Source organism: Kluyvera sp. EC_51, from assembly GCF_019584505.1.
GTDB lineage: Bacteria > Pseudomonadota > Gammaproteobacteria > Enterobacterales > Enterobacteriaceae > Kluyvera > Kluyvera sichuanensis.
The window spans coordinates 57672-112603 of sequence record NZ_VDAG01000075.1 but is presented as its reverse complement, the minus strand read 5'-3'; the positions used below and the strand labels follow the sequence as shown (position 1 = coordinate 112603).

Sequence of the window (54932 nt, the reverse complement as noted above, 5' to 3'; positions counted from 1 at the left end):
CATGATGGCCGCCAGTTCGCTGACGCTAAAGCCGTATTTCGGATCGGTCACGCCAAGCCCGAAGCGGGTTTGCAGCGCTTCGTACAGCGCGGGCACGTCCGGGAAATCAATCTTCTCAACCACATGGTTATTATCCCAATGGGTAAAGTGGAAGTTGGTCAGCGTCATTTTGCCACCGTCGGGTAGATGGCGACACATCAGCAGATGGTGACGGAAATGCGACTGCGGCCAGTGCGCCGACCAGAAGTTGCCCATCACGTAATCCGATGCGTACTGACGCCCCAGGTCGAAGTGATACATCGACTGCCAGTGGTCGTGATGGCTGAACTGTAAAATCCACTCCTGGTTTTCATACAGCAGACGGTAGTCGCCGTGCGGCGTGGTCTGGGGAATATCCGCCAGCAGCTTGATTGGCGCGGTCAGCGTCTGCCCGCCAAAGCCAACGTCGGCAATCCAGCGTTCACCGTCCACGTCCACCAGCAGCAGGCGATGGGTTCGCGGCGGCATCTGCGGCGGATGCGCCAACACCACGCGCCCCAGCAGGCTGCGCACGTGGAAACCGAGTTCACGCAGCACGCGCTCAAACAGACCGTTTTGTTCAAAGCAGTAGCCCCCGCGACGCGCGTGAACCAGCTTATCTTCCAGCGATTGATCGTCGAGGTGCATCTCACGCGGCAACAGCACATCAAGGTTCTCGAACGGAATGGCGCTGTTGTGGTGGATATGCAGACTGCGCAGCGTCTCAATCGATACATCAGGGGTGCCCGTCCAACCGAGACGAGCAAAATAGGCGCTTAAGAAAGGGGTCATCAAAGCCTCCAGCGTTGGTGTCCGTTCTTTATAACCTATTTTGCCCTGCCCACTGACCGATTTGTGCGATCGGTTAACCTACCGTGTACTTCGCTGCATTAGCCCCAGCGCGGTCAGCATTAACCCCAGCCCGACGAACAGCGTCAGGCTCGCCATTGCCATTCCCTGGCCGACCGAACCCTGCTCAAACTGCCGCCAGATAAACACCGCCACGGTCTGCGTTCCCGCAGGTGCCAGCAGCAGTGAGGTCACCAGCTCGCGGGAGGCGACGGCAAAAACCATCAGCATCGCCGCCAGCAGCGCCGGGAATACCAGCGGCAGCACAATCAACCGCAACGCCTGCCACGGCGACGCACCGTGCACACGCGCCGCTGGTTCCAGGTTATTCCCCAACTGACGCAGCGCGCTGCCGACATAGCGCACCGGCCACGGCAACAGCAGGCAGCAATAAGAGAGCAGCAGCATAAACCACGTATTGTAAGGTGAGACCGGCCAGAACGGCTGATTCCACAGCAGGATAAGCCCAACCCCCACCACCACCCCCGGCAGCGCTGCGGGCATCAGCGACAGCGCATCAATCAATGCGCTGCCTTTGATTTTCTGCACCAGTACCAACCAGGCCGCCACCAGCCCGAGCAGGCCGACAATCAGCGCCGAGGCCAGCGCCAACGATAAACTGGTGCCCAACGCCGAGAGCGCATCGCCCTGCTGCGCGAACAGTGCGCTAAAGTGCTTCAGCGTAAAGTTGCCCATGTTCAATCCACCGGAGAGCGTGCCCATCAGGCTGGTTGCCACCATTGACGCACCGGGAAGCAGCACCGCCAGCCCGCCAACGCCGCCCATCACCAGCAGCGCGGGAAGCGTCATAACACCGAGCGACGCCCCACTGTTTTCCCCCGGTTTTCCGGTAACGCTGGTCACTTCAGTCGTTCCCGTCAGCCGTTTTTGCAGCCACCAGGCCAACAACGCCACGGTAATCAGCAGCACCGAGAGCAGTGATGCGCCGGTGAGGTCGATAGGCCAGTCCGCCAGCTTTTTCTCAATACCCACGGTGAGCATCACCACGCCAGCCCTTGAGCCCAGTGCCGCAGGTACGCCGTACTCTTCAATCGCCAGGGTAAAGGCCAGCAGCATCCCTGCCGCCAGCGCCGGGGAAAGCATTGGCAGCGTGACGAGCCAGAATGCCCGCCAGGCGCTCGCCCCGTGAACCCGTGCAACGATAGCCAGCCGCTGCCCGCTCGCCAGCAGGCTGCGTGAGACGGCAAAATAGACCACCGGGAAGATATTCAGGGTCATCACCAGCACGATCCCGGTGCGGCTAAACAACAGATCGTTGAGATCCCAGCCGGTCAGCTGCTGCAGATAGCCGTTATGCTGAAGCACCAGCATCCACGACAGCGCGGCGATATACGGCGGCGTGAGAAACGGAATTAAAAACAACAGATCCCACAGCTTTGGCAGCGGCAGGTTAAACAGCCCGCGCAGCACGCCGAGCGGCAGGCCAATAATCACGCTCATCAGCGCCACGCCGCAGGCAATCCACAAGGTTCCGCCGAGCATCGGCATCAACTGAGGATCGTTGAGTAAAGTGGCTATTCCACTAAACGGCTTATGCAGCGAACCGGCGCTGAACTGCGGAAAAATAGCCTGTAATAGGATAAAAAAGAGCGGTAATGCCACCAGCACCACCAGGGCGATGAGGGTGACGAGAGAGAGGGATTTTTGTTTCACCCGAAATTCCAGATTGTAGCCCGGCCAAGCAAAGCGCCGCCGGGGTTGTGCACCATGCTAACTCCCGGCGTCGCTTCGCTCGGCCGGGCTACGGATATTTACTGCCCGAACAGCGTATTAAACCGAGCCAGAACGGCGCTGCGTTCGCTGCTACCGTCGCTGGTGGTTGGCAACACTTTCAGGTCGTTCAGCAGCGGGCGCTTGGCGGACACATCGCTGCGCGCAGGCATCAGCCATGCGTCGGCGACCATCGCCTGGCCTTCCGGTGACAGGACGTAGTCAACAAAGGCTTTCGCCTCATCCGCATGCTGGGTCGTTTTGAGGATCATCATCGGACGCGGCGCAATCACCGTGCCGCTGGCCGGGAAAATCACCTTCAGCGATTCGCCCTGGTCGATATTGCCGTAGGAAACATAATCTACCGCGCCGAATACCGCTGCTTTCGCCCCCTGCATCACCGGGGTGACCGCCTGCGCGTTCGGCCCACTCACCACCATGCCGTTCTTTTTCAGCTCATCAAACAGCGCCCAGGCTTTATCACCCATGCCATTCTGTAACCCGATCAGCAAATCGAGCGAGGCACCGGAGAGCGCCGGGTCCGGCGTAGTGACTTTGTCTTTAAACGCCGCTTCGGTCAGGTCGCGCCACTCTTTCGGCTCCGGGGTACCGCTTTTGGTGTTCCAGACAATCCCCAGCGCCGAAATACCCTGCGCCACAAAGTCGGCAGATTTCAGTGCCGCTGGCACCTTATCGGTATTCCCGCTCTGATACGGCAGCAGCCAGCCGCGGCCGTGTAAATCTTCAGCGGTGTCCCACGAGGCGGAAATCAGCACGTCCGCCTGCGGGTTAGCCTGCTCGGCCTCCAGGCGCGCCATCACCTTGCCGGTGGTGGCCTGGAAGATATTCACCTTCACGCCGGTTTTCTTTTCATAGCCGCTGGCCAGATTTTTAGCCAACGAACCTGGACCTGCGGTGTAGACGGTCAGCGCATGGGCGCTGGAAATCATCGAAGCGGATAACATCATCGCGAGCGCAACGCCTTTTTTAACGGATTTCATACAAGTTCCCCTGAGGTAGAAGCAACGGTGCGAACAGCAGCAATGCTGCCCGCAGAAAGGTGCACAATTCGGTCAGCCAACAGTTCGGCCTCACGGCGGTCGTGGGTGACGTACACGGCGGTGATACCGAGCTGGCGCAGCAGTCGGCTCATCTCCAGGCATAACGATTCACGCAGTTCGCTATCGAGGTTGGAAAGCGGTTCGTCAAACAGCAGGACCCGCGGCTCGGCGACGATCGCCCTTGCCAGCGCCACGCGCTGCTGCTGTCCACCGGAGAGCCCGGAAGGCTTACGTTCGCCAAAGCCAGAGAGACCGACCATCGACAACGCGTCATTAACCCGACGCGTCCGCTCATCGCGAGCCACACCGCGCATGCGTAGCGGAAAGGCGACGTTTTCAGCGGCGGTCATGTGCGGCCACAGCGCGTAGTCCTGGAAAACCATGCCGATATCCCGCTGCTCGGGCGGTAGCCCCCAGCCGGGTCTGGCAATCAGACGGTCACCGAAATGGATTTCACCTTCAGCGGGAACGGTGAGCCCTGCCAGCAGGCGCAGTAACGTGCTTTTGCCGCAGCCGGAAGGCCCAAGCAATGCCACGATGCTGCCCGCATCGATCTGCAGGTTGATGTGATTAAGAACGGTGGTGGCACCGAAAGCGAAGGAAACGCCATCGAGCCGAATGCCAGTCAGCGCGCGCATTTTCGCCCTCCCCAATTGGAAAGCGATGCTTCACCCGTGGTCGAACGCCGACGGGCCGCGCTCACCTGCATAAACATCAGGGGAGCCAACATATTGTTATCCTCTTTGGGACTTAGTGCTGGCGACTATAGGCAGGTGAGATGACGTATTGATTACGCTTTTATTGCGATTTAGTGTATAGCTAATCGTATCCTACTATTCAGGAAATCCTTATGAGCCGTTTTCGTCCCGTTGAACTTCATCACGCCAGCCGCCTGCTCAACCACGGCCCCACTGTCCTCATCACCAGCTTCGACGTCGACTCACAGCGCCGCAACGTGATGGCCGCTGCCTGGTCAATGCCGGTGGAGTTTGAGCCGCCGCGTATCGCCATCGTGGTCGATAAGAGCGCCTGGTCACGGGAAATTATTGAGCGTAACGGCACCTTCGGGATTGTGGTACCGAGCGTCGCTGCCGCCAGCTGGACCTACGCGGTAGGCAGCATCAGCGGACGCGAAGAGGATAAATTCAACGCCTACGGCATTCCGGTGGTGAAAGGCCCGGTGCTGGGATTGCCGGTGATTGAAGAAAAATGTCTGGCATGGATGGAGTGCCGACTGCTGCCCGCCACGGCCGCCGCCGGGCAGTACGATACGCTGTTTGGCGAAGTGGTTTCCGCCGCGGCGGATGAACAGGCGTTTGTGGCCGGGCGCTGGAATTTCGACGACGATAAGCGCAATACGCTGCATCATCTCGGCGCGGGAACGTTTGTGGCCAGCGGAAAACAGATCCGAGCAAACACGCCTGAGGAGTAGCCCAGCAATGGTAGCCCGGCCAAGCGAAGCGCCGCCGGGAATAGCGCCGCGCCTCCCCGGAGTCGGCTACGCCTCGTCCGGGCTACGAAGGTTTACATGCTGTAGCCTGGCTTTTTAATCAGCTCATCCATATGTGGGGCAATCTCGGTGTCCCACACCTGCTGCCAGTCGCTCTGCTGTACCTGATTCAGGGCAACGCTAACGGCACCCTCTTTGCTATTCAGATGGCGAATTAATACTTCGGTGATGTCCGCTGCCAGCGCGGTTTTTTGTTCTTCGTTCAGGTCGCGGGGAAAACATTTGATATCAACGTGTGGCATCTGCAGGGCTCCTTATGGTTAGAGCCATAAAGCTATCATAGCCTGGCGTAAACCACTGCCTTTTCGTGCGCTTAAGCACCAGATTGCTGCGCTTTTTCTGCCAGCAACTGCGCGATAAACGCTTCGGTTTCACGCTGATTACGCAACCGCACAAAGCGGATATGCTGCCACGCGGGATCGGCCATATCCCGCAGATAGCGCTCGCGGTTTGGCCGCCAGGTTTTCAGCGTCCAGAGGATGATGGAGTCACGGCTAAAGAAGGAACGCCGGAAGCTCTCCCGGTTACCGGTGCCCGGCCACAGCTCCTGCTGTCGCCACGCGCGGCTTGCGGCACGGCATACGGCCTGGCGGAAAGTGCGCCAGAAGCTGTAATCCACCCACACCACCAGATCCACCTCGCGCCACTTTACCGGGCGACTACGATTGTAGTTACCGTCCAGTACCCACCCGGGGGCGGCGGTTGCCTGCGCCAGCGCGGCAAAGAGTTCCTCATCGGTGACGCCCTGCCAGTCTGGCCGCCAGTACAGCGTATCCATCTCGATATAGGGCACGGAAAACAGCGCCGCCAGACGTTTTGCCAGCGTCGATTTCCCCACGCCGCTGGTGCCTACCACGTTGATTTTCATGAATGTCCTGATTAACGAATCGGCAGTACCAGCGTATGGGGCTGCAACGGGGATTCAACAAAGCCGAAGCGCTGATAAAAGGCTTTCGCATTATCGCTTAGCGCATGCACCACCAGCCCGCGTACGCCAATAACCTGTGAAATCAGTATGGTGCGCATCACTGCTTCTCGCAGTAATTTGCCACCCCAGCGCTGCTTTTGGTAGTCGACATCAACGGCAAAGCGCGCAATCAGCACAATGGGGATCGGTTCTGGCATATTGCGCCGAAACGCGCCGGGAACCGCTTCACGCTGGATCGCACCGGTCGACAGCGAATAATAACCCATCACGCGCTTATCAACGTCCGAGCAAAGTACAAACGTCCTGGTTGCGCCGGTCTCCTCATTTTGCCAGGCGCGACGTTTTAACCAGTCATCCAGTACCGGTTCACCGGAGCAAAAATCCGCTATCAGGTGCGCCAGAGAAAGCTTCTCCGTCAGATCCTTCACCATGAATATTTGTCGCTCATCAGCTCCTGAAAACCGGCATTTTCCGACAGTGGTGTATCAAGAATACGTTGAAATTCAGCGAACTGCTCTTCGCTTACCACCAGCAGGCGCTGGTCAAGTAACACCTCCTGCGCTTTTTCGCAGGCGGCATTGAGCATAAAATCGGTGCGGGATAGCGAGTTTAGCTGTGCTGCTCGATCGATCAGATCGCGCTGCCGAGGCGTTGCCCGTAAATTGATGGGGGCCTCTTTTGCTCTGTTAGGCATTTCGCCTCCGTGTATATACAATAGATATACATAATTTTAGCGCAAGAAATCGCCACTGTATATCTCTTGGCGATCGCGAATACGCGGATTACACTGCTGAATCATGAACCAGATTCATTAATGGCCACATCCCATGCTGAAAGACAATATCAACGATCTGATCTCTTTTATGGTCGTGGCGCGCGAGCGCAGTTTTACCCGCGCGGCGGCGCAGTTGGGCGTTTCACAGTCAGCGCTTAGCCATGCCATGCGCAATCTGGAAAGCCGTCTCGATGTGCGTCTGCTGACGCGCACCACCCGTAACGTAGCCCCCACCGAAGCGGGCGAAAAGCTCTATCAGCGCCTGAGCCCGCATTTGCAAGAGATTGCCCAGGAGATTGCCGCCCTGCGCGATTCACGCGAACGTCCGGCGGGTAACATTCGCCTGACGGCGGGCGAGCACGCCATGAACACCATTATCTGGCCGCGCATTAAGCCGTTTATGCAGCAGTACCCGGATATCCATATCGAGGTCACCGTCGATAACGGCCTGACGGATATTGTCGACGAACGCTTTGATGCGGGCATCCGCTTAGGGGAACAGGTCGCGCGCGATATGATTGCCGTGCGCATTGGCCCGGATATGCGCATGGCGGTGGTCGGTTCGCCGGACTATCTGACAAGTCACGGGGTACCGCAAACGCCGCATGAATTGCAGCAGCATCGCTGTATCAATATGCGTCTGCCAACCAAAGGCGGGCTGTATGCGTGGGAATTTGAGCGCGACGGCGAACCGCTGCGGGTACGGGTTGAGGGGCAACTGACGCTCAACTGCCTGCCCCAGCGTATCGAGGCTGCCGAGGCGGGATTAGGGCTGGCCTATGTACCGGAAGATACGATCGCGGAGGGCGTTGCCGCAGGGCGTTTGCAGCACGTGCTGGCCGACTGGTGCATCCCGTTTGCGGGTTATTATCTTTATTATCCCAGCCGTCGCCAGCACACCACCGCGTTTGCGCTGCTGGTGGAGACATTGCGCTATTAGGCCTCAGAGCCGTCCCGGCGTCGCGTTGCTCGGCCGGGCTACATGCGCGGTAGCCCGGCCGAACGAAGTGACGCCGGGGGGAATACGAGCTAAATAGCGGATTTAGGCTGCAGGTTTTCGTCAAACTCCAGACGCTTTCTACCCGGTTCTTCTTCGGTCAGTGGCTCAACGGCAACCAGCGTTTTCTGGCAGCGGTCGACCAGCACCTGATACTCGCGAGTCCCCTGCTTTTTCCACTCAAGCTCCTGCTCGGTTAAGCTACGAATCGCCTTCGCCGGGCTGCCGATAATCAGATGGTTGGCGGGCATTTCCGCCCGCGCTTTCACGAATGCGCACGCGCCAACGATGCTGTTCTCGCCGATGGTCGCGCCGTCGATAATCACCGCGCTCATGCCAACCAGCGCATTACGGCCAATCACGCAGCCGTGCAGAATCGCGCCGTGGCCGATATGCCCGTCTTCCTCCACCACCGTATCCTGGCCGGGAAAACCGTGCATCACGCAGTTATCCTGGATGTTAGCGCCATCTTTGACCACGATACGTCCAAAATCACCGCGCAGGCTCGCGTTTGGCCCAACATAAACCCCTTTGCCAAGGATCACATCGCCAATCAGTACGGCGGTCGGGTGAACGTAGCTTTCCGTCGGAACCACCGGGGTCATTCCGTCCATCTGATAAATCGGCATGGCTTCTCCTGTTACGCTTCGGGCAATCCCCCAAAACGCTGATAATAGAGCGGCCCCGGCGCGGGCAGTTCGCCCACCGAACTTTCGCCCTTTTCACTGACGAAAGCCTGCGCCCCTGGGGCCACGCGTTGATAGATGTTGATACAAAGCTGGCGCGCGGTCTGGCCCAGCCAGTGGGCAGGCAGCAGCTCTTCCGGCAGCAGCGGATCCTTCAGCACCACGCGGCGATAGAAGTGGATCAGCAGCAGGCGAATCTGGAAGCAGCGCTCCGGCGTTAGCTCATCGGCTTCGGCATCACGCAGCAGCGGCAGCAGCGGGCGGAACAGCGTGATAAACGCCTCGTACATGGCGTTCTGTTCGGTCAGATGCCAGCACTCCTCTACCCGCTCGCGCAGCGCGGCGCGGGAGAGCGCCAGCGGCGAATGGGCTTCGAAGAAGATAACGTTCTCCGCCACGCCCGCTTCATGCAGCAGCGACTGTACGTCCGCCAGCTTTTGCGACGGCGAGGCCAAAAGGCTCGGCGCAAGCACGCCAAACCCCTGCCAGATCAACTGTTTTTTGACTTCGGCGAGGGTGTTTTTTTCCAGCCCTTCAGAAAGCAGCAGCAGCCAGGTGCCGTCCCATTCTGGGGCGTTGGCGCGATAAATTTTGCTTTCGGCGCGGCGCGTCAGGCGTAGCCCTTTGTCGCTCAGACGATAGAAGCTGCGGCGGCCGATACGCACAACGTCCAGCCACTCTTCTTTGTTGAGGCGAAACAGCGCGGTACGCACGAAACGTTCACCAAAGCCCAACCCTTCCAGCAGCGCCGCCACGCTGCCAAGCCAGACCTCTCCACCGCGCTGGGATAAACAGTCACCGTACAGTGAGGCAATCAGCGAAGTGCCGCTGATCGGCATCGCGGTGACCGCCTGCTGGATAAAGCTATCGAGTTTTTCCATATGAATCATAGTGTTGTTATTTTTGTCCTTTTTGAATCATAGCACAGGAATAAAGCAGCGATACGCCAGGAATTTGTAGCCCGGCCGAACGAAGTGACGCCGGGGATGGCACAGTGCTAAAACCCGGCGTCGCGTTGCTCGGCCGGGCTACATTGCTTAGCCGTTGGCAGCGGCTTTACGCAGGTCAAATACGCGGCACGCCTTGCCTTCAGAGCGTGGAATGCTGCCGCAGTTGACGATGCTAACGTCCGTTGAAATGCCGACCATCGACTTAATGCGATGACGCAGGTGGTGGCAAATCTGGCAGCGCTGTTCGTGGCTCAGCACCAGGCTACTCTCTTTCAGCTCAACGCGAATCGACAGTGAATCAAGATGCCCACGGCGATCGACTTCCAACTGGTAGTGCGGCGCCAGATGTTCAATCTTGAGGATCTCTTCTTCTACCTGCGACGGGAAGACGTTCACGCCGCGGATAATCAGCATGTCGTCGCTGCGCCCACTGATGCGATCCATGCGGCGCATGGTGCGGGCGGTGCCCGGAAGCAGACGCGTCAGGTCGCGGGTGCGGTAACGAATTACCGGCAGCGCTTCTTTGGTGAGCGTGGTGAACAGCAGTTCGCCGTGCTCGCCGTCGGCCAGCGGCGTACCGTCTTCCGGGTTGACCACTTCCGGGAAGAAATGGTCTTCCCAGATGGTTGGGCCATCGGCGGTTTCAATACACTCCATCGCCACGCCCGGCCCCATCACTTCGGACAGGCCGTAGATATCCAGCGCGGTAATGCCGAGGCGGCGTTCAATTTCCGCCTTCATGCCGGTGGTCCAGGGTTCAGCGCCAAAGACGCCGGTACGCAGCGAACAACCGCGCGCGTCGCCGCCCATCTGGCGTTCCAGCTCTTCAATCAGGTTCAGGCAGTAAGATGGCGTCACCATGATCATGTCAGGTTTGAAATCACGGATCAGCTGCGCCTGTTTCTCGGTCTGGCCGCCGGACATCGGGATCACCGTCGCCCCTAAACGCTCGGCACCGTAGTGCGCGCCCAGGCCGCCGGTGAACAGGCCGTAGCCGTAGGCCACATGAATTTTATCCTTCGCCGAGCCGCCAGCGGCGCGCAGCGAACGGGCGACGATGTTTGCCCAGGTATCAATATCGTTCTGCGTATAGCCAACGACGGTCGGCTTGCCGGTGGTCCCGGATGACGCGTGAATACGCACCACCTGCTCCATCGGTACCGCGAAGGTATCGAACGGATAGTTGTCGCGCAGATCCTGCTTGGTGGTGCAGGGAAATTTAGCGAGATCGCTCAGCTCATGAAAATCGTCAGGGTGTACGCCCGCCGCGTCAAACTTACGGCGGTACATCGGGACATTTTCGTAGGCGTGTTTCAGCGTCCACTTCAGGCGTTCTGTTTGCAGGGCCTGTAACTCGTCACGCGATGCGGTTTCAATCGGATCTAATTTTGTTGTAGTTGTCATTTTGTAGGGTACTCGCAGGTCAATTAGCTCACACTCGCTCGAGGATCATGGCAATGCCCTGACCCACGCCAATACACATCGTACACAGCGCATAGCGTCCATTGCGTCGTTCCAGCTCCAGCGTCGCTGCCAGCGCCAGTCGCGCGCCGCTCATGCCCAACGGGTGACCTAAAGCGATGGCGCCACCGTTGGGATTCACGTGCGCCGCGTCGTCCGCCAGTCCAAGCTGTCTGAGCACGCCCAGCGCTTGGGCGGCAAAGGCTTCGTTCAGCTCAATCACGTCCATATCGTTAATATTCAGCCCGGCACGCTCCAGCACTTTACGCACCGCCGGAACCGGCCCAAGGCCCATGTACTTCGGTTCAACGCCTGCGGTCGCCATGGCGACAATACGGGCGCGCGGCGTTAAACCCTGCGCGGCGGCCTGCTGCTGGCTGGCGATAATCAGCGCTGCCGCCCCGTCGTTCACGCCGGAGGCGTTACCTGCTGTCACCACGCCGTCCTTGCGGAACGGCGTTTTCAGCGAGGCCAGTTGCTCCAGGGTGGTCTCCGCACGCGGATGCTCATCTTCACGCACCGCGCTGACCGCGCCCTTCTTACCGATGATTTGCACCGGCACAATTTCCTGCGCCAGAATGCCGTCGCGTTGCGCTTTGGCGGTACGCTGCTGGCTGCGGTAAGCAAAGGCGTCCTGATCGGCTCGGCTAATGTTTAACAATTCCGCTACATTCTCCGCCGTTTCCGGCATGCTGTCAGTACCAAATTGTTGCTGCATGAGCGGGTTCACAAAACGCCAACCGATAGTGGTATCAAACATCTCGGCCTGACGCTGATATGGCGTGGTCGCCTTGCCCATCACGAACGGTGCGCGGGACATCGACTCTACGCCACCGGCAATCATCAGGTCCGCATCGCCCGCTTTAATGGCCCGCGCGGCGAAGCCAATCGCATCAAGGCCGGAGCCACACAGGCGGTTAATGGTGGTGCCGGACACGCCGTACGGATAGCCCGCCAGCAGCGTTGCCATATGCGCGACGTTACGGTTATCTTCCCCGGCCTGGTTGGCACAGCCGAAAATCACGTCGTCGATACAGGTTGGATCTAACTTCGGGTTACGGCTCAGCAGCTCGCGCAGCGGAATTGCCGCCAGATCGTCAGCACGAACCCCGGCCAGACCACCCGCGTAGCGGCCAATCGGGGTACGAATACCGTCACAAATAAACGCATCACGCATTAGACTTCTCCTGTAATAGTGCCGCCGATGCGGTGCGATTTGCCGCGAAACAGCGCTACGGTTTTTTGCTGCGGGTTGACGATTTCAATGTCATACACGCCGGTCAGTTTGCCCTGCTGCTTGACCCGGGCGGTGGCGGTTAATTTCTCTCCCGCAAAGGCCGGGCGCAGAAAATCGATGCTGGCAGCCGACGCCACCGCTGCCAGCCCCTGGCTGTTGCAGGCGTAGGCAAAAGCGGTATCCGCCAGCGTGAATAACTGTCCGCCGTGGCAGGTCTGATGGCCGTTTAGCTGCGAGGGCGACACGGTCATCGTCATCTGCGCGTAGCCGTCGTCCATCTCAATAATTTCAATCCCCAGCGCCTGCGCGCAGGTGTCTTTCTCGTACATGGCGCGGGCGTTGCGCCAGGCTTCATTACTCATGACGCATCTCCATCAGCGCTTTCTGGCGCAGCAGCGCACTGGGGCGATAGCGTTCTTCGCCATAGTGCTGTTGTAGGTTTTCCAACAGACGCAGCACGCGCCCCCAGCCAAGCGATTCGCCCCAGGCCAGCGGCCCACGCGGGTAGTTCACCCCTAAGCGCATCGCGGTATCAATATCGTCTGCGTTGGCGACGCCTTTTTGCACCGCATCCAGCGCTTCGTTCGCCAGCATCGCTACCGTGCGCCACACCAGCAGCCCTGGGTAGTCGGCAATACGCAGTACTTTTTTGCCCTGCTGCTGGAAGTAATGCACCGCTTTATCGGTGGCGGAATCCGGGTTGGTCGGCGCGCTTGCCAGCACGACGGTATCGCCCGCCGCATGGTCATACACCACCACCGGGCGCTGATGCTGCACGCTTAAGGCCAGCGCGGTTTCACCGGTGGTTTCCAACAGCAGCACATCATCCAGCTCAGTGACAACGTCACTTTTGACAATCTTCGCCGCGCGGTCAGCAGAAACGGCAGCCAGCGCCAGTTCGGGCTGATTTTCTACCGGCCAGCGATAGACGCCGTGACCGCTCTTCTTGCCCAGACGCCCTGCCAGCGCCAGCTCCTGTTGCAGCAGCGATGGCAGAAAACGGCGGTCCTGCCAGAAAGCGTTAAACACCGAACAGGTCACCGCGAAGTTCACGTCCTGGCCGATAAGGTCAGTCAGCGCCAGCGGCCCCATCGGGAAGCCGCCACCGTCACGCAGCGCGGCATCAATCACTTCCGCTGATGCCACCTGCTCTTCCAGCGCGCGCCAGGCTTCGGCGTAGTACGGACGCGCCACGCGGTTAACGATAAAGCCTGGCGTGGAGCGGCAGCGCACCGGCTGTTTGCCCCAGGCGGTGACGCACTCGCAAAGCTGCTCGACCACTTCCGTTGAGGTGGCAAGGCCACTCACCACTTCCACCAGTTTCATGACCGGTGCCGGGTTAAAGAAGTGCAGCCCCGCCACGCGTTCCGGATGTTTAATGCCCGCCGCAATCGCGGTAATCGAGATAGACGAGGTGTTGCTGGTCAGCAGCGTTGACGGTGAGCAAATCTCCGCCAGCTCGCTAAACAATGCCTTTTTAATCTCCAGACGCTCGGACGCGGCTTCAATCACCAGCTGGGCGTCGGCAAGCTGCGTTAATTCGGTTGCTGGCGTAATACGCGCCAGCAGCGCCTGTGCCTGTTCGGCGCTGATTTTGCCGCGGCTAACGCGGGCGTTCAGGCGCTGGGCAATGCCGTCGATGGCGCGAGTAATCGCCTCGGCGGAAATGTCATACAGCAGCACCGCATGTCCAGCGCTGGCCGCCACTTCGACAATCCCGGCACCCATGGTGCCGCCGCCAATCACGGCGACGGTGTGAAGAGTCTGGCTCATGGCTTATTTCCCGCTGAACTGTGGTGGACGTTTGGCGAGGAAGGCGCTAACGCCTTCGCGATAGTCGTCGCTGCGACCGGCCATGCGCTGGTAGTCGCGCTCAAGCTCAAGCTGCTCATCCAGCGAGTTGGTTTCAGAAAGCTGTAAGGCTTTCTTGATCAGCCCCAGACCGTAGGTCGGCTGAGTGGCGAAATGGCGTGCCATGGTCAGCGCGGTGTCTTTCAGTTCGGCATCGTCAACCACCTGCCAGATCATCCCCCACTGCGCAGCCTGTTCAGCGCTGAGGTTATCGCCGAGCATCAGCAGGCCAACGGCGCGGGCGCGACCGGCAACGCGCGGCAGCACCCAGCTTCCGCCGCAGTCCGGCACCAGGCCGAGCTTGCTGAAAGCCATGACAAACTTCGCTGAACGCGCAGCAATCACGATGTCGCAGCCCATCGCCAGCGTGGCACCGGCACCGGCGGCAACGCCGTTAACAGCGCAGATAACCGGCTTTGGCAGCGCGGCTAAGCGGCGCACCAGCGGGTTGTAAAAGCGTTCTACCGACATGCCCAGATCCGGCGCAGGGCCGCTTGGATCAACGTTACGGTCGTTCAGATCCTGCCCGGCACAAAAACCGCGTCCGGCGCCGGTAATCAGCAAGCAGCGGATGGTGTCGTCGCGTTCGGCCTGTTTCAGGCAGTCGGCAAGCTGCTGGTGCATCACATCGTTAAAGCTATTGAGTCGGTCCGGGCGGTTCAGGGTGATGGTCATCACGCCTTGTTCCACTTCGCTGAGAATGAATGCATCCACGATTAGCGTCCTTTAAATTCCGGCGTGCGTTTTTCTAAAAAGGCATTGATGCCTTCACGACGATCTTCTGTGCCGCTCAGCAGCGTAAACAGCTGTCGTTCCTGCACCAGACCGGCCTGCAAGCTCACCTCGTGCGCCAGACGCAGCGATTGTTTTGCCGCCCGCAGCGCCAGCGGTGAGCGGCTGGCGATGGTCGCCGCCAGCTTCAACGCGTATTCATCGGAGAGGTTCGCCGGGTGAATATCACTCACCAGCCCGGCCTGCTGCGCGCGTTCGGCATCAATGCTTTCGCCGCTCAGCACCATGCGGCTGGCCAGCGCTTTGCCGACGCTGCGAATAAGACGCTGCGTACCGCCTGCCCCCGGCATGGTGCCAAGGGTAATTTCCGGCAGGCCAAAGCGGGCGTTATCGCCAGCAATCACCAGGTCGCACAGCAGCGCCAGCTCACAGCCCGCGCCCAGCGCGTAGCCGTTCACCACCGCCAGCAGCGGCTTGTTGAAGGCATCGATGCGCGCCCACAGACGCGGACGACTATCGTCGAAGGTGGCGGGCAAGTCTTTTTCCGCCATTTCGTTGAGGTCGGCACCGGCAGCGAAGTAGCGCGGGTTGCCGCTAATCACACATACGCTGATGCTGGCGTCTGCCGCTGCACTTTCCAGCGCCTCGGCAATCTGCGTCAACAGCGCGTTGTTTAACGCATTACGCGCCTGCGGGCGGTTCAGCGTCAGCTGCAGTACGCGGTCGTGACGGGTAATCAGCAGTTCGCTCATGCCATCCCCCGCGCGTCAAAGTCGACCACCACGTCGCCGCTGGTTGGCAGCGCCTGGCAGCTCAGCACATAGCCCGCCGCCACTTCATCGGCTTCGAGGCTGTAGTTGGCGGCCATCGCCACTTCACCGCTCACCACCTTGCATTTGCAGGTGGCGCAGACGCCGCCTTTACAGGCGAACGGCAGGTCAGCGCCCTGACGCAGCGCGGCGTCGAGAATGCTGTCATCTTCGGCGTTCAGCGAAATCAGGCGATCGCGACCGTCCTGACGAATGGTGACCGTGCGGCCTTCAGCCTGCACGCCGGTGGCGCGTTTCACGCTGGTACCCGGCGTATTGAAGCGTTCGAGGTGAATGGATTTTTCCGGCACGCCCAGTTCGCGCAGCGCCACTTCGGCTTCGTCCATCATCGCCGACGGGCCGCAGATAAAGGCATCGTCAAAGCGGCTGAAATCGAGCAGCGTTTTGCCCAGCGCATGCAGCTTTTCACCGTCGATGCGCCCTTGTAACAGGTCGCTGTCCATCGACTCCTGGCTGAACAGATGCACCACCTGCAAACGCTGCGGGTAGCGGTCTTTCAGGTCAGCCAGCGCCTGACGGAACATCATGCTGTGGCTGCTGCGGTTGCCGTAAATCAAGGTGAACTGACTGGCCGGCTCGGTGGTTAGCGTGGCTTCGATAATCGCCATCATCGGCGTAATGCCGGAACCGGCGGCAATCGCCAGATATTCGGCTTCACGCTCAGCCTGCGGCTGGTAGCCGAAGTGACCTTGCGGCACCATCACCTCAAGCTCCATGCCCTGCTGGATATCGCTCTGGGCATAGCGAGAGAAACGGCCACCATCGATGGCCTTAACCGCCACGCTGATTTCAGACGGCGAGCGGCTGCGGCAGATGGAGTAACAACGACGCAGTTCTTCCCCGCCCAGGCGGGTTTTCAGCGTCAGGTGCTGGCCCGGACGGAAGGCGTAAACGCTGCGCAGCGCGTCGGGAATGGCAAAGGTGATGGTGACCGAATCGCGGGTTTCCGGTTCGACCTTTGCCACGGTAAGCGAATGAAATGTTGTCATCGCAGCCTCAAATACATTTAAAGTAATCAAAGGGTTCGCGGCAGCTGTCGCAGCGATACAGCGCTTTACAGGCCGTGGAACCGAATTCACTGATCAGCGAGGTGTGGGTACTGCCGCAGCGCGGGCACACCACATCTTTCGGCATCTCGTCGGCATGGCAGGCGTGGGCCTGCGGCGGGCTGATACCGTACTGGCGCAGACGCTCGCGGGCATCCGGGCTCATCCAGTCGGTGGTCCACGGCGGGTCGAGCTGCAGCACGATATGCACCGGCGTATAGCCGTGCTCCGCCATCACCGTCCGAATTTCACCCAGCAGGTGTTCGGTGGCCGGGCAACCCGAGTAGGTTGGCGTAAAGCCAATCACCCAGCCGTCGCCGTGACGCTCAACGCGGCGCACCATGCCGAGGTCGGTAATGGTCAGCACCGGCACTTCCGGGTCTGGAATGGCGCTTAACAATCCCCAGACGGTACGAACCTCCGGGGGGGAGATTGCGGCGAGACGTTGCATAGCCACCTCCTGCTACCACTGCTGGCCGGGATACGACCGCTGTAAATACTGCATCTCTGCCAGCATCGGCCCGAGATGTTCGCTGTGCAGCCCCTGCTTACCGCCGCGACGGAACGCCGCTTCTTCGGGGATCTGCAGACCGGCGTCGAGCAGCGCGGTGTGCACCGTGGTCTGCCATTCGGCCTGTAATTCGCGTGGATCAACGGCGATGCCCTGCTCGCTCAGGCTGATATCCAGTTCATCGGCCATAAACAGTTCGCCGGTGAAGCGCCACAGGGTGTTGACCGCTTGCTGCATTAACTGCGTGGAGTACTCGGTGCCGTTACCCAGACGCTCCAGCCAGCCACGGCTAAAGCGCAGGTGATAACGCACCTCTTTCAGCCCTTTGGCGGCGATGGCAGCAATCTGCGCGTCGCGGCTGTTGACCAGTCGGCTGAACAGCGCCACGTGCCAGGCATCGATAAAGAACTGGCGGGCGATGGTGTCGGCGAAGTTGCCGTTCGGCTGTTCAACCAGCAGCACGTTGCTGAACTGACGCTCGTCGCGGCCAAAGGCCAGCGTGTCTTCGTCGCCGCTGCCGTTCAGTTCGGCGGCGTAGCTCAGGAAGTTGCGCGCCTGACCCAGCAGGTCGAGGCCGATATTGGCCAGCGCCAGGTCAATTTCCAGCTCCGGCGCGTGACCGCACCAGGCGCCTAAACGCTGGGCCAGCACCAGGCCGTTATCGCCAAGACGCAGCGCATAGGTTGCAACGGGATTTTGCGTGTTCATCGTTGCCTCACATATGTTCCATGCCGTCTGGCACGGTGTAGAAGGTCGGATGACGGTAGACCTTGCTCTCAGCTGGGTCGAAAAACTCACCGCGTTCTTCCGGCTGTGAAGCAACGATTTCGCTCGCCTTCACCACCCAGATAGAGCAGCCTTCGCTGCGGCGGGTGTAAGCATCACGGGCATTTTCCAGCGCCATCTGATCGTCGGCGGCATGCAGGCTGCCGACATGACGGTGCGACAGACCCTGTTTGCTACGGACAAACACTTCGTATAACGGCCAGTATGTTTTGCTCATTCTTTTTCTCCTCAGGCGGCATCGCGAGCGCGTTGTTTTTCGGCATGAGCCAGCGCGGCTTCGCGCACCCATGCACCCTCTTCCCAGGCTTTGCGCTTGGCGCCCAGACGTTCGTGGTTACAGATGCCACGCCCGTTGATGACTTCATTCAGTTCCTGCCAGTCGATTTCGCCGTAGCGATAGTGACCAGTGGCCTCATCCAGCTGCAGATCCGCGTCCGGCACCTTCATGCCGAGGATGCCGACCTGCGGAACGGTGTTGTCGACGAAGCGCTGACGCAGTTCATCGTTGGAATGCAGTTTGATTTTCCACGCCATGCTGCGGGCGCTGTTTGGCGAGTTGTCATCGCTCGGCCCGAACATCATTAATGCTGGCCACCAGAAGCGGTTGATGGCGTCCTGCAGCATCTGACGCTGTTCTTCACTGCCCGCCGCCAGCGCCATGCAGGCTTCAAAGCCCTGACGCTGGTGGAAGCTCTCTTCTTTGCAGATTTTGACCATTGCCCGGGCATACGGGCCGTAGGAGGTACGGCACAGCGCCACCTGGTTAACGATCGCTGCGCCATCGACCAACCAGCCGATCACGCCAATATCCGCCCAGGTGAGCGTCGGGTAGTTAAAGATGGAGGAGTACTTCATCTGCCCGTCGAGCATCTTCTGGTAGATATCTTCACGGGCGCAGCCGAGGGTTTCCGCCGCGCTATAGAGGTAGAGGCCATGCCCGGCTTCATCCTGCACCTTCGCCAGCAGAATCGCTTTACGGCGAAGCGTTGGGGCGCGGGTGATCCAGTTGCCTTCCGGCAGCATGCCGACGATTTCGGAGTGCGCATGCTGGCCAATCTGGCGGATCAGCGTCTTGCGGTACGCGTCCGGCATCCAGTCCTGCGGTTCGATGGCGGTATCCTGCGCGATGCGCTGGTCAAAGCGTTGTTCTTCTGTTGTCACGTCATCACCTTATGATTCCGATAAATTCAACAAATCAATTTTTGTGAATCATTTTGTTTTATAAAAGTTACATCTTAGTTAAATAAAACCACAAATTTTGTTTGTGAATTTTGTGATGCGCGCCGCAATCCCCGTTGATTTATCCCAGTGAAACCGAATTATAATCAATACACGTAAAGTGTCTGCGATCGCATTGTTAATAAATTATTAAAATCAGACTTGCTTTTCATGATTCAGAAAAGAACTATTAAAGGCAGGTTTACGTAACATATCTGGAGAAACACCATGCAGCAGTTAGCCAGCTATTTGTCCGGCACCTGGCAAACCGGCCGGGGCCGTGCCCGCACCATTCACCACGCCATCAGCGGCGAACCGCTGTGGGACGTGACAAGCGAAGGGTTAGACATGGCGCAGGCGCGTCGCTTCGCGATTGAGCACGGCGGCAAAGCGCTTCAGGCGATGACCTTTATTGAACGCAGCGCGATGCTGAAAGCGGTTGCTAAACATCTGATGGAGCTGAAGGCCGATTTCTACGCCATCTCCGCTGAGACCGGCGCCACGCGCGGCGATAGCTGGGTGGATATCGAAGGCGGTATCGGCACCCTCTTCACCTACGCCAGCCTGGGCGGCCGCGAGCTGCCGGACGACGTGCTGTGGCCGGAAGATGAGCTGATCCCACTGTCCAAACAGGGTGGCTTTGCCGCTCGTCACGTGCTGACGTCAAAGTCCGGCGTCGCGGTGCACATCAACGCCTTTAACTTCCCTTGCTGGGGCATGTTAGAGAAGCTGGCACCGACCTGGCTTGCCGGGATGCCTGCGATTATCAAACCAGCAACCGCCACCGCCCAACTGACTCAGGCGATGGTGAAAGCGATTATCGACAGCGGTCTGGTGCCGAACGGCGCGATTAGCCTTATCTGCGGCGGCGCGGGCGACCTGCTCGACCACCTCGACAGCCAGGACGTGGTGACCTTTACCGGTTCGGCACACACCGGGCAACAGCTGCGCGTGCATCCGAATCTGGTGGCGAAGTCTGTCCCCTTCACCATGGAAGCGGACTCGCTGAACTGCTGCGTGCTGGGCGACGATGTCACCCCAGAACAGCCGGAATTTGCGCTGTTTATCCGTGAAGTCGTCCGTGAGATGACCACCAAGGCCGGGCAAAAATGTACCGCTATCCGCCGCATTATCGTGCCGCAGGCGCAGATAAAAGCAGTGAGCGACGCGCTGATTGCCCGTCTGCAAAAAGTGGTGGTCGGCGACCCGGCTCAGGAAGGCGTGAAGATGGGGGCGCTGGTCAACAGCGATCAGCGTCAGGACGTGCAGGACAACGTTAACCGTCTGGTGGACGCGGGATGCGAAGTGCTGCTGGGCGGCAACGCGGATCTCAGCGCCGCCGGGGCCTTCTTCCCGCCAACGCTGCTGTTCTGCGCGCAGCCGGATGAAGTTTCTGCGGTACATGCCATTGAAGCTTTCGGCCCGGTGGCGACCCTGATGCCGTATCAGAATACAGAACACGCCATGACGCTGGCCCGCGCGGGCGAAGGCAGCCTGGCAGGCACGCTGGTGACGGCGAGCGGCGAACTGGCACGCGAATTCATCCTCGGTGCGGCCCGTGCGCACGGGCGCATTCAGGTATTAAACGAAGAGTCCTCGGCGGAATCCACCGGCCACGGCTCCCCGCTACCGCAGCTGGTACACGGCGGCCCGGGACGTGCAGGCGGCGGCGAAGAGCTGGGCGGCCTGCGGGCGGTGAAACATTACATGCAGCGCACCGCCATTCAGGGCAGCCCAACCATGCTCGCCGCGGTAAGCCAGCAATGGGTGCGCGGCGCGCAGGTGGTGGAAGACCGTATTCACCCGTTCCGTAAGTACTTCGAGGAGATCCAGCCGGGCGATAGCCTGCTGACGCCACGCCGTACCCTGACCGAAGCGGACATCGTCAACTTTGCCTGCCTCAGCGGCGACCACTTCTATGCCCATATGGACAAGATTGCCGCAGCCGATTCCATTTTCGGCGAGCGCGTGGTGCACGGTTACTTCCTGATTTCAGCTGCAGCCGGTCTGTTTGTTGACGCGGGCGTCGGCCCGGTTATCGCCAACTACGGTATGGAAAACCTGCGCTTTATCGAGCCGGTTAAGCCGGGCGACACCATTCAGGTGCGCCTGACCTGCAAGCGTAAAACCGTCAAGCGCCAGCGCAATGCCGAAGAGAAAGCCACCGGCGTGGTGGAATGGTCGGTGGAGATTTTCAATCAGCATCAGCAGGCGGTAGCGCTGTACTCGATTCTGACGCTGGTTGCGCGTCAGCACGGGGATTTCCCGGCGTAAGGTCTCGATGTTGTAGCCCGGCCGAGGCGCAGCCGACGCCGGGAATGCCCCACATGAAAACCCAATGCCTCTGCGGAGGCATTTTTTGTAACTGGCAAAACTGACAAACAACCTGGCAAGCGCAAGCAAACGCTTCGTGACGTTCCGCTGTTAGCTTAAGAGACTGAAGCCGAAGTAGCAGCGGCAAGGCACAACATAACGATAAAATGAGGTCACAATGTCAAAAGGCTCGATTCGTTCAAACCGTAAAACAGCGCTGGCGCTGGCCGTCGCCCTGTTCTGCGCCTGGCAAGCTCCGGCCTTCGCCCACGGCGGCGAAGCGCATATGGTTCCGATGGACAAAACTCTGCAGGATTTCGGCGCTGACGTTCAGTGGGATGACTACGCACAGATGTACACGCTGATTAAAGACGGGGCGTTCGTGAAGGTAAAACCGGGCGCGAAAACCGCCATCGTCAACGGCAAAACCCTGAACCTGCAGGTGCCGGTGGTGATGAAGGACGGTAAAGCGTGGGTGTCCGATACCTTTATCAACGACGTTTTCCAGTCTGGCCTCGACCAAACCTTCCAGGTTGAGAAAGTGCCACACCCGCTGAACTCGCTCTCTTCCGCTGAAATCAGCGAAGCGGTCACCATTGTGAAAGCGGCACCCGAATTCCAGCCAAACACCCGTTTTACCGAAATTTCCCTCCACGAGCCTGACAAACAGGCGGTGTGGGCATTCGCCTTAAAAGGTACCCCGGTTAACGCCCCGCGCACCGCCGACGTAGTGATGCTGGATGGCAAACACGTGATTGAAGCCGTGGTTGACCTGCAGAATAAAAAAGTCCTTTCCTGGAAACCAATTAAAGACGCGCACGGCATGGTGCTGATTGACGACTTTGTCAGCGTGCAGAACATCATTAACGCCAGCACCGAATTTGCTGACGTGCTGAAAAAACACGGCATCAAAGACACCACCAAAGTGATCACCACCCCGCTCACCGTCGGCTACTTCGACGGCAAAGACGGCCTCAAGCAGGACGCGCGCCTGCTGAAAGTGGTGAGCTATCTGGATACCGGCGACGGCAACTACTGGGCGCACCCGATCGAAAATCTGGTGGCGGTGGTTGACCTTGAGCAGAAAAAAATCATCAAGATTGAAGAAGGCCCGGTGATCCCGGTACCGATGGAATCCCGTCCGTTTGATGGCCGTGACCGCGTGGCTAAATCGGTGAAACCGCTGGATATCATCGAGCCGGAGGGCAAAAACTACACCATCACCGGCGATATGATCCACTGGCAGAACTGGGACTTCCACCTGCGCCTGAACTCCCGCGTGGGTCCAATTCTCTCCACCGTGACCTATAACGACAACGGCACCAAGCGCCAGGTGATGTATGAAGGATCGCTCGGCGGGATGATCGTGCCTTACGGCGACCCGGACGTGGGCTGGTACTTCAAAGCATATCTGGACTCCGGCGACTACGGCATGGGCACCCTGACCTCGCCAATCGCGCGCGGCAAAGACGCGCCGAACAACGCCGTGCTGCTGGATGAGACCATTGCCGACTACACCGGCACGCCAACCACTATTCCTCGCGCCGTGGCGGTATTCGAACGCTACGCCGGGCCGGAATATAAGCACCAGGAGATGGGCCAGCCGAACGTCAGCACCGAGCGTCGTGAACTGGTGGTTCGTTGGATCAGTACCGTGGGCAACTACGACTACATCTTCGACTGGGTATTCCACGAAAACGGTACCATCGGCATCGATGCCGGGGCGACCGGTATTGAAGCGGTTAAAGGCGTGAAGGCGAAGACCATGCACGACCCAAGCGCCAAAGACGATACCCGTTACGGCACGCTGATCGACCATAATATCGTCGGCACCACCCACCAGCATATTTACAACTTCCGCCTCGACCTCGACGTGGACGGCGAAAATAACAGCCTGGTGGCAATGGACCCGGAAGTGAAGCCGAACACCGCGGGCGGCCCACGTACCAGTACCATGCAGGTGAACCAGTACACCATCGACAGCGAGCAGAAAGCGGCACAGAAATTTGACCCGGGTACGATTCGTCTGTTGAGCAACACCACCAAAGAAAACCGTATGGGTAACCCGGTGTCGTACCAGATTATCCCTTACGCTGGCGGCACGCACCCAGCGGCAACCGGCGCGAAGTTTGCCCCGGACGAGTGGATTTACCACCGCCTGAGCTTTATGGATAAGCAGCTGTGGGTGACCCGTTATCATCAGGAAGAGCGCTATCCGGAAGGGAAATACCCGAACCGTTCCGTTCACGATACCGGCCTCGGCCAGTACGCGAAGGATGACGAGTCGCTGACTAACCACGATGACGTGGTGTGGATCACCACCGGCACCACCCACGTGGCGCGCGCCGAAGAGTGGCCGATTATGCCAACCGAGTGGGCCCACGCGCTGCTGAAACCGTGGAACTTCTTTGACGAGACCCCGACGCTGGGCGAGAAGAAGAAGTAAGTTGTGATGTAAAGACGGCCTCAGCGATGAGGCCGTTTTTTATGCTCGAAGCGGGGTCCGGGTTACGCTCAACTCGTAGCCCGGCCAAGCGCAGCGCCGCCGGGATCGCCCCCAATGTCAACCCGTTAAACTTTTGTTTTCCCACCGTTCTAAAATACGCTATTGTCATCCTCAATCTGGCACCGCCCAGCCGCATAGCAACGGCACCGCCCTGAGCTATGGACCCCTTGCTTATACCCACGAGGTTAGTCATGCAGCAGCATGTCAGATTTGGCCGTATCGCGGCCGTGCTCCCCGTTAAAGATATCCCGCTTGCCAAAGCGTTCTACGTGGACGGGCTTAATTTTGACGTCGTTTTTGAAAACGGCGATCCGGTGGGGTTTGTGATATTGAAGCGTGATGAAGCGGAGCTGCATTTGACGCTCCAGCCACAGCATAAAGCGGCAAATTTTCCTATCGCTCATCTGCTTGTTGATGATGCTAACGCCCTATTCGCTCGTTGTCAGACGCTAGGAGCTAGGATCGTCAAAGGGATTCAGGATAAAGAGTACGGTATTCGCGCCTTTGTGTTCGCTGACCCGGATGGGAACCGGGTTGATGTTGGGGAGATTATTAGGGAATAACGGTTGTAAGTAGCTGGGTTGAGCGAAGCGACGCCCGCTATTTCAACTACGCCGCCGTCAACACGTTGTACGGCGGCATTTTGAGGTGATGAAAGGGATGGTGATTGAGGGGAAGCGAACGGTTTTGGATTGATGAGGAGTAGCCCAGGGGGAACTGGGCCGGATTCTTTTTTGTGAAGGAAATTTTGAATGGATTTTGTGGGGCTGCTTTGTGCCATAAGCGGACGTCGCTCCAACGCAAGCTTAGCTGTCTTTGATCAACGTAGACACACAGGGCAGATTGCGGAACTTGTTCTGCCAGGGCATGCCATATCCTATGAGTAGATCATCATTCTCCATCTCATATGCGTAATAACACCGTGCAGGAATGGATACACGTCCGGGTTTAACAAAAAGGACGGCAACCGAGACTGACTGTGGATGATATTTTTCGTTAAGATGCTCCACAAGACGTCTCATTGTCCCCCCTGATTCGATCGCGTCGTCGATAACAATGACATGTCGTCCCTCAATTCCAATGTTGTTGTGGAAGACAATTTCTGACACGTTATTACGTTCACCGGGTGTGTGTGGACAGGAAATATAATCCATTTCAACATCAAAGTTCAGTTTTCTCGTTAAGTCAGCAGTAAAAAATATCCCGCCGGGTACGACGGTAATAATCACAGCATCGCTGAAATCAGCATTAAGCCTGTCCGCAACAAGATTGACACCTTTCGCGATTGTGGATTCATCGAGAATAATTTTTCCAGTATGTGAACCATTCATTTTAGTTACTCTCCTTTACTGAATATGTTTTAACACTCTTGCGGGCACTCCACCGGCTATAACTCTGTCCGGAATATCGCGGGTCACCACACTCCCGGCGGCGATGACAACATCATTGCCGATCTTTACGCCTGGAAGAACAACCGATTTACCTCCAATCCAGACTCGGTCGCCTATGGTGACCGGCTGGACATACTCTATCCCTGTACTCCGGTGTCCGGGGTTGATGGGATGACTGACGGTATAAATGTTCACCTGAGGACCCAGTTGAACATCATCCCCGATAGTAACGTCTGTGAGATCCAGGATGACGCAGTCTACATTACAGTAGAAATTCTTCCCTGCCCGGATGTTATACCCTCTGCTGCAATGAAAAGGAGTGGTGACAGATACACCTTCTCCACATTCAGGCAACAGTTCTTTCATCAATCGCAGGCGGGCGCCAGTTTCAGCGGGGTCAGTATGGTTAAAACGATGAAGAAGCGATTTTGTCCGCAGGGAATCTGCTTTTATAGCTGGCTCTGCAGGGAAGAAATAATCCCCATCTTTAAGACAGATACGCTCCACCCCGACGTCAGCACAGGGGGGCAATTTTTCGTTCATTAATCCAGTCTCCTGCGTATTCAACGTGTATTCGGTCATCGGTACTTCGTGAACAAGCTATTCATATGAAAAACATGGCCAGTTCTTGTTGTTTCTCTCACAAAGTATCATAATCGAGCATCAAGTAAAGATTAAAACCACTTAATCGAGCACAATCGAGCTAGTGAGTAACATCATGTTCCCCCTCCTGAGACAAAAGGATCGGGCCAATAGTTGGTAATGAGGAAGCACGTAATGAAACGAGTGGTTCTGTTTTCAGGAGGGAGTGCCTGTCGCTCACTGAATAATGCTTTGTGCCGGGAGGATGTCTCTCTGACCCGCATAGTGCCTGCCTGGGACAGTGGCGGGAGCTCGAGAACAATCAGACTGAGTCTCGATATGCTTTCTGTTGGAGATATTCGTCAGGCCCTGATGACGATGGCCCATGGGGAAAAACGGTCAGGTGACGTCGTGCGCATTTGTAACACACGTTTATCCTCCGATCTGCAGTCTCAGGATGCGAGAACGGAATTTACAGCCTACCTGGAGGGATATCACCCTCTACTTGAAAGGCTGGAGCCCGGTCTCCGGGGGGCTATCGTAAATTACCTGAAAACCTTTGCAGCAGAAGCCGGGAATACCTTTGATTACCGAAATGGCAGTATCGGGAATTTTATTCTTTCCGGTGCCTATCTTGCGCATAACAGAGATATCAATACTGCCATTTTTGTGTTCAGAAAGCTTTGCGGTATTTCAGGTAACGTCTGGCCTTCATCGCTCTGTAACGATCTCATTCTGTCGGCAACGCTGAATGACGGAAAAATTGTTTCGCCTCAGGACCAGATAACCAAGATGGCCGAATCGGATGCTTCAACGGGCATCAAAAATATTGAATTACGCACGTCTGACGGTCATGCTCCTGGCGCCAACCCGGTGGTACTGGAAGCAATCAGGGATGCTGATCTCATTGTATTTGGTCCGGGAAGTTTCTATACCAGCATTCTTCCTCATCTTCAGGTCGAAGGGATCACATCGGCTGTATCGCAGTCAGGATGTCCGGTTGTGTTTATCAGTAATATCCTTCAGTGCAAGGAGAGCCTGGGTCTTGGGTTAAGAGAAGTGTCAGAACGTTTTGAACGGGAATGGAAAACCCAGAGCAGTAATGTAGCTTTGCCAGTTCTGTATCTCTTTGGCAACCGTCGATTTCTCGCTATAGATAAATACGTTAACGGATTTGCTTATCTGAGTGATGAGGTCAGTGAATGCGAGGAATATCGTGTTGTGCTGGATGAGTTTGAAGATGTGTGGGAACGGGGAAAACATGATGGTACAGCCGTAGCAGCGAAGCTGCTTGCTCTGACTGATGGCTCTGTTCTGTCTCTATAAACGGTTCCGGCGCCGCGAACCTGGTGTACAGTACGCCTCCCTTCCATAGGAGGCGTATCGTCAGAACGTTCTCAGGATAAGATTTCCCCTGAATACCTTTGCGTCAGTGCCGGGTGCATTGTGAAACAGCGCTGCTGCTTTATGTAGTGCTTCCCTGATAAGTTCCGGATAATTTATGACGACAACATTAACATCCTGATGCTCAAGTACCGGATCGTAAATTTCATCAAACGTAATCAGTAAAGGGGAAACAGGTATCTGCTGTTCGGACAGGGCCTGTGATACGCCATTATAGATTTCAGTATTGCAGGTAATGACAGCAGATACGGACTTTTTGCCCGACAGGAGGCCAGACATGGCCATGCGCCCCGCCTGAAAATTCCTTGCGCAGGGAACCAGATGATATTTCGAACGAGGCAGTTTGAGCTTCCTGGCAGCACACCTGAATTGTTCAATAATCTCGCAGTCAGGCGTTCCCGGCGAGAAATCACCGAGTATGGCGATATCATCACGCTCATAGCGGGTTAACATCTCCACCAATCTGAGAATACATGGTTGATAATCCACCCAGATAGCATGGCGCGGATTTTGTATTAACCGTTTATTAATAAGAATGATATCTGCTGCAGAGCGCTCAATTATTCGCCCCAACTCTGCGCTACCCATCGATACACTCATGATCAATATCACTGCACACTGCTGATTCTCCAGACGGGCGATGCCCTGCCGTTCATCCTCAGCATCAGCCCTGGCATCCGTTATAATAAGTTTCTTGTTATGCTCCTGCGCAAAATGCGCGGTGAGCCGGATGAGCTCAGGAAAATACCGTGTTTTATATACAGCCTCACTGACCAGCAAACCAATATTTTCCGCAGACTGAGTCGATAAACTCTGTGCAGTCTGGTTAATGGCGTAACCTGTTTCAGCGATAACATCCATGACTCTTTTATGCGTGTCCGGGGACACAGCGTTTGCTCCCGATAACACCCTTGATACTGTCGCGATAGAGACGCCCGCGTGACGGGCGACATCAGTCATCTTAACCATAGCTATCATCCTGAACTATTTTCAGTGCGCCCTTCGGATATAGTGGAATGGTCACACCTTCTGCATATGAATAATCAGCAAAACCACATACCGGCGCCGATACCCTATCAGCCGGTATGTGCACCGGAATTCAGACCCCTGATTCAGCCGAGCAGACTCTCCCGACCATCACGCTTCTCGTTTTCAGGGTCATCAGGGCGACCAGGATCATCAGCACGCTAATACAGATGAACGCTGCGGGTAATGTGCTGAAGTGGGCAACATACCCGACGATGGCAGGCCCTGCCAGAACGCCAAGGTAACCCATCGTTGTCACAGCTGGAATTGCCACTGCTGCAGGCATGACAGCCTGTCGACCTGCTGCGGAGAACATGACAGGAACAATATTTGCGCAACCCAGGCCCACTAACGCATATCCGGCCAGGGATATTTTCCAGTCGGGGATGAATAGCACCAGCGCAAACCCGGCGGCAGCGATGAGAGCCCCGGCAATCACAACCGGTATAGCGCCCAGCCCTGTAATGATGCGGTCCCCAATCAGTCTGGCAAAAGTCATTGCCAGCGCAAATGTCGCGAAACCTAGCCCACCGTTAGATTCAGCCACGTCCCTGATTTCCGTCAGGAAAACGGCGCTCCAGTCAAGAACCGTGCCTTCTGCAAGAAAGACACTGAAGCAAATAATCCCCATCCACAGGACAATCCCTTTTGGCTTCGCAAAAGTGGGTCCTTCCACATGGCTGGATTCAGTCAGGAGCCCCTTTTGACTGATAATAAGCAGCGCAATCACCACTACCGAGACAAACGCCGTCGCAACAGAAATCGATATACCCACAGACAGGAGTATGGTCATAAGCCCGGCACCGGCGATCCCTCCGCAGCTGTACATGCTGTGAAAGCCAGACATAAGCGGTTTACCGGCATTTTTTTCCACGATGACAGACTGGATATTGATGGCCCCGGCAGTAATACCGATTCCGGTCCCAAATATCAGCAGCGCTACCGCCAGCAGCAGCGGTGAGGTGATCAATGAGAGTAAAGGAAGTGAGAAAATAATACTCCAGACGGAAGCCCGGATAACCTTTTTGCAGTTGTATTTTGCCGTCAGATATCCAGTAAGTGGCATGGCCAACAATGCGCCACCACCGAGACAAAGTAGAAGGGTACCCAACGTAGCTTCGTTTACACCAGTATTGGCCCTGGCATAAGGCACCACCACGGCCCACGAAGACGAGCTAAATCCCGTGATAAACAAAATGAGTTTTGTACCTAAGCGCTGATAGCGTTCCAGTAATGAAATGGACATGAATGACCTTTATTTAGATGAATTAAGTACTCTGAGGACTTCAGCATGCAGAACTGGCCCGGAGCTGGCCAGATAGCCGGAATGCGGCCCGGATAGCTCTGTCACACATCCGCCAGCATTTTTTACCAGCAGGATCAGGGGTGAGAACGCACTCATCTTATCGGGATGAATGACGCACAAATCGATATAACCGGCAGCCAGCATGGTCATGGCGTGGCACGGATCGCCCCATCTTGACATCAGCACTCGGGACGACAGGCTTTGAATACCTTTCCGGGTGGCATCTTCGAAATAGTCGCCTTCACTGACGTGCATAATCGACTGATGCAACTGGATATTTCTTCTGGTATTAAGTCGAAATTCACCGAAAGGACTACAGGCCATGGCTTCGGCGCCCTCCGCCCAGAAACGTTCCCGTGTGAAGGGGCTGACGACCATGCCAGCCATGATTTTTCCCCGGTGAGATAATCCGGCGGTGGCACCTCTCGCAGGAATGCCACGGTCGTTCAGCCTTTCCATATTAAAAACATCAACAGACCATACAAATTCATCACATGACTCATCCCGACTGCTGCCAAACACGGTGTGTCTAGGGAATGCCGTCGAAATATAGTCCTTTAAAATGCCCTGGATTTTGCCACTGCAGCCATAATGGAGTTCGTGATTAGTAATATCCCTCCCTCCCAGTTGATTTACGGCCGCTGCGTGCTCCTTCAGAATGAGATCTTCAGATAACGCAGCGAGTTGGTTCAGAAAACTCACATCAGGAATTGCTAACACTTTAAGGCCTCATCTTTGTATACAGAGAGTTGACATGAGGATCATGAATGCACGATCATGCTCTCTGATGCTTCATTTAGATAACTTCAGGTAAAACACATGCTCGATTATGCAGCTTTCCCCGACCAACGACAAGAGTACATAAAAGAATCTCTTCGTGAGACAGGCAGAGTGTTTGTCGCCGAATTAGCCAGTACCCTCAATGTATCTGAACACACAATTCGCCGTGATTTACATGAACTTAGCAAAGATGGATTTTGCAAAAAGGTCTATGGTGGGGCGGTAATCATCATCCCTGAAGTGAGTGATTTTACCGTCAGAAAATCGCTGAACACCTCATCAAAGAGCAAAATCGCGCATAAATGTGCACAACTGGTTAAGCCAGATACCTGCATTTTCATTGATTCAGGAACAACTAATCTGGCCATGGCAGAGGCTGTTTCTGAAGACATTGGCTTAACCGTGGTGACGAATTCGCCTGAAATAGCGACTGTGCTTCTGAATAAACCATTATGCGAAGTGATCATACTTGGCGGGCAGATTCAAAAGGGTGTGAACGGTTGTATCGGTTCCACTGCCTTAGCTCAGATCCAGGGAATAAATTTTGATCAGGCATTTATTGGTGGATGTGCGATGGCTCCGGAATCAGGATTAACGGGTTACGACTATGCTGACTGTGAATTCAAAAAAGCCGTCATACAACAAAGCAGCGAAAATATTGTTGCTCTAACGGCAGAGAAAATGCCCGGTGTTGCAAGATATGTTGTGGCAAAAAGTACCGATATCGATGTCATTGTGACAGAGGAAAATACAGTAAAAGAATATGTGAATGCATTCAAAGGCCTGGACATTCGTGTTCATCAGGTCTGAAAAGGCTAATTATGGTCTGAACAAAAAATGCAACTAATCAACATCGGAGCCCCAGGAATATGAAAATAACTGGAACAGCACAGGCTGAGTTTTTAGCTCTCCCGACCCACTCTAAGGCGAAGGTGATACATGCTATCGACAGGTTCCTGCTCGGCGATGGTTTCTCTACCCTGGTAAGGGTGGATGATAATTTAACAGGGATTCAAACAGAAGGAGCTGGCATCCAAAGAGTTATTTTCATTCGCAGAACCGTTGAAGGTGAGGTAATTCTAGGCGTAGCAATGAAGAAAAAGAAGCGTTTCAACCAGAATGACGCCTTAGCATTTTTGGCAGACCGACTGGCCTTATCAAAACCAGCTAACCATGAATGCTGGAAAAATTTCAGAAAAAAGGCACTTACTGTAACAGCGGTAAAAAGCGGATTTGAAAATGAAGTTTTAAAGGAAACTCTCCAGAAAACACTGATGAAATGGCGCAGTATCGCTGGCCTGACTCGACAACAACTCGCCAACAAAATGGGGGTGTCTTACAAATACCTATGTAGTATAGAAGCAAACCCATCCAAAGTGAGCATCATTACCCTTTACCATTATGCTAAGAAGTGTAATGTCAAAAGCCCTCAAATTTATCTATAAATAAAAAATACAAGATGTATTTCATCGAATTTTAGCTAATGTCCACAAGACTTAATTGCGCTCAAGATTACAGCCTAATCCTTTTACCAAGCTGAACTGTTTCAGACAGGGCTCAGTTTGGATATCGAAAATTATTGTACGTTAATGTCGTTTTTTGGCCTTCCTACTTTAGCTGGCCGCTGACCTGATCCCGGTTGATTATTACATGTCAATGTTAGTCCTACATCCATGCGGTTATGACAAATGCCAACTTCCGCTCCTCGCTCAAAGCAGACCTTCACCGATAATCATCATCCCCCAATCCTCCTACGGCACCATTACCAATTTTCATTTCTGCGATCCTCCTTCCAGCCCCCACTCTTGCCCAACCCCACTAACCGCTGTACCCTATTGTTGTACCTGCAAAATCAGGTACCGGGATTAGCCTCCTGACCTAACTTCATCGGCGACACATGCGCGTTAGCGTTTTTTTTGTGTCGTGCGTACAGCTACACCTCAATGGTGGGCCGAACGGGGGCATCGTAAGATGCGCCGGTGTCGATGAGGCCGGTAAGGCTAACTCCGTTCGGTTCCGCCACCCGCGAGATTAGCCTCTCCGGTGGTGGTTATAACTATCACTCATCGGAGGCTGCCCCCATGGCAACACCCCTCACCTCAACTACCGTACCCGATTTCACCCACTGCGAGTTTTACTCCTTCGTGGAAGGCCGCGCCGTTCACCTGGGCGGAGATTGGCTCTCTCAGGCCGGGTTTATCGACGGCATGCCCGTTAAAGTCCGCGTGATGAAAGATTGTATTGTGATTACCCCGCAGAATACCCGCGAGCTGTGGGGCTGTATTGAAGGTATGAGCGTCGCGAATATCAACCAACGCAAAGTGAAAGCATGGCTGAAAACCTTTCCTGGCGCGTTGAACGATAGCGGGGATATTCCAGCGATTAAGCGGAGTAAAACGGGCGGGAAATTCTGACAACGATCGTAGTCCGGTCGAGCTCGGAGCCGTTCCCGGCGGCGCTGCGCTTGGCCGGGCTACGGGATCGGTAGCCCGGGCGAAGTAGGGAAAATGTTTGCCGCTATCACATATAGGCGTAGCCCGGCCGAGCAACGCGACGCCGGGATTACAGCAACGCACAGACGTTCAGGACTGGTCGCCTCCCGGCATCAACGGCTAGCCTCTCGGCCAAACCTGCGGAAACAGCGGAGAGTCGAGTGGTTCACCGTCGCGCAGCGTCAGTTCAGGAAACGGTGGCGAGGTCACGCCACCGCGGTCGGCAAAGGTGGCGTCATCACCCACCCAACGGGCGGAAAAAACGCGTCGTGAACGTGGGGTATGATTTCCTCGCGCGCCATGAACGGTGCGAAAATGAAACGCCACGGCATCCCCTGGCTCCAGATCCCAACTGACAATATCGTAATCCGTTTCGTGCGCGTCGATATCTGGCAGTGAACGAAAGCGCGCGTGGTCGTAAAGTTTGGTACCGTTGAAGCGGGTTGGGCTAAACTCTGCCTCCCATAGGTGCGAGCCGCGAATGCAACGCAGCGACGTCTCCTGTGCGACCGGATCCAGCGGGATCCAGAAACTGACATTCTGCCGCCCAGACACGCAGTAATAAGGCTGATCGTGGTGCCATGGCGTCACCGTGCTACCACCCGGCTGCTTCACCAGCGTGTGTTCATGAAAAAACTTCGCCGTCTGCGACTGCATCAGCGTAGCGGCAATCTCTGCCGCCGCCGACTCAAAGACAAAATCCTCAAACTCCGGGATTCGCGACCAGTTACAGTAGTCCTGAAAAAATGGTGCAGACCCGTCTTTCGGGATCACCGTGCGCGCATGGCCATATTCGCTGGGGTTGGCCATCAGCGCCGCCACGCCGCTGGAGAGTCGTTCAATCCACGGCGTAAATACGCCTTTCAATAACACCACGCCATCGGCCTGCCAGCGGTCGATAGTGTGTTGATCAATACGTGCAGCGCGTTCATTTTGCATCGCTTAGGATCCTGTGTTGAGCGTTCGGTTGAGGAAACTACGGTTAGTCGCGCATCCAGGCGCACAGGTTCTCCAGCATCTGCATGCAGCGTTCTATCTGCGCAATGCTGATGTACTCATCAGGCTTGTGACCTTGCGCCATACTGCCCGGCCCGCAAATCAGCGTGGCGACGCCCACCTCATCAAATAATCCGCCTTCGGTGCCAAACGCCACGGTCGAGAAATTATCGCTGCCGCACCACTGGGCCAGCCCGCGGGCGAAGTCTGACTGCGGGTCGCTGAGCAGGCCAGGATAATGGCTTAACGGCTGAAACTGAATATCGCTGCTTTCCGCTACCCCGCGCATCTGCGGCAGCAACTGCTGTGCATATTCCGCCAGCGACGCAGTGACCGTTTCGGGATTCACGCCGGGCAGATAGCGAATCTCAAAATCAAACCAGCAGGACTGCGGCACAATGTTCAGCGCCGCGCCGCCGTGAATCGTCCCCACCTGTAGCGTGCTGAACGCAGGTGAAAAGCGTGGGTCTTCATGGTGTGCCAGCGTCTCACCCAGCACATCCAGTCGGTTAATCAGCTTCGCCGCATAGTTGATGGCGTTAACGCCCTGCGGCGCATAGGCGGAATGGCAGGCCTGCCCCTCCACGCAGCAGCGCATCGCCAGTTTGCCTTTGTGGCCGTAGACCGGCTGCATCTCCGTCGGTTCGCCAACCAGGCACAGCGCCGGTTTTTCCGGTGAGGCTTCGAGATACGCCACCAGGCTGCGCACGCCGAGGCAGCCCACCTCTTCGTCGTAAGAGAACGCCAGATGCAGTGGCATGCGCAGCGGCGTTTCGCAGAACGACTCAACCGACGCCAGCACGCAGGCAATAAAGCCTTTCATGTCGGCGCTGCCGCGCCCGTAGTAGCGCCCATCTCGCTCGGTTAAGGCAAACGGCGGCACGTTCCAGTTCTGCCCGTCTACTGGCACCACATCGGTATGACCGGAGAGCATCACCCCACCCGGCCCGGATGGGCCCAGGCGGGCGTAGAGGTTGGCTTTTTCCCCGTCTTCATTATAAAAACGCTGGGATACAATGCCGCGCGCGGCCAGAAAATCGGCAATCCAGTCAATCAACGCCAGATTGGACTCGCGACTGGTGGTATCAAAGGCCAACAGTACGGCGAGAATATCGCGCGCGGTATTATTCATCGCCCGGTACGCCGTAAGACGGGGCATCGCGCGGGTCCAGCGCACGGGTAATATAGGCTTCCATCTGCGGCTCATAGGCCAGCCACAGCTGCTCCAGTTCGGCGATCGGATCGTCGTCAGCCCAGTCGACACGCAGGTCGACCACCGGCCACGCGTAGTCTTCCACCACTTTAACCGCCGCAGAGTGCACCGGCCCGGCCTCACCGCCTGCGGCGATACCTGCACGCAGCCCGGCAATCAGTCGGCTCGCCAGTTCCCCGGTGGCGTTTTCAAAGGCCTCAACCATAGCGGCAATTACGCCATGATCGGCCAGCATATTCCCCGCTGCCACGCAGTTCTCACCGGCCAGCGTTTCACCAATCCCCAATGTGTGTTCGCCGCTAAAAGTGGCAATCTCACCGCTGGCATCAATCACCGTTACCTGGCGGTATTCACTGAAGCGATCCTCCGCCAGCGCGCGGTTGAGCGCCTGTTCGACCGACTTGCCCGCCTCCAGTCCGCCGAGAATATGCGGCCCCAGCGACGGCAGCGTGATGTTCTGGCTGGAAACCGCCCCCACACCGGCCAGCAGCCACGGGCAACGTGCGCCTACGGCAATGCTCGAGGAGCTAATCGCAATACCTAACTGTCCGGATTCCGGGCACAGCGCAGCAATCGAAATCGTCATTACGCCACCTCACTGTTCCAGTCGTCGGGGATCACCGCCGTCACGTCAATCTCCATCAGCCACTGTGGCTGCGCCAGCGCCGAGACCACCACGCCGGTCGAGATAGGGAAAACGCCTTTCAGCCACTTGCCCACTTCCTGATACACCGGCTCGCGGTAGCGCGGGTCGATAAGATAGGTGGTGGTTTTCACGATATGCGTCAGGTCACTGCCCGCTTCTTTGAGCAACTGCGCCACGTTCTTCATCGCCTGCTCGGCCTGCGCGCGCGGGTCGCCAAGGCCAATCAGATTGCCGTCAAAATCGGTACCGACCTGCCCGCGCACATACACGGTGTTGCCCGCACGTACCGCCTGGCATAAATCATTGTTCAGTGACTGATTTGGGTAGGTCTCTTTGGTGTTAAACATGCGGATACGGGTATGGGTTGGCATCGTTACATTCCTCAATTCACGGGTTTTCAGGATGGCTGGTAGTGCTGATACTGACGCTGGATGGCAATCTGGTCAGCGATGTATTTCGCGTCGTGCCATACGCCCCAGATAAAGGTCGATCCGCGGCGCGATAGCCACGGCAGGCCCAGAAAATAGACGCCCGGCTCGTTAGAGACACCGCGATGATGCTGTGGGCGCTGCGCGTCGTTAAAGGCGTTGACCTTCAGCCAGCGGTAATCGGTGGTGTAGCCGGTGGCCCAGATGATGGTGGTGATCCCGGCCTGTATCAGATCAAGACTTAACAGCGGTTCGGTCACGCACGCCGGGTCCGGCAGGAACTCGCGAGCCGCAGGTTCTTCAGGGAGAGAGAGACCGTTGCGGGCAACATAAGCGTCCGCCGCGTCAAGCAGCGCCAGATAGGAGTCGTCGCCGCGCTGAATGTTGTCGGCCAGATCGTTTTGGAAAGTGGTGGTTGCGCCGTCAAACGATTGGGTTTGCCCGACCAGCGTGACGCCCTGATGAGCCAGTTGACGGAAATCCACGGTATGGCCACCGCGCGCGCCGCTCACCGCAATGGTGACGTGCTCTTTACCCGGCTGGTTTGCCGCCGCATCCCACAGCCCAAGCACCCCAAGCCACCAGCAGAAATCACGCTCACGATAGCGGCGCGGTGGGCGGTCGTGCGCGCCGACGGAGAGCCACACGTTACGACCTGCGCGCTGTAATTCATCGGCAATTTGTACGCCGGAAGAGCCTGCGCCAACCACCAGCACGCCGCCCTCGGCAAGCTGCTGCGGGTTGTAATACTGCGCGGAGTGGATTTGATCGATGGCATCAGTCACCGGGGCAATCGCCGGGATTGTCGGGCGCTGGAACGGCCCGGTGGCGGCGACGATACGCTGGGCTTCAATCACCCCCTGAGACGTTTCTACGCGGAAACCCGGTCGACCCTTCAGACGTTCGGCGCTGTAGACCTCGACGCCGGTGCGGATCGGCGCGTTAAAGCTGCGGGCGTAGGCCGCGAAATAGTCTGCAATCTGCTCTTTGGCGACAAAGCCGTCGGCGTCGCAGTCCGGGAACATCATACCGGGAAAGCGGTCGTGCCAGGCCGGGCCGTTGGCGACCAGCGAATCCCAGCGCCCCGTGCGCCACGCCTGGGCGATGCCCTGTTTTTCCAGCACCAGATGGGGAATATCAAGCGTCGTCAGATGTTCGCTCATGGCGACGCCCGCCTGCCCCGCGCCAACGACCAGGGTATCGATTACGGTAATGTGTTCTGTCATTTTTCTGTCCTTCAAGCACGGTTGCCGACGATGTCGACGGCATTGACAGAACTCAGGTTATGTAACTGTGAGGAAATCGTAAAATATTATAAAACGATCGTCTGAATAGAATTTTATGAGGCTAAGGGAAAAACTAAAAATAAGCCTGCAGATTATGCAGGCATTATTTCAAGCACGAGAAGGGGTTAATTCAATACTGCGACAGTAATCCATAAACAGCTGCGTGGGTCGAGTTGGTTCATTATTTGCCAGATGCGCCATAATTAATGTTGAGGCGGGCATTTCATCGACAATATCTCGCTGCACCACTCTTTCACCATCGTAGGTCATATCGCAATACGGACGCGTAACCAGTACCGAAAAGCCTAATCCTTGCCCCACCATACAGCGTACCATTTCAATAGACGGCGAACTGTAGGCCACTTCCGGGTGATAGCCTTTTTCTTTAAATATCGAGATAAAATAGTTTTTACTCGGGACAGCATCCAGCAGGATCATTGGCTCACGACTTAATTCCTGTAACGTCACCGCCGATTTTTGCGCTAACGGATGCGAGGCCGGCAATAGCGCATAGGGTTTATGCGGCGCGTTCAGGCGCTCTTTGTTAATCGAATGCCCCAGTTCGAGATCGTAAACCAGCGCTAAATCAAAGCGCCCGCGATGCAGGCCGTGCATTAATTCATGCTGCTCGCCGTCGTATAAATGCAGGGTTATTTCCGGGTACAGTTTTTTAAACCCAGCCACCAGTTTTGGCATATATAGCGGGGCTACAGACTCAAAACAACCCACTGATATCATGCCGGAAACCAGCTCTTTATCGGCCCGGGAATTCTGCTCAAACTCCCACGACAGGCGCAGCAGGTCTTTGGCTTTATCGTAGATACGGCGGCCGCTGGAGGTGAGCGACACCCCTTGCGCATGGTGGCGAATAAACAACTGTTGGTCGAAGGCGCTTTCCAGGTTTTTTATCGCAATCGAAATTGACGGCTGTGCAATATGCAGTTGACGAGAGGCTTCGGCGATACTTTCCGTCTCCACCACCGTCACAAAATACTTCAGTTGTTTGAGTGTAAATCGGTTCATCGCGTCACCATTGATAAAATATTGTTCATCGTCTGTCGGGAATAGTTTCCTGCTATGACTTTGCAATCGGCGTGCCACTTAACCAAAAAGGGGTATTTATCCCTGATACGGAGTTCTGATATTTATCTGTGGTTATTTTTTTAACATCACAAATGACTTATTGCACCACAGCGAACCATGCTGCACTATTATCACGCAATGCCTGCCCCTATAACGTGCAAATAACCTTCCCCGCCTTAAATAGCGTTATTCATTTTCAATAATTGTTTTTTAATTGTTTCAGTTCAGTATCGTAATAATCACTTTACATTCCATAACGTTAATACCGTTGCATAGTTTTTTTAAACTTAAAGACCAAAAATTTACTAATTGCCTCGTTCAACCTCCTGCCAGCATAGTGTTATTGCACGATGAATATCGGCGACGTCTGATTAATGCACCATTACGTCGCTTCCATTTCTGTTAATTATGGCGAGTAAATAGCCTATGACGTTTAACTGGAACTACATGTTAAGCCTGCTTAGCGATGTCGATTTTTGGCAGGCCACCTGGACCGTCATTAAATTAAGTCTGCTGACCTGGGGCTGCAGTATTGTGCTGGGGTTTATTCTGGCGCTGGCTAAACAATCGCCGCGAGCCTGGCTAAGCGCACCTGCCCGGCTTTATATCTGGCTCTTTCGCAGTATGCCGCTGCTGGTGCTGCTGATTTTTGTCTACAACATGCCGCAGGCGCTGCCGTCGGTCGCGCCATTGCTTAACGATCCGTTCTGGGCCGGGCTAATCGCGATGGTATTAAGCGAGGCCGCCTATATTGCGGAAATTCACCGCGGCGGGCTGCTCTCTATTCCCCGTGGGCAAAGCGAAGCCGCGCGGGCGCTGGGCTTACGTTACGCCGGCATTCAGTGGCGCGTCATTATTCCCCAGGCCCTGCGCGTTGCCCTGCCTGCGCTTGCCAACGAATACATCGCCATTGTGAAACTGAGTTCGCTGGTGTCGGTTATCTCGCTTACTGAAATTCTGATGGTCGGTCAGCGCCTCTATTCACAGAACTTCCTCGTGATGGAGACGATGGCGGCGGTTGCCTTCTACTACATCCTGATCGTCACCGTGTTCGACTTCCTGCTCAAGTGGCTGGAGAAATATCTCGATGTCACCCAACGTAAAACCACCCGCCAGGTGGATGCGGAAATGCAGAAACTGGCCACCGCGCACCGCCCGGCGATGGCGCGTAGCATCGCCACCGCTGAAGAGCCCGCGTTGCAGGCCTCTAAGCTGCACAAAGCCTATAACAATGTCGAAGTGCTTGGTGCGGTGAGTCTCAAGATCCAACCAGGTGAAGTGGTCTCGGTCATTGGCCCATCCGGCTCCGGGAAAACCACGCTCATCCGCCTGCTGAACGGCCTGGAGCAGATTGATAACGGCGAAATCAGCATCAACGGCCAGCCGTTTATTCACCTCGAGCGTCAAGGTCAGCAGAAGCCGCGCTTTATGGAAGACGCTAAACATCGCCTGAATATCGGCATGGTATTCCAAAGCTTCAACCTGTTCCCGCATCTCACTGTGCTCGGCAACCTGCTGCTCGCCCCGCGCTATCACCGTCTGGCGAGTGACGGCGAACTACGCCAGCACGCCTGCGAGCTGCTGCATAAGGTCGGCATGCTGGAACACGCGTGGAAGTACCCGCACCAGCTTTCTGGCGGCCAGCAACAGCGCGTGGCGATTGCCCGTGCGCTGATGATGCGCCCACAGATCATGCTATTTGATGAACCGACCTCGGCGCTCGACCCGGAAAAAGTCAACGAAGTACTGCAGGTGATTGAATCCCTGGCTCATGAAGGCATCACCATGGTCATCGTTACCCACGAGATGAACTTCGCCTTCAAAGTCTCTGACCGGATTGTGTTTATGGAAAAAGGCCGGGTGGTCTGCGACGACACGCCGCAGGCCATGCGCAGCGGGCAGCATCCGCGCGTCGACGCCTTCCTGAAAGATGTCTCTTTGGCTTAATCATTCGTACTTGAAGAGGAACCACTATGATCGCGCAATGGCAAATCGAGCAGTTTCATCAGCAGGGTTATCTGGTTGTCGAAGGGGTGCTTTCCAGCGATGAAATCGCCGCCTTGCAGACCGATTTTGACGGTTGGGTAGAAGAGAGTCGCGCCCATGATGCGGTATGGGGCGAGACGCAGGACGGCCGCCCGCGCTTTGATCTCGAGCAGGATCATTCGCCAGAGCACCCTTCTCTGCGCCGCGTGACCTCACCGACCGAGATCTCCGCCGCCTATCAGCACGCGGCGCTTAACTCGCGGATGGCAACCATCGCCGCCCAGCTTATCGGCGGCAGCGGCACCCGTTTTCATCACAGCAAAATCAACTCCAAGCTGCCGCACACCGCCACCCAGGTGAAATGGCATCAGGATTTTCTGTTCACCCCGCACAGTAACGACGACATCATCACCGCGCTGCTGATGGTGAGCGACGTGACGCCAGAGAACGGCCCGCTGAACGTAGTGCCCGCCAGCCATAAAGGGCCGCTGTGGTCGCACTGGCAGGACGAACGTTTTACCGGTTCGGTGGATAGCGATGTGGTCGACACCCACTGCCAGCAACCGCAGGCCTGTTTTGGCCCTTCAGGCTCCGTCTGCTTTATGCACACGCGCCTGCTGCACGCCTCTAGCCCTAACGAGACCGCGCTGCCGCGTACGTTGTTCATCAGCGTTTATGCCGCCGAAGACGCGCTGCCGTTTGGTGAAAACCCGCTGCCGAGCGCCCACGCCGGGCAACTGGTCGCAGGAACCGAGAGCGGCCTGGTGCGCAGCACCGTAAACCAGCTTCGTCTGCCGCAGAAACCGCGCGGCGCATCCTTCTTCGTTCAACAGGCCGGTGCCGACAGCGCCAGCATGTAATTTGCTCATTTTCCTGGAGGTTTTATGACACGTTCTACCGCACTGCGCCCTGTTGCCCTGCTCCTTTGCGCCGCTGGCGCGCTGACATCCTTTAGTGCGCTGGCTTTCCAGCACGACGGCAAGCTCACCGCCGGCTCAGACATGACCTTTTTCCCGTATGAGTATATGGAGAACAACAAACCAGCCGGGTTCGACATCGAGTTTCTCGCAGGCCTGGCAAAAACCATGGGCCGTGAAGCGGTCAATATCGACACCCGCTTCCCGAATCTGATACCTGGCTTGCAGGGCGGCCGCTTCGATATCACCAACTCATCGATGTACATCACCGCCGAGCGTCTGAAGGTTATCGACATGGTGCCGTACCTGAAAAGCGGCGAAGCGATCCTGTCTCTGAAAGGCAGTGACTATCAGCCAAAAACCCCGGAGGAGTTCTGCGGCCATAAAATTGGCTCGATGGGCGCGACTTCCTGGCTGGCACAATTGCAGAAGCTCTCCGTCGACTATTGCGTGAAAAAAGGCCTTAAGCCGATTCAGCTGAGCGAATACACCACTGACCCGCAAACCACTCAGGCGATGCTTTCCCGTGCGGTAGAAGCACAGATCACCGATGCGGCGGTTGCCCGCGGGGTGGTTGAGAAGCTTGGCGACCGCGTGGTCATCTCCTCCGAGACGCTTATCTACCCGGTACTGAACGGTTATGGCGTGAAAAAAGGCAATACCGAGGTGAAAACCGCGCTTGAGGAAGGGCTGAAGAAATTCAGCGCCACGCCGGAATACGCCGCGCTGCTGAAGAAATACAATTTCCAGGCACCGAGCGCCGAGGATCTGCAAACCCTGATGCCAAAAGCGGAGTAATGTCTATGCGCTACTCGCACGAAGAGCAAACCCGTATCGATCTCGCAGTGACCTTTCGCATCATCGCCAAGCTTGGGATGCATGAGGCGGTCGCTAACCATTTCAGCGCGGCGCTCTCTCCCGACGGAAAAACGTTTCTGCTGAACCCAAAGTGGAAACACTTCTCGCGCATTCGCGCCAGCGACCTTCTGCTGCTGAACGCCGATGATGAAAGCTGTGCGGCGCGCCCGGACGTTGACGCCACCGCGTGGGCGATCCACGGGCAGATCCACCAGCGCCTGCCGGACGTGCGAGTGGTGCTTCATCTGCACCCGGTCTACACCACCAGCCTCGCCTGCCTGGCAACGCCGCAGATCCTACCCGTTGACCAGAACACTGCCCGCTATTTCAACCGCGTCGCCGTCGACACGCTGTACGGCGGCATGGCGGACACCACCGCAGAAGGCGCGCGACTAGCGGGGCTGCTGACGGATAAACGCCGCCTGCTGATGGGCAACCACGGGGTGCTGGTGACGGCACCGAATATTGGCGAGGCGTTTGATGATATCTGGACGATGGAGCGCGCCTGCCAGATTCTGATCACCGCGTGGTCAACCGGGCAACCGCTGAAGGTGCTTTCCGACGAGGTCGCCGAGAAAACGGCACAGGATTGGGAGAAGATTGCGGACTTTTCGAGGCGGCATTTTGAGGAGATGAAGGAGATGGTGATTGAGGAGGATCGGACGGTGCTGGAATGAGGGGGTGGCCCGGGGAACAAGGGAAGTAAACCGGGCGGCAAATTCCAGCGATAATCGTAACCCGGCCAAGCGCAGCGCCGCCGGGATTCACGCAGGTAGTTCAAAAATGCCTGATAGCGCTTCGCTTATCAGGCCTCCCTTTTTGCAATCAGAAGTATTCCGTTTCGTGGCTGGAAACCCAGAAGAGGATCGTGCCGCGATAATCGTCATTCGCAGAGGATATCAGCGAGCATTTATCCGCATTACCATCAGCAGTGTAAGAACAACTCTGCTTCACGCGTACGGTGGATTCCCCACTTTTCGACACGATCTCTGAATCAGCAAATTGCGCACTTCCGGTTGGGTAAAAAATACGCTTATCACTTTTATCTTTGTAGTTCCGGATGCGAACGGGCAATTGACTATTGCCATATTCATATCGCTCTACCACTTCACCCGTCTCTTTATCCACAATAGTCTCAAGCAACCCGCGCACATTATAGCTGAGGGTATATTTTCCGACTTCATTCTCGAGCTCAGTAATTTCGCAGCGGTCGTTAACTTTTCCGGTAATACGCTGACCGTTAAAAGAGGTAAGCTCCCCCTCTTTGTTAATCAAATGAAAGACACGGACGTTTGCCTTATCGACCATGTTGATATGGGTAAAGCAACCCTTGCTGTCATAGCTTACGTCTGTCATCGCCCTAAGCTTACCGTTAAGGTCTCGAATCCACTGCAGGCTATGTTTGACGTTCCCGGTTGTTGGATCATGCTCGAACAAAAGCGCGGCATTTAACACCGCCGGTTTAAATTGCGTGATTGCGGCTGCATTAAATGATGCAGCGAAAAGAAACAGACTAAATATCGCCCTTGCTTTCATTATTCATTCCTTTGTGGATCACCAATGACCCAACCCCTTCATTAATAAAAAGGTGGCGAAACTGACTGTAAAAGTACCGCCCACAATGTAAAAAAACACATTAACGTAGAAGCCAATATCGCCTCGGTAATAGTAATCCTTCACCGAGGAGCCTTTTCTGCCTTCAATAATCACGCCGGTCTGCGCTCCCCTGATGCCATGTAGCAACATCCAGACCGAAGCGATATAGGTAACGCACGATAGTCCCACCAGCTCGTAATCCATGCTTATAACCTTATGAAAACAGACATCATTGTCGAATCGTTAAAAACATAGCATCGCTTATTACTACTCAGTTTCTTGAACCGTTATTCTAGCGACTTCCTTGCAAAAGTTGTAATCCGGTTTCTAGTAGGTTAGCACGGCAACGGGATTGATTAATATGACATATAAGAGCCAGATAGCATTTCTCCAGGCAAGTTTACAGGACTTACCCATGCAAGACTTTTTGGGCCCCATTTCGTCGTATTTTTCATCCATCTGGACATTTTGACGTGATTGATTTCATCAACTTTAGCAATCGTCATCAACAACTCAGTACGCTATTACCACTGACTCAAAATGTAGCTGAATATATGGTAGCCGGACTAACTATTCGCTGCTTTGAACCGGAAAGCGCCGTCGAGGATGTACTGCTTGTTTATCACGGCGGTGGCGTCAATTCAGCTGCCGGTTACGAGATCCTTGCGCACCAGATAAGCCATCGCGGGTCGGTGTGTACCTGCCTTATCGATATCCGTGGGCACGGACGATCGTTGGGTCATAAAGGGCGCGTTGCGCATCCGCAGCAGGTCTGGCGGGATGTCGACACGGTGCTTGAACATGTGCACAAAAAGTTCCCGCGGGCCAGGGTTCATCTACTGGGGCATTCAAGCGGAGGGGGAATGCTGATCAATTATTTTACGCGCTACGCCCCATCGCAAAAAAGTGACAGCCTGATTTTACTGGCGCCTGAATTTGGGCCTTTTGCGCCAGCCAATATTCGCAACAGCACGTCGATTCCCTTCGCGGCGGTAAGTCAGTGGCCTTTCATACTCAATGCACTCAGCGGCGGATTACTGTGTGGCGACCGTTTCGCCGTTACGCTTAATTTCCCCAAAGAGGTGATGTTATTAAGGCCTGAATTTGTTCAGCGCTACAGCGTAAATATGGCAAATGCGTTAACACCGCGTCAGCCCGCAAAACAAATTGCCGCATTGCCACTCCCTGTCACGGTTCTGATTGCCGAAAAGGATGAGTTATTTGATGCAGGCCAGATGTCAGAGTTTGTCGAAGGATGCGGTAACCCGAATTTACGCACCAGGATGATTGCGCGCAGTAAACACCTGGACTCTATTTTTGATGCCAGTGAAGAAATTCATCAGCATCTAAGCGGTCACGCCAGTAGAAATTAACCCGTCGTTCATCGGCAATACTTGCAGCGTGGCGGTTTCGCAATATAGGTTGTCATCTTTGCGTCGGTAATCCCTATGCTGATTGAGCAGGATAAAAAGAGACCAACGCAAATGAGCGAAGCCATGCTGAATTTGCTTAACGCAGGCGATCTATCTCTTTTTCCCAATACCGAACGTCGTTCTGCAATCGCTGGTATTTGGTGCTAAGTTCGCTGGATTCACCATCTTCTTTGGTTAACTGGTAAAAACGTTGTTTGGCGTCACTATCAAGCGCATCCCAAATAAGCGAAAACGCAAAACCCTGAGCCTCTGCTTTACGTCTTTCGGCGAAGTTTCTTTCTGATCGCCTTGTTGCATCGACATACTCAAATGACAAAATGGATAGAACTAAAAACGTGGTGACGATAACGGTAATCGGGGCGTTCAGCTTAAAGTAGAAGATAGCAATGGCATCAAGAACAATGGCTATCGCCGTGTATAAAAACGATATGAGTAATGTCTTAGGTAGTCTTCCCATGATTTCTGACGTTCAGCCTTTTCCTGCGAATTATATATGGATTGATCTAGTATACATCCGCACCTGCTTTTGCCATCTCTTTCTACCGTGGTCACGGTATTTGCCTATTTCGATCAAAGGAGACGTTGCCATAGACGAAACCGACAACCGTCCCCTGTAAAGAACGGTTTATAACAGGAAGTCTAATTGTTTCAGCGTCTGCACCAACGATGCCCTTTCCTCACCGGTTAGCGTTTGAAGCGGAAATGGCAGGCAGGGAGATGCAACCACTCCCATGATTTCAGCAACGGTGGCAATAACGCGTAAACTTCCGTGGCGGTGATAAAATGCCCACAGAGGATTAAGGTCACTGTTGAGCTTGTGCGTTTTGCGCTCATCCTGGGATAACGCGGCCTGCGTCAGAGCCAGCGAATAATGTGGGAACATGCCCCCTATGACGGAATACCAGACATCACAACCCCACATTAGCCCATTAGCGGATTGGGCGTCGCCACTGATGCCAATCGTGACGCCTTTAGCTACTCGTGTCTTTAGATTGTCGATGCGTTGTAACGCCAGTTCCCGGTTATCAGGGATCTCGCTGAGTTTTATTGAACCAACCTGGTTCAGTGCTGACAGGGCTATTAGCAGCTCATCAGTAAATTCAAATTTGGTCGTCGCCGGGTTGTCATAGATACAGAGGGGAACCGATAGCTCAGCGGTAATCCGTTCATAAAAGCGAAAGACTTCATCGGTGCTGAGCGGTTGATAAGACAACGGCGCGAGTAATACACCGCTGACCCCTGCTTTCTGCGCGTCTTCCGCTAAGCGTACAACCTCTTCAAAACGGACATGCCCAATGCTCGTGATCACCGGAATATTTGCGGCAGTGCTGACGGCTAGTTTAGTGGCCTGATATCGTTGCTCACGGGTAAGGTAGGCATAGCTTCCGGTAGAACCCAGAGCACCAATAGCGTCCACACCAGCAGCAACCAGATTTTCAATTAATGAAATAAAGGATTTTTCTTCAATCTCACCCTCGGTGAGAGGTGTCAGAGGAAATGCGCACAGCCCCTTGAACATGTTGGTTTTCTCGGCGGAAATAATTATTGTCTGCTCAGACTAGAGTGCGATACCGGGATTAACAAATGAATAGTTTTAATGGTTTTGCGCCTCTTACCGCCTTCATTTTTGTCGGTACGAGGATATTTAAGGGTATGAGATGCACATTTTCCCTGCAACACAAACACAGAACTGATACACTGGATATAATCACAGTGCAAGGGGCAAATAATGGCCGTTGAAATAAAATTTGTTGTCGTAAGAAAAGGTGAAGAGAAAATGACATTTGCCAGTAAGAAAGAGGCTGACGCTTACGACAAACTGCTCGACATGGCAGAAGCGTTCACTGACTTGCTGCTGCAAAGCGGAACGTCAATGGATGAAACACAGGCGGAGGATCTTGGGATGTATCTCGCCGAGCAGAAAGTGGCGGTGCAGCATATTTTGCGCACCAGCAAACTGCCTGAGCTCGGTGCCCCTGTTGAAACCGATGAACCCGAGTCAGATACCGCTGGCAGTAAAAAAATCAAAGCGGTTAAAGTCGCTTAAATACCCGCATGCCGCATCGTAGCCCGGCCGAGCAGAGCGACGCCGGGGTTGGCGCGATGGAAAGAGCATTGCCTGATGGCGCTTCCCTTATCAGGCCTACGGGATCTTCGCTTATGCCTGAACGGCGCAAAATTCCGTCGTTGTCAGCCTATAGCAGACGCTCTAACTGGAATCATGCTCCGGTTACGATTTCGGAAATATCGACCAGTTACAGAACTTCAACAACCTCAAACTCCTCAGCGATAAGCTCCATATCATGCGAAAAATAACCTTCGCGGGTAAAAAATCGCTGATGTTCCCTTTGCCAGTATTCAAGGCTCAGATCGCCTTCACCTTCTTTTCGCGCAAACTCGGCCGTTACATCGCAAAAGCGCACTAGCCGCATTGAAATAAGCCGGGTCACGCATACCGGTACATTCTGACCATCAAGAATGATGTTGTAGCTCCCTATCAAGGGAGCTGAGACTTCCTGCTGGTAAGAAGATAAAGAGCCGCATGAGGCCGTTTTCAGCCCTTGTTTAATAAGCGCGGCAAGCTCGTTGGCCAGTTCCGGGCTATCTCCCATTTGCCAGGCGTTGGCACCCGGATACCTCATCATCAATTGATCAATCGCGCCCATTACAAGCCCTGCTCAGTCGTTAATGGTTAAGAAACTGCTCAGCAGCAATTTATCGAACATGTGTGGATAATAGCTACTAATTTGAGAGAGGGGTAACGTCTGCTTTTGTAGCCCGGCCGAGCGGAGCGACGCCGGGGTTGGCGCTGTGGTAGATAGTTTTTGATTGGAGGTGCAGTTTTTTGTCTATGTGCTTGCCCCCTCACCCTATCCCTCTCCCCACGGGGGAGAGGGAACGGTTGGGCAGATTAATAACGTGCGCAGACTGACTTCGTTTCACACCAGTCATTCAACCAGTCCGGTCCGAAATCACGCCCGGTGCCCGACTGCTTCATGCCGCCGAACGGCAGGTTGGCGTCAATCAGCGTGTGGCTGTTGACCCATACCGTACCGGCCTGCAGGCGGTCGGTGTAGTTCAGCGCTTGCGTCAGGTCGCGAGTCCAGACGCTGGCGGTCAGGCCGAAGTCGCTGTCGTTGGCGAGGCGCAGCGCCTCTTCGCCGTCGGCGACGCGCACCAGGTTCACCACCGGGCCAAACACCTCTTCGCGGGTTAAGCGCAGGTTAGCGTCCGGGTTGATAACCAGCGTTGGCGGAATGTAGAAGCCCTGCGCATCTGGGCCAACGTTGCCGGTAATCAGCTCAGCGTTCTGCTTACGGGCGTCATCGAGATAAGCGGCTACTTTGGCGCAGTGCGCCTGGGAAACCACCGGGTTAATCTGGGTGGTCTCCAGCATCCCTGGTCCCACCTGTAGCGATTTCACCGCCTGTTCGAAGCCGCTGACCAGCGTGTCGAACAGCGGCGCTTCAATATAGATACGTGAACTGGCCGCGCACACTTGCCCCTGGTTGAGGAAGCTGCCGGTCATCAGCCCTTCGATAACCCAGGCCGGGTCGGCGTCTTTCAGCACGATAGCCGGGTTTTTACCGCCCAGCTCCAGCGTCACGCGGGTAAGTCTGTCGGCGGCCACGCGGGCGATCTGTTTACCGGTCGCGGTGGAGCCGGTGAAGCTCACCTTCGCCACATGTGGGTGCGAGGTTAACGCCGCGCCGCACTCGGCGCCGCTGCCGGTCACCACGTTGAATACGCCTTCCGGTACGCCCGCTTCGATGGCTAATTCAGCCACGCGCAGCAGCGTCAGCGGCGTGGTTTCCGACGGTTTGATGACGATAGAACAGCCCGACGCCAGCGCTGGCATCACCTTCCACATACCGATCATCAGCGGGAAGTTCCACGGTACGATACCCGCGACAACGCCGACCGGCTCTTTTTTGGTCCATGCCTGATAGCGCGCGCCCTGCGGGAACGGAATGGAGACATCCAGCGTGCGGCCACTGATTTTAGTGGTCAGCCCGGCGGTATAGCGCATCCAGTTCAGGGTGCAGCCCACTTCGAAGGCACGGGAAATGTTGATTGATTTACCCTGCTCCAGCGTTTCCAGCTGAGCCAGTTCTTCGCCGTTCTGCTCAACGAGGTCAGCAAAGCGCAGCAGAATACGTTCGCGCTCGGCAGGCGTACGCCCGGCCCAGCTGCGGGAGACAAACGCGCGCCAGGCTGACATCACCGCACGGTCGACGTCAGCCGCGTTGGCGTCCGCGGTAGAAGCAATCGCCTTGCCCGTCGCCGGGTCCCAGACGGTGAGACGTTTTTCACTCTGCGCCGCCTGCTGCGCGCCATCAATAAACAGGCCATGCTGACGGTCTAAAAACTGCTGCACGCTCGGGAGCAGTGCTACCTGTGATGAGGACATATCGTCTCCTTATTCTTCGCGGTTAGTCATTTCAGTCTACGGCGGGTCTGGAGATCGCGCTTTTGTCTCTGTGACATTCGCTTGTGCGGCTGTGACAGAGACCGCAATTAAACAGATTGCTCTGGCAGAAATGTGCAACAGGTAATAGTTCTTTCATATATTCCCCTGCCAACCCTTGTTAAAGGCAACATAAATGCAACAATGCAAAAACATTTTCATTGCAGAGATGGCGTATGGCAGCGGTAAATGGCGGTGAGACATATCAGGCGTGGCTGGCGAAAATCAATCAGGTGTGCGGTCATTTCGCCGCGCGGCCGTTGGATGGCGACTTTCATGGTGAGATAGACACCAGCTATGCGGGCAGCCTCAAGCTCAGCACCGTGACCACTCGCAACGTCAATCTGTTCCGCACCCGCCAGGAGATCCGCAGCGGTAACGATGCCTGGTTCTACACCGTGTTTCAGCTTGCGGGTCAGGCCAATATTGAGCAGGACGATCGTCAGGTAAGGCTGGAAACCGGCGATATGACGCTGATCGATGCCTCACGCCCCTGCTCTATTCTCTGGCAGCAAACCTCTCGTCAGGTCTCGCTGTTGCTGCCCCGCCAGCTGTTGGAAAGCCAGCTCCGCGGCAGCGGAATAAGCGTCGCCACCCGTCTTGATAAATCCTTGCCGATGGTTCAGCTTAGCCAGCGTCTGCTGCATGAGAGCATGAGCAGCCCTCAGCTTTCCGCAAGCGAGAGCGAAGCGGCGCTGGATGCCATGGTGTGCCTGCTGCGCCCGATGCTGCATCAGCAGGAGGTTGCCCCGTCCCGGCGCGAAAAGCAGTTTCAGAAGATTATGGCGCTGATTGACGATGCCATTCAGGAAGAGCATCTGCGCCCGGAGTGGCTTGCCGATGAAACCGGCATGTCGGTAAGAAGCCTGTACCGGCTGTTTGCCGATAAGGGCCTGGTGGTGGCGCAGTACATCAAAAACCGCCGTCTGGATCTCTGCGCGAAGGCGCTACAGAGCGCGCCAGACGACGAAAAGCTGGCCGGAATCGGCTATCGCTGGGGGTTCAGCGACCACAGCCACTTCTCCACCGCCTTCAAGCAGCGGTTCGGTGTTTCGCCGGGCGAATACCGCAAGCGTGGTCGCTAAACGAAAATCAGATCAATTATCTTCCACCAACTGTGACACATCGCTGCTGTTAATTTCACGTGCGTTGCCGTCCTGATCGGTGTAGCTGGTCATGCCGGTCTCTTTATCAAGTTGCGGTTTCCCCTGCGTGACAATCGTCTGGCCGCTTTTGGTGGTCATCACGTAATTAGTGGTACAGCCCGTCAGCGCCAGCAGCATTGCCCCTGCGCACAGGAAATATAAAGGCTTTTTCATCTTCTCTCCGTTCATTGTCCCCGCCAGCGGCAGGGTTAAGTCGGCGTATTGTATGCCTGATACAGAGAAACGGGGTATCGACGGGATGTAACAGAAGATAACGTGATGATTTCCGGGAGGTCGGCTGACCTCCCGGCGTGTCGCTTACAGCGCGATACGAATCACATCATCAGGCGCGGTGGCCTCTTTCTGACGGGTAGATTCCTGCTTCACGCTAACGTACAGCGTTTTACCATCAGCGGAGAGCATCAGGCTATTTGGGAAGGTTGGGGTTTTGATGGTTTTGGTGACTTTATAGTCTTTCGCATCAATCACCGTCACGGTGCCCGCTTTACGCTGGGTCACGTAAACTTCGTTACGAACCGGGTTAAACAGCACTGCCAGCCCTTCCTGGGTATCGACCTTCGACAGCACTTTGCCATCTTTCAGGTTTACCACCAGCAGTTCCGGCTGTTTGGAGTCGGTGATAAAGGCACGCTGACCGGCTTTATCCAGGCTGATGTTGATATAGAAGTGCTCTTTGCCATCGTCCTGCAGTTTCTGACGGGTCAGAATTTTGTTGCTCGCGGTATCGATGGTGACCAGTTCGCCGTCACCGTTGGTCACGTACAGGCGCTGTTTATCCGCATCGACCGCCAGGCCTGTGCCGAACGTGCCGGTACCGGTGATGGTGGTTTTCAGCGTCAGCTTGTCGCCGTCGACAACCCAAACGGAGCTGCCGTCTTTGCCAATACCGGTGATATAGACGGTATTGGTTTTCTCATCTACCGCCAATTCACGCGGCTGCAGTGGCTTAACCGTTTCGCTGCGCTCACGGCCATCCAGCACCAGACGGCCTTTCACATCGCCGGTTTTAGCGTCAATCGCAGTCACGGCACCGTTGATGGTGTTACCAAACCACAGGGTCTGAGTCTGGTTATTCAGCGTTGCACCAAACGGTTTGAGATCGTTATGGATAACCTGCGTCACTTCCAGAGTAACCGGGTCGAGACGATAAACAATACCGCCCTTATCGGTTTTACGGCTTTGTGAGGTGGCCAGCCACAGCGCGTTTTCCTGCTGGCTGTAGGCCATTTCATATGCCCCTTTCCCGACCGCTTTACGCAGCATTTCATCTGCAGCATGCGCGCTAAAGCTCCCCGCCAGCAGGAAAGCACTCAGTAACAGAGAACGGCGCAGACGCGGCGCGGACAATTGACGTAATGGCATGACGACTCCCTTTGATGAACGTAGTTATTTCTGCTGCACATCGCTTCTGGCTCCGTAGCGTCGTAGCGCTACGTTTTGTAGATGCGAATAGTAATCATTAATTTATGTAATGTGGAGCTTTTATTACGCTCAGCAACCAAATAGTTGCTATTTCATCACCTGAAATTAACGATTTATGCTGCTAAAGTTTTCAATATATTTACAAAAGTATTAACCTATTCGGGTCTGTTCCATTTGGTACATTTTGCGAGTTTTTCATGAAAATCATAACCGTACGCTCAGTAACGCTGCCAGCGCTGCTGTTGCCGCTTGTTTTTTCTCCTTTTTCCTGGGCCAATGATGAACAAACGTTAATCGTTACCGCCGCACCGCAGGCGGTCTCCGAACTGGATACCCCCGCCGCCGTGAGCGTGGTCGATGGCGAAGATATACGTCACGCCGCGCCGCAGGTTAACCTTTCTGAATCGCTGGGCGCCGTGCCGGGTTTGCAGGTGCAAAACCGTCAGAACTACGCGCAGGATCTCCAGCTCTCTATTCGCGGTTTTGGCTCCCGCTCGACCTTTGGCGTGCGCGGCATCCGCCTGTATGTTGACGGTATTCCGGCCACCATGCCCGACGGCCAGGGGCAAACCTCGAATATTGATATCGGTAGCGTGGATCACGTCGATGTGCTGCGTGGCCCCTTCTCCGCCCTCTACGGCAACGCCTCCGGCGGCGTGGTTAACGTCACTACCCTGACCGGGAAGCAACCCACCACGATTGAAGCCAACAGCTATTACGGCAGCTACGGCACCTGGCACTACGGTATGAAGGCCAGCGGTGCGGTGGGCGACGGCACCCAGGCGGGTGATGTCGATTACACGGTATCGACGAATCGATTCACCACTCACGGCTATCGCGACCATAGCGCGGCGCGCAAGAATCTCGCCAACGCTAAGCTCGGCGTGCGAATTAACGATGTCAGCAAGCTGACGCTGCTGTTTAATACTGTCGATATTAACGCTAACGATCCCGGCGGGTTGACCAAGAGCGAAATGGAAGCCGACCGCCAGCAGTCGCCGCGCGGCGATCAGTACAATACGCGTAAAACCGTGAAGCAGACTCAGGCGGGCCTGCGTTATGAACGCCAGCTCAGCGAGCAGGATGACCTGAGCGTGATGATGTACGCCGGAGAGCGTCAGACCACGCAATATCAGTCAATTCCCGCAGTGGCACAGCTGAACCCGGCTCATTCCGGCGGCGTAATCGACCTCGACCGCCACTATCAGGGCATCGATACCCGCTGGACGCACCGCGGTGAGCTGTTTATCCCGGTGACCTTCACCACCGGTTTGAACTACGAAAACATGAATGAGAAGCGTCGGGGCTACGAAAACTACATCATGAACGGCACCACGACAGAGTATGGCGAGAAAGGTAATTTACGCCGTAACGAGCGCAATCTGATGTGGAACCTCGACCCGTACCTGCAAACCCAGTGGCAGCTGACCGAGAAGCTGACGCTGGATGCAGGCGTACGCTATAGCTCCGTGTGGTTTGACTCCAACGACCACTACGTCACCGCCAAAAACGGCGACAGCAGCGGTGATACCAGCTACCACGAATGGCTGCCTGCGGGATCGTTAAAGTACGCGATTACCGATGCATGGAACGTGTATGCCAGCGTGGGTCGCGGCTTTGAAACCCCCACCATCAGCGAACTCTCCTACCGTTCCACCATGACCAACGGACTGAATCTGGATCTCAAACCCTCCACCAACGAGACCTATGAGATCGGCAGCAAAACGCGGATTGGCAACGGCCTGCTCAGCGCCGCGCTGTTCCAGACCAATACCACCAATGAGATCGTGACCGACAGCAACATCGACAGCCGTGCCAGCTATAAAAATGCCGGTAAAACCCGCCGTCAGGGTGCCGAACTGGCTATCGATCAGCAGTTCGCCGAAAACTGGCGCGCCAAAGCCGCGTGGACCTGGCTTAACGCCACCTACCGCACCGACGTCTGTGGTGACGGCAGTTGTAACGGCAACCGTATTCCGGGTATCGCACGCAATATGGGCTTCGCCTCGCTGGGCTATGAGCCAGAAAGCGGTTGGTACGCGGGGGCCGACGTGCATTACATGGGCGATATTATGGCGAACGATGCCAACACTGCCCGCGCGCCGTCATGGACCGTGGTGGGCTTGAATACCGGCTACAAGTTCAATCTCAGTAACTGGACGCTGGACGTTTTCGGGCGCGTGGATAACCTGTTCGATCGCGAGTATGTTGGCTCGGTTATCGTTAATGAAACCAACAAACGCTACTACGAACCGGCACCGGGCCGTAATTACGGCGTCGGCGTGAATGTCGCATGGCGTTTTGAGTAATAAGCGAAACGTTTCCGGGACACCCCGGAAACGTATTTCTCGAAAGGACGTTAATGGCGATACTGCTGTTTTAAGAAGGAGGTTGATTCATCAATAATTTGTGATATCGCCGAATAACTCGCCGAGGAGTCTCTTTTTTCCAGCGCAT

Annotated in this window: 57 protein-coding genes and 1 pseudogene (2 of these 58 cut by a window edge); 17 read left to right on the top strand and 41 right to left on the bottom strand. The window is 55.8% G+C overall.

Annotated features, from left to right (window positions below; genetic code table 11):
- The 4 genes from nhoA to FHC49_RS13680 all read right to left on the bottom strand — a co-directional run.
- Positions 1 to 810: the 5' portion of an N-hydroxyarylamine O-acetyltransferase gene (nhoA, locus tag FHC49_RS13695; RefSeq protein ID WP_220440061.1), read on the bottom strand. 36 nt of this gene lie to the left of the window's left edge; only the first 810 of its 846 coding nucleotides appear in the window; its start codon is at positions 808 to 810; its stop codon lies beyond the left edge, outside the window.
- A gap of 78 nt (positions 811 to 888) precedes the next feature.
- Positions 889 to 2541, bottom strand: a complete 1653-nt coding sequence (locus tag FHC49_RS13690; protein WP_220440060.1) for an iron ABC transporter permease — start codon at positions 2539 to 2541, stop codon at positions 889 to 891.
- A 98-nt stretch (positions 2542 to 2639) separates the two neighbouring features.
- Positions 2640 to 3599, bottom strand: a complete 960-nt coding sequence (locus FHC49_RS13685; RefSeq protein WP_220440059.1) for an ABC transporter substrate-binding protein — start codon at positions 3597 to 3599, stop codon at positions 2640 to 2642.
- A complete protein-coding gene (locus FHC49_RS13680) occupies positions 3596 to 4297 on the bottom strand; it encodes an ABC transporter ATP-binding protein (RefSeq protein ID WP_185666278.1) in 702 nt (233 codons plus the stop codon). The genes FHC49_RS13685 and FHC49_RS13680 overlap by 4 nt, the downstream gene beginning before the upstream one ends.
- Before the next feature lie 212 nt (positions 4298 to 4509).
- On the opposite strand from FHC49_RS13680, the gene FHC49_RS13675 reads away from it, so the two are divergent.
- Positions 4510 to 5091: a flavin reductase family protein gene (locus tag FHC49_RS13675; protein WP_220440058.1), complete on the top strand. Its 582-nt coding sequence runs from the start codon at positions 4510 to 4512 to the stop codon at positions 5089 to 5091.
- Between the two features lie 92 nt (positions 5092 to 5183).
- On the opposite strand, the gene pptA is transcribed toward FHC49_RS13675, so the two are convergent.
- The 4 genes from pptA to FHC49_RS13655 all read right to left on the bottom strand — a co-directional run bounded on the left by pptA (position 5184) and on the right by FHC49_RS13655 (position 6791).
- Complete coding sequence (pptA, locus tag FHC49_RS13670; RefSeq protein WP_220440057.1) at positions 5184 to 5411, bottom strand: tautomerase PptA; 228 nt, start codon at positions 5409 to 5411, stop codon at positions 5184 to 5186.
- A 71-nt stretch (positions 5412 to 5482) separates the two neighbouring features.
- Positions 5483 to 6037 (bottom strand): AAA family ATPase, encoded by a 555-nt coding sequence (locus FHC49_RS13665; RefSeq protein ID WP_220440056.1) that lies wholly within the window; start codon positions 6035 to 6037, stop codon positions 5483 to 5485.
- An 11-nt stretch (positions 6038 to 6048) separates the two neighbouring features.
- Positions 6049 to 6528, bottom strand: a complete 480-nt coding sequence (locus FHC49_RS13660) for a GNAT family N-acetyltransferase (protein ID WP_185666275.1) — start codon at positions 6526 to 6528, stop codon at positions 6049 to 6051.
- Positions 6522 to 6791: a DUF1778 domain-containing protein gene (locus tag FHC49_RS13655; RefSeq protein ID WP_185666274.1), complete on the bottom strand. Its 270-nt coding sequence runs from the start codon at positions 6789 to 6791 to the stop codon at positions 6522 to 6524. The genes FHC49_RS13660 and FHC49_RS13655 overlap by 7 nt, the downstream gene beginning before the upstream one ends.
- A 133-nt stretch (positions 6792 to 6924) precedes the next feature.
- On the opposite strand from FHC49_RS13655, the gene FHC49_RS13650 reads away from it, so the two are divergent.
- Positions 6925 to 7812 carry a LysR family transcriptional regulator gene (locus FHC49_RS13650; protein ID WP_220440055.1) on the top strand — a complete coding sequence of 296 codons (888 nt, stop codon included), beginning with the start codon at positions 6925 to 6927 and terminating at the stop codon, positions 7810 to 7812.
- 89 nt (positions 7813 to 7901) lie between these two features.
- On the opposite strand, the gene paaY is transcribed toward FHC49_RS13650, so the two are convergent.
- The 13 genes from paaY to paaA all read right to left on the bottom strand — a co-directional run bounded on the left by paaY (position 7902) and on the right by paaA (position 19120).
- Positions 7902 to 8498 carry a phenylacetic acid degradation protein PaaY gene (gene paaY / locus FHC49_RS13645; RefSeq protein ID WP_220440054.1) on the bottom strand — a complete coding sequence of 199 codons (597 nt, stop codon included), beginning with the start codon at positions 8496 to 8498 and terminating at the stop codon, positions 7902 to 7904.
- A gap of 11 nt (positions 8499 to 8509) precedes the next feature.
- The gene (gene paaX, locus FHC49_RS13640; RefSeq protein WP_185666271.1) at positions 8510 to 9436 is read right to left on the bottom strand and encodes a phenylacetic acid degradation operon negative regulatory protein PaaX; all 927 of its coding nucleotides are present in this window, start codon (positions 9434 to 9436) and stop codon (positions 8510 to 8512) included.
- A gap of 156 nt (positions 9437 to 9592) precedes the next feature.
- On the bottom strand, positions 9593 to 10909 hold the full coding sequence (paaK, locus tag FHC49_RS13635) for a phenylacetate--CoA ligase PaaK (protein ID WP_185666270.1): 1317 nt from the start codon (positions 10907 to 10909) through the stop codon (positions 9593 to 9595).
- 28 nt (positions 10910 to 10937) lie between these two features.
- Positions 10938 to 12143, bottom strand: a complete 1206-nt coding sequence (gene pcaF, locus FHC49_RS13630) for a 3-oxoadipyl-CoA thiolase (protein WP_220440053.1) — start codon at positions 12141 to 12143, stop codon at positions 10938 to 10940.
- Complete coding sequence (paaI, locus tag FHC49_RS13625) at positions 12143 to 12565, bottom strand: hydroxyphenylacetyl-CoA thioesterase PaaI (RefSeq protein ID WP_185666268.1); 423 nt, start codon at positions 12563 to 12565, stop codon at positions 12143 to 12145. Before paaI ends, pcaF begins: the two co-directional genes overlap by 1 nt.
- Positions 12558 to 13976, bottom strand: coding sequence for a 3-hydroxyacyl-CoA dehydrogenase (locus tag FHC49_RS13620; RefSeq protein ID WP_220440052.1), 1419 nt, complete (start codon positions 13974 to 13976; stop codon positions 12558 to 12560). The genes paaI and FHC49_RS13620 overlap by 8 nt, the downstream gene beginning before the upstream one ends.
- Before the next feature lie 3 nt (positions 13977 to 13979).
- A complete protein-coding gene (paaG, locus tag FHC49_RS13615) occupies positions 13980 to 14768 on the bottom strand; it encodes a 2-(1,2-epoxy-1,2-dihydrophenyl)acetyl-CoA isomerase PaaG (protein ID WP_185666266.1) in 789 nt (262 codons plus the stop codon).
- A gap of 2 nt (positions 14769 to 14770) precedes the next feature.
- Positions 14771 to 15538, bottom strand: coding sequence for a 2,3-dehydroadipyl-CoA hydratase PaaF (gene paaF, locus FHC49_RS13610; protein ID WP_220440051.1), 768 nt, complete (start codon positions 15536 to 15538; stop codon positions 14771 to 14773).
- A complete protein-coding gene (paaE, locus tag FHC49_RS13605; RefSeq protein ID WP_220440050.1) occupies positions 15535 to 16605 on the bottom strand; it encodes a 1,2-phenylacetyl-CoA epoxidase subunit PaaE in 1071 nt (356 codons plus the stop codon). Before paaE ends, paaF begins: the two co-directional genes overlap by 4 nt.
- A gap of 7 nt (positions 16606 to 16612) precedes the next feature.
- On the bottom strand, positions 16613 to 17113 hold the full coding sequence (paaD, locus tag FHC49_RS13600; protein WP_220440049.1) for a 1,2-phenylacetyl-CoA epoxidase subunit PaaD: 501 nt from the start codon (positions 17111 to 17113) through the stop codon (positions 16613 to 16615).
- A 12-nt stretch (positions 17114 to 17125) separates the two neighbouring features.
- Positions 17126 to 17881, bottom strand: coding sequence for a 1,2-phenylacetyl-CoA epoxidase subunit PaaC (paaC, locus tag FHC49_RS13595; protein ID WP_220440048.1), 756 nt, complete (start codon positions 17879 to 17881; stop codon positions 17126 to 17128).
- Between the two features lie 7 nt (positions 17882 to 17888).
- Entirely contained in the window at positions 17889 to 18176 is a 288-nt protein-coding gene (paaB, locus tag FHC49_RS13590) for a 1,2-phenylacetyl-CoA epoxidase subunit PaaB (RefSeq protein ID WP_032943000.1), read from the bottom strand.
- An 11-nt stretch (positions 18177 to 18187) separates the two neighbouring features.
- Positions 18188 to 19120, bottom strand: a complete 933-nt coding sequence (gene paaA / locus FHC49_RS13585; protein WP_220440047.1) for a 1,2-phenylacetyl-CoA epoxidase subunit PaaA — start codon at positions 19118 to 19120, stop codon at positions 18188 to 18190.
- A gap of 285 nt (positions 19121 to 19405) precedes the next feature.
- Here paaA and paaZ point away from each other — a divergent pair, with 285 nt between their 5' ends.
- The 3 genes from paaZ to FHC49_RS13570 all read left to right on the top strand — a co-directional run bounded on the left by paaZ (position 19406) and on the right by FHC49_RS13570 (position 24559).
- Positions 19406 to 21451, top strand: coding sequence for a phenylacetic acid degradation bifunctional protein PaaZ (gene paaZ, locus FHC49_RS13580; RefSeq protein WP_220440046.1), 2046 nt, complete (start codon positions 19406 to 19408; stop codon positions 21449 to 21451).
- Positions 21452 to 21668: 217 nt separating this feature from the next.
- Positions 21669 to 23936: a primary-amine oxidase gene (gene tynA / locus FHC49_RS13575; RefSeq protein WP_220440045.1), complete on the top strand. Its 2268-nt coding sequence runs from the start codon at positions 21669 to 21671 to the stop codon at positions 23934 to 23936.
- A 251-nt stretch (positions 23937 to 24187) separates the two neighbouring features.
- Positions 24188 to 24559, top strand: a complete 372-nt coding sequence (locus FHC49_RS13570) for a glyoxalase/bleomycin resistance/extradiol dioxygenase family protein (RefSeq protein WP_220440044.1) — start codon at positions 24188 to 24190, stop codon at positions 24557 to 24559.
- Between the two features lie 243 nt (positions 24560 to 24802).
- Here the strand turns inward: FHC49_RS13570 and FHC49_RS13565 are convergent, their stop codons facing one another.
- Positions 24803 to 25327 (bottom strand): phosphoribosyltransferase, encoded by a 525-nt coding sequence (locus FHC49_RS13565; RefSeq protein WP_220440043.1) that lies wholly within the window; start codon positions 25325 to 25327, stop codon positions 24803 to 24805.
- Positions 25328 to 25342: 15 nt separating this feature from the next.
- Complete coding sequence (locus tag FHC49_RS13560; protein WP_220440042.1) at positions 25343 to 25930, bottom strand: sugar O-acetyltransferase; 588 nt, start codon at positions 25928 to 25930, stop codon at positions 25343 to 25345.
- A gap of 234 nt (positions 25931 to 26164) precedes the next feature.
- On the opposite strand from FHC49_RS13560, the gene FHC49_RS13555 reads away from it, so the two are divergent.
- Positions 26165 to 27295, top strand: coding sequence for a gluconeogenesis factor YvcK family protein (locus FHC49_RS13555; protein WP_220440041.1), 1131 nt, complete (start codon positions 26165 to 26167; stop codon positions 27293 to 27295).
- A gap of 60 nt (positions 27296 to 27355) precedes the next feature.
- Here the strand turns inward: FHC49_RS13555 and FHC49_RS13550 are convergent, their stop codons facing one another.
- From FHC49_RS13550 to FHC49_RS13540, 3 genes are all read right to left on the bottom strand, one after another.
- The gene (locus FHC49_RS13550; protein ID WP_167878685.1) at positions 27356 to 28342 is read right to left on the bottom strand and encodes a LacI family DNA-binding transcriptional regulator; all 987 of its coding nucleotides are present in this window, start codon (positions 28340 to 28342) and stop codon (positions 27356 to 27358) included.
- Positions 28343 to 28472: 130 nt separating this feature from the next.
- Complete coding sequence (locus FHC49_RS13545; RefSeq protein ID WP_124037526.1) at positions 28473 to 29645, bottom strand: MFS transporter; 1173 nt, start codon at positions 29643 to 29645, stop codon at positions 28473 to 28475.
- Between the two features lie 9 nt (positions 29646 to 29654).
- On the bottom strand, positions 29655 to 30425 hold the full coding sequence (locus FHC49_RS13540; RefSeq protein ID WP_220440040.1) for an inositol monophosphatase family protein: 771 nt from the start codon (positions 30423 to 30425) through the stop codon (positions 29655 to 29657).
- 99 nt (positions 30426 to 30524) lie between these two features.
- Here FHC49_RS13540 and FHC49_RS13535 point away from each other — a divergent pair, with 99 nt between their 5' ends.
- From FHC49_RS13535 to FHC49_RS13525, 3 genes are all read left to right on the top strand, one after another.
- Positions 30525 to 31295: a DeoR/GlpR family DNA-binding transcription regulator gene (locus tag FHC49_RS13535; RefSeq protein WP_220440039.1), complete on the top strand. Its 771-nt coding sequence runs from the start codon at positions 30525 to 30527 to the stop codon at positions 31293 to 31295.
- Positions 31296 to 31354: 59 nt separating this feature from the next.
- Complete coding sequence (locus tag FHC49_RS13530; RefSeq protein WP_220440038.1) at positions 31355 to 31930, top strand: helix-turn-helix domain-containing protein; 576 nt, start codon at positions 31355 to 31357, stop codon at positions 31928 to 31930.
- 540 nt (positions 31931 to 32470) lie between these two features.
- On the top strand, positions 32471 to 32899 hold the full coding sequence (locus tag FHC49_RS13525; RefSeq protein WP_220440037.1) for a SymE family type I addiction module toxin: 429 nt from the start codon (positions 32471 to 32473) through the stop codon (positions 32897 to 32899).
- 198 nt (positions 32900 to 33097) lie between these two features.
- On the opposite strand, the gene FHC49_RS13520 is transcribed toward FHC49_RS13525, so the two are convergent.
- The 6 genes from FHC49_RS13520 to FHC49_RS13495 all read right to left on the bottom strand — a co-directional run bounded on the left by FHC49_RS13520 (position 33098) and on the right by FHC49_RS13495 (position 38569).
- On the bottom strand, positions 33098 to 33916 hold the full coding sequence (locus tag FHC49_RS13520) for a phytanoyl-CoA dioxygenase family protein (RefSeq protein ID WP_220440036.1): 819 nt from the start codon (positions 33914 to 33916) through the stop codon (positions 33098 to 33100).
- Between the two features lie 43 nt (positions 33917 to 33959).
- Complete coding sequence (gene argE / locus FHC49_RS13515; RefSeq protein ID WP_220440091.1) at positions 33960 to 35105, bottom strand: acetylornithine deacetylase; 1146 nt, start codon at positions 35103 to 35105, stop codon at positions 33960 to 33962.
- Positions 35098 to 35772, bottom strand: coding sequence for a DUF1028 domain-containing protein (locus tag FHC49_RS13510; RefSeq protein WP_220440035.1), 675 nt, complete (start codon positions 35770 to 35772; stop codon positions 35098 to 35100). Before FHC49_RS13510 ends, argE begins: the two co-directional genes overlap by 8 nt.
- The gene (locus FHC49_RS13505; protein WP_185666251.1) at positions 35772 to 36203 is read right to left on the bottom strand and encodes a RidA family protein; all 432 of its coding nucleotides are present in this window, start codon (positions 36201 to 36203) and stop codon (positions 35772 to 35774) included. Before FHC49_RS13505 ends, FHC49_RS13510 begins: the two co-directional genes overlap by 1 nt.
- Before the next feature lie 26 nt (positions 36204 to 36229).
- Positions 36230 to 37486 (bottom strand): NAD(P)/FAD-dependent oxidoreductase, encoded by a 1257-nt coding sequence (locus tag FHC49_RS13500; protein ID WP_220440034.1) that lies wholly within the window; start codon positions 37484 to 37486, stop codon positions 36230 to 36232.
- 168 nt (positions 37487 to 37654) lie between these two features.
- Positions 37655 to 38569: a LysR substrate-binding domain-containing protein gene (locus FHC49_RS13495; protein ID WP_220440033.1), complete on the bottom strand. Its 915-nt coding sequence runs from the start codon at positions 38567 to 38569 to the stop codon at positions 37655 to 37657.
- A 486-nt stretch (positions 38570 to 39055) separates the two neighbouring features.
- Between FHC49_RS13495 and FHC49_RS13490 the strand changes: the two genes are divergently transcribed.
- Genes FHC49_RS13490 through FHC49_RS13475 form a run of 4 tightly spaced genes read left to right on the top strand, consistent with a single transcriptional unit; the run spans position 39056 to position 43067 of the window.
- Positions 39056 to 40576, top strand: a complete 1521-nt coding sequence (locus FHC49_RS13490) for an amino acid ABC transporter permease/ATP-binding protein (RefSeq protein ID WP_220440032.1) — start codon at positions 39056 to 39058, stop codon at positions 40574 to 40576.
- A gap of 26 nt (positions 40577 to 40602) precedes the next feature.
- Positions 40603 to 41475 carry a phytanoyl-CoA dioxygenase family protein gene (locus FHC49_RS13485; RefSeq protein ID WP_220440031.1) on the top strand — a complete coding sequence of 291 codons (873 nt, stop codon included), beginning with the start codon at positions 40603 to 40605 and terminating at the stop codon, positions 41473 to 41475.
- 24 nt (positions 41476 to 41499) lie between these two features.
- A complete protein-coding gene (locus tag FHC49_RS13480; RefSeq protein WP_185666246.1) occupies positions 41500 to 42330 on the top strand; it encodes an ABC transporter substrate-binding protein in 831 nt (276 codons plus the stop codon).
- A gap of 5 nt (positions 42331 to 42335) precedes the next feature.
- The gene (locus FHC49_RS13475; RefSeq protein ID WP_220440030.1) at positions 42336 to 43067 is read left to right on the top strand and encodes a class II aldolase and adducin N-terminal domain-containing protein; all 732 of its coding nucleotides are present in this window, start codon (positions 42336 to 42338) and stop codon (positions 43065 to 43067) included.
- A gap of 148 nt (positions 43068 to 43215) precedes the next feature.
- Here FHC49_RS13475 and FHC49_RS13470 read toward each other — a convergent pair whose 3' ends face one another.
- Positions 43216 to 43926, bottom strand: a complete 711-nt coding sequence (locus FHC49_RS13470; protein ID WP_220440029.1) for a YnfC family lipoprotein — start codon at positions 43924 to 43926, stop codon at positions 43216 to 43218.
- 18 nt (positions 43927 to 43944) lie between these two features.
- A complete protein-coding gene (locus tag FHC49_RS13465) occupies positions 43945 to 44190 on the bottom strand; it encodes a hypothetical protein (protein ID WP_220440028.1) in 246 nt (81 codons plus the stop codon).
- 269 nt (positions 44191 to 44459) lie between these two features.
- On the opposite strand from FHC49_RS13465, the gene FHC49_RS13460 reads away from it, so the two are divergent.
- Positions 44460 to 45359 (top strand): alpha/beta hydrolase, encoded by a 900-nt coding sequence (locus FHC49_RS13460; RefSeq protein WP_220440027.1) that lies wholly within the window; start codon positions 44460 to 44462, stop codon positions 45357 to 45359.
- A gap of 136 nt (positions 45360 to 45495) precedes the next feature.
- On the opposite strand, the gene FHC49_RS13455 is transcribed toward FHC49_RS13460, so the two are convergent.
- Positions 45496 to 45876, bottom strand: coding sequence for a hypothetical protein (locus FHC49_RS13455; protein ID WP_220440026.1), 381 nt, complete (start codon positions 45874 to 45876; stop codon positions 45496 to 45498).
- A gap of 168 nt (positions 45877 to 46044) precedes the next feature.
- Positions 46045 to 46938, bottom strand: a complete 894-nt coding sequence (locus FHC49_RS13450) for a dihydrodipicolinate synthase family protein (RefSeq protein WP_220440025.1) — start codon at positions 46936 to 46938, stop codon at positions 46045 to 46047.
- A 210-nt stretch (positions 46939 to 47148) separates the two neighbouring features.
- Here FHC49_RS13450 and FHC49_RS13445 point away from each other — a divergent pair, with 210 nt between their 5' ends.
- A complete protein-coding gene (locus FHC49_RS13445; protein WP_220440024.1) occupies positions 47149 to 47466 on the top strand; it encodes a YebG family protein in 318 nt (105 codons plus the stop codon).
- A gap of 208 nt (positions 47467 to 47674) precedes the next feature.
- Here the strand turns inward: FHC49_RS13445 and FHC49_RS13440 are convergent, their stop codons facing one another.
- A complete protein-coding gene (locus FHC49_RS13440; protein ID WP_185666236.1) occupies positions 47675 to 48085 on the bottom strand; it encodes an ASCH domain-containing protein in 411 nt (136 codons plus the stop codon).
- Positions 48086 to 48330: 245 nt separating this feature from the next.
- Complete coding sequence (locus FHC49_RS13435; protein WP_220440023.1) at positions 48331 to 49830, bottom strand: aldehyde dehydrogenase family protein; 1500 nt, start codon at positions 49828 to 49830, stop codon at positions 48331 to 48333.
- Positions 49831 to 50063: 233 nt separating this feature from the next.
- Between FHC49_RS13435 and feaR the strand changes: the two genes are divergently transcribed.
- Positions 50064 to 50972 carry a transcriptional regulator FeaR gene (gene feaR, locus FHC49_RS13430; RefSeq protein ID WP_220440022.1) on the top strand — a complete coding sequence of 303 codons (909 nt, stop codon included), beginning with the start codon at positions 50064 to 50066 and terminating at the stop codon, positions 50970 to 50972.
- 12 nt (positions 50973 to 50984) lie between these two features.
- Here the strand turns inward: feaR and FHC49_RS13425 are convergent, their stop codons facing one another.
- Together FHC49_RS13425 and FHC49_RS13420 are read right to left on the bottom strand one after the other, a co-directional pair.
- Positions 50985 to 51206, bottom strand: coding sequence for a YgdI/YgdR family lipoprotein (locus FHC49_RS13425; protein WP_185666233.1), 222 nt, complete (start codon positions 51204 to 51206; stop codon positions 50985 to 50987).
- Between the two features lie 144 nt (positions 51207 to 51350).
- On the bottom strand, positions 51351 to 52415 hold the full coding sequence (locus tag FHC49_RS13420) for a YncE family protein (RefSeq protein WP_185666232.1): 1065 nt from the start codon (positions 52413 to 52415) through the stop codon (positions 51351 to 51353).
- 257 nt (positions 52416 to 52672) lie between these two features.
- On the opposite strand from FHC49_RS13420, the gene pqqU reads away from it, so the two are divergent.
- Positions 52673 to 54784, top strand: coding sequence for a TonB-dependent receptor PqqU (gene pqqU / locus FHC49_RS13415; protein ID WP_220440021.1), 2112 nt, complete (start codon positions 52673 to 52675; stop codon positions 54782 to 54784).
- 50 nt (positions 54785 to 54834) lie between these two features.
- Here the strand turns inward: pqqU and FHC49_RS13410 are convergent.
- Positions 54835 to 54932, bottom strand: a pseudogene (locus tag FHC49_RS13410) (GntR family transcriptional regulator) (it continues 562 nt past the right edge of the window).

What these genes read in the sequence shown, in the direction of transcription:
- paaI (WP_185666268.1), bottom strand. Translation starts at nt 12,565, where the DNA reads ATGAGTAATGAAGCCTGGCGCAACGCCCGCGCCATGTACGAGAAAGAC.
- paaF (WP_220440051.1), bottom strand. Translation starts at nt 15,538, where the DNA reads ATGAGCGAACTGCTGATTACCCGTCACGACCGCGTACTGCAGCTGACG.
- FHC49_RS13490 (WP_220440032.1), top strand. Translation starts at nt 39,056, where the DNA reads ATGACGTTTAACTGGAACTACATGTTAAGCCTGCTTAGCGATGTCGAT.
- FHC49_RS13560 (WP_220440042.1), bottom strand. Translation starts at nt 25,930, where the DNA reads ATGAACGAAAAATTGCCCCCCTGTGCTGACGTCGGGGTGGAGCGTATC.
- FHC49_RS13530 (WP_220440038.1), top strand. Translation starts at nt 31,355, where the DNA reads ATGAAAATAACTGGAACAGCACAGGCTGAGTTTTTAGCTCTCCCGACC.
- FHC49_RS13465 (WP_220440028.1), bottom strand. Translation starts at nt 44,190, where the DNA reads ATGGATTACGAGCTGGTGGGACTATCGTGCGTTACCTATATCGCTTCG.
- argE (WP_220440091.1), bottom strand. Translation starts at nt 35,105, where the DNA reads ATGAATAATACCGCGCGCGATATTCTCGCCGTACTGTTGGCCTTTGAT.
- FHC49_RS13435 (WP_220440023.1), bottom strand. Translation starts at nt 49,830, where the DNA reads ATGTCCTCATCACAGGTAGCACTGCTCCCGAGCGTGCAGCAGTTTTTA.
- pcaF (WP_220440053.1), bottom strand. Translation starts at nt 12,143, where the DNA reads ATGCGTGATGCGTTTATTTGTGACGGTATTCGTACCCCGATTGGCCGC.
- FHC49_RS13655 (WP_185666274.1), bottom strand. Translation starts at nt 6,791, where the DNA reads ATGCCTAACAGAGCAAAAGAGGCCCCCATCAATTTACGGGCAACGCCT.
- paaC (WP_220440048.1), bottom strand. Translation starts at nt 17,881, where the DNA reads ATGAACACGCAAAATCCCGTTGCAACCTATGCGCTGCGTCTTGGCGAT.
- FHC49_RS13535 (WP_220440039.1), top strand. Translation starts at nt 30,525, where the DNA reads ATGCTCGATTATGCAGCTTTCCCCGACCAACGACAAGAGTACATAAAA.
- FHC49_RS13675 (WP_220440058.1), top strand. Translation starts at nt 4,510, where the DNA reads ATGAGCCGTTTTCGTCCCGTTGAACTTCATCACGCCAGCCGCCTGCTC.
- FHC49_RS13550 (WP_167878685.1), bottom strand. Translation starts at nt 28,342, where the DNA reads ATGGTTAAGATGACTGATGTCGCCCGTCACGCGGGCGTCTCTATCGCG.
- FHC49_RS13485 (WP_220440031.1), top strand. Translation starts at nt 40,603, where the DNA reads ATGATCGCGCAATGGCAAATCGAGCAGTTTCATCAGCAGGGTTATCTG.
- FHC49_RS13665 (WP_220440056.1), bottom strand. Translation starts at nt 6,037, where the DNA reads ATGAAAATCAACGTGGTAGGCACCAGCGGCGTGGGGAAATCGACGCTG.
- tynA (WP_220440045.1), top strand. Translation starts at nt 21,669, where the DNA reads ATGTCAAAAGGCTCGATTCGTTCAAACCGTAAAACAGCGCTGGCGCTG.
- FHC49_RS13660 (WP_185666275.1), bottom strand. Translation starts at nt 6,528, where the DNA reads ATGGTGAAGGATCTGACGGAGAAGCTTTCTCTGGCGCACCTGATAGCG.
- FHC49_RS13470 (WP_220440029.1), bottom strand. Translation starts at nt 43,926, where the DNA reads ATGAAAGCAAGGGCGATATTTAGTCTGTTTCTTTTCGCTGCATCATTT.
- FHC49_RS13420 (WP_185666232.1), bottom strand. Translation starts at nt 52,415, where the DNA reads ATGCCATTACGTCAATTGTCCGCGCCGCGTCTGCGCCGTTCTCTGTTA.
- FHC49_RS13440 (WP_185666236.1), bottom strand. Translation starts at nt 48,085, where the DNA reads ATGGGCGCGATTGATCAATTGATGATGAGGTATCCGGGTGCCAACGCC.
- FHC49_RS13650 (WP_220440055.1), top strand. Translation starts at nt 6,925, where the DNA reads ATGCTGAAAGACAATATCAACGATCTGATCTCTTTTATGGTCGTGGCG.
- paaD (WP_220440049.1), bottom strand. Translation starts at nt 17,113, where the DNA reads ATGCAACGTCTCGCCGCAATCTCCCCCCCGGAGGTTCGTACCGTCTGG.
- FHC49_RS13450 (WP_220440025.1), bottom strand. Translation starts at nt 46,938, where the DNA reads ATGTTCAAGGGGCTGTGCGCATTTCCTCTGACACCTCTCACCGAGGGT.
- paaB (WP_032943000.1), bottom strand. Translation starts at nt 18,176, where the DNA reads ATGAGCAAAACATACTGGCCGTTATACGAAGTGTTTGTCCGTAGCAAA.
- paaE (WP_220440050.1), bottom strand. Translation starts at nt 16,605, where the DNA reads ATGACAACATTTCATTCGCTTACCGTGGCAAAGGTCGAACCGGAAACC.
- FHC49_RS13495 (WP_220440033.1), bottom strand. Translation starts at nt 38,569, where the DNA reads ATGAACCGATTTACACTCAAACAACTGAAGTATTTTGTGACGGTGGTG.
- paaX (WP_185666271.1), bottom strand. Translation starts at nt 9,436, where the DNA reads ATGGAAAAACTCGATAGCTTTATCCAGCAGGCGGTCACCGCGATGCCG.
- pqqU (WP_220440021.1), top strand. Translation starts at nt 52,673, where the DNA reads ATGAAAATCATAACCGTACGCTCAGTAACGCTGCCAGCGCTGCTGTTG.
- pptA (WP_220440057.1), bottom strand. Translation starts at nt 5,411, where the DNA reads ATGCCACACGTTGATATCAAATGTTTTCCCCGCGACCTGAACGAAGAA.
- FHC49_RS13455 (WP_220440026.1), bottom strand. Translation starts at nt 45,876, where the DNA reads ATGGGAAGACTACCTAAGACATTACTCATATCGTTTTTATACACGGCG.
- FHC49_RS13565 (WP_220440043.1), bottom strand. Translation starts at nt 25,327, where the DNA reads ATGAATGGTTCACATACTGGAAAAATTATTCTCGATGAATCCACAATC.
- FHC49_RS13500 (WP_220440034.1), bottom strand. Translation starts at nt 37,486, where the DNA reads ATGACAGAACACATTACCGTAATCGATACCCTGGTCGTTGGCGCGGGG.
- feaR (WP_220440022.1), top strand. Translation starts at nt 50,064, where the DNA reads ATGGCAGCGGTAAATGGCGGTGAGACATATCAGGCGTGGCTGGCGAAA.
- FHC49_RS13475 (WP_220440030.1), top strand. Translation starts at nt 42,336, where the DNA reads ATGCGCTACTCGCACGAAGAGCAAACCCGTATCGATCTCGCAGTGACC.
- paaZ (WP_220440046.1), top strand. Translation starts at nt 19,406, where the DNA reads ATGCAGCAGTTAGCCAGCTATTTGTCCGGCACCTGGCAAACCGGCCGG.
- FHC49_RS13525 (WP_220440037.1), top strand. Translation starts at nt 32,471, where the DNA reads ATGAGGCCGGTAAGGCTAACTCCGTTCGGTTCCGCCACCCGCGAGATT.
- paaK (WP_185666270.1), bottom strand. Translation starts at nt 10,909, where the DNA reads ATGACAACTACAACAAAATTAGATCCGATTGAAACCGCATCGCGTGAC.
- FHC49_RS13685 (WP_220440059.1), bottom strand. Translation starts at nt 3,599, where the DNA reads ATGAAATCCGTTAAAAAAGGCGTTGCGCTCGCGATGATGTTATCCGCT.
- FHC49_RS13425 (WP_185666233.1), bottom strand. Translation starts at nt 51,206, where the DNA reads ATGAAAAAGCCTTTATATTTCCTGTGCGCAGGGGCAATGCTGCTGGCG.
- FHC49_RS13520 (WP_220440036.1), bottom strand. Translation starts at nt 33,916, where the DNA reads ATGCAAAATGAACGCGCTGCACGTATTGATCAACACACTATCGACCGC.
- FHC49_RS13510 (WP_220440035.1), bottom strand. Translation starts at nt 35,772, where the DNA reads ATGACGATTTCGATTGCTGCGCTGTGCCCGGAATCCGGACAGTTAGGT.
- FHC49_RS13445 (WP_220440024.1), top strand. Translation starts at nt 47,149, where the DNA reads ATGGCCGTTGAAATAAAATTTGTTGTCGTAAGAAAAGGTGAAGAGAAA.
- FHC49_RS13555 (WP_220440041.1), top strand. Translation starts at nt 26,165, where the DNA reads ATGAAACGAGTGGTTCTGTTTTCAGGAGGGAGTGCCTGTCGCTCACTG.
- FHC49_RS13480 (WP_185666246.1), top strand. Translation starts at nt 41,500, where the DNA reads ATGACACGTTCTACCGCACTGCGCCCTGTTGCCCTGCTCCTTTGCGCC.
- FHC49_RS13505 (WP_185666251.1), bottom strand. Translation starts at nt 36,203, where the DNA reads ATGCCAACCCATACCCGTATCCGCATGTTTAACACCAAAGAGACCTAC.
- FHC49_RS13570 (WP_220440044.1), top strand. Translation starts at nt 24,188, where the DNA reads ATGCAGCAGCATGTCAGATTTGGCCGTATCGCGGCCGTGCTCCCCGTT.
- FHC49_RS13680 (WP_185666278.1), bottom strand. Translation starts at nt 4,297, where the DNA reads ATGCGCGCGCTGACTGGCATTCGGCTCGATGGCGTTTCCTTCGCTTTC.
- FHC49_RS13545 (WP_124037526.1), bottom strand. Translation starts at nt 29,645, where the DNA reads ATGTCCATTTCATTACTGGAACGCTATCAGCGCTTAGGTACAAAACTC.
- FHC49_RS13620 (WP_220440052.1), bottom strand. Translation starts at nt 13,976, where the DNA reads ATGAGCCAGACTCTTCACACCGTCGCCGTGATTGGCGGCGGCACCATG.
- paaY (WP_220440054.1), bottom strand. Translation starts at nt 8,498, where the DNA reads ATGCCGATTTATCAGATGGACGGAATGACCCCGGTGGTTCCGACGGAA.